At 42.0% G+C, this 57,671-nt stretch carries 49 protein-coding genes and 4 pseudogenes (2 of these 53 cut by a window edge); 15 read left to right on the plus strand and 38 right to left on the minus strand.

The genetic code is table 11. The annotated features are described in order from the left end of the window. Positions 1-1,086: the 3' portion of a sensor histidine kinase gene (locus BUA17_RS06410; RefSeq protein WP_063563810.1), read on the plus strand. It extends 594 nt beyond the left edge of the window; 1,086 of the gene's 1,680 nt are visible here — the last part of the coding sequence; the start codon falls outside the window, past its left edge; its stop codon occupies positions 1,084-1,086. Positions 1,087-1,262: 176 nt separating this feature from the next. Continuing rightward, entirely contained in the window at positions 1,263-1,868 is a 606-nt protein-coding gene (locus BUA17_RS06415; RefSeq protein ID WP_063563809.1) for a TetR/AcrR family transcriptional regulator, read from the plus strand. On the opposite strand, the gene BUA17_RS06420 is transcribed toward BUA17_RS06415, so the two are convergent. From BUA17_RS06420 to BUA17_RS06440, 5 genes are all read right to left on the minus strand, one after another. Further along, positions 1,853-2,728, minus strand: a complete 876-nt coding sequence (locus tag BUA17_RS06420; protein ID WP_072732970.1) for a DegV family protein — start codon at positions 2,726-2,728, stop codon at positions 1,853-1,855. The genes BUA17_RS06415 and BUA17_RS06420 overlap by 16 nt on opposite strands. A 13-nt stretch (positions 2,729-2,741) precedes the next feature. After that, entirely contained in the window at positions 2,742-4,982 is a 2,241-nt protein-coding gene (locus BUA17_RS06425) for an MMPL family transporter (protein WP_083584599.1), read from the minus strand. Positions 4,983-5,185: 203 nt separating this feature from the next. Next, entirely contained in the window at positions 5,186-5,836 is a 651-nt protein-coding gene (locus BUA17_RS06430; RefSeq protein ID WP_072732972.1) for a response regulator, read from the minus strand. Further along, on the minus strand, positions 5,826-7,055 hold the full coding sequence (locus BUA17_RS06435) for a sensor histidine kinase (protein WP_072732973.1): 1,230 nt from the start codon (positions 7,053-7,055) through the stop codon (positions 5,826-5,828). Before BUA17_RS06435 ends, BUA17_RS06430 begins: the two co-directional genes overlap by 11 nt. 176 nt (positions 7,056-7,231) lie before the next feature. Further along, on the minus strand, positions 7,232-9,514 hold the full coding sequence (locus tag BUA17_RS06440) for a beta-glucosidase family protein (RefSeq protein ID WP_072732974.1): 2,283 nt from the start codon (positions 9,512-9,514) through the stop codon (positions 7,232-7,234). A 286-nt stretch (positions 9,515-9,800) separates the two neighbouring features. Between BUA17_RS06440 and BUA17_RS06445 the strand changes: the two genes are divergently transcribed. Continuing rightward, positions 9,801-11,402, plus strand: a complete 1,602-nt coding sequence (locus BUA17_RS06445; protein WP_063563803.1) for a response regulator — start codon at positions 9,801-9,803, stop codon at positions 11,400-11,402. An 804-nt stretch (positions 11,403-12,206) separates the two neighbouring features. On the opposite strand, the gene BUA17_RS06455 is transcribed toward BUA17_RS06445, so the two are convergent. Together BUA17_RS06455 and BUA17_RS06460 are read right to left on the minus strand one after the other, a co-directional pair. Continuing rightward, positions 12,207-12,443 carry a hypothetical protein gene (locus tag BUA17_RS06455; protein ID WP_072732976.1) on the minus strand — a complete coding sequence of 79 codons (237 nt, stop codon included), beginning with the start codon at positions 12,441-12,443 and terminating at the stop codon, positions 12,207-12,209. 543 nt (positions 12,444-12,986) lie between these two features. After that, the gene (locus tag BUA17_RS06460; protein ID WP_072732977.1) at positions 12,987-13,952 is read right to left on the minus strand and encodes a quinone oxidoreductase family protein; all 966 of its coding nucleotides are present in this window, start codon (positions 13,950-13,952) and stop codon (positions 12,987-12,989) included. A 331-nt stretch (positions 13,953-14,283) separates the two neighbouring features. Here BUA17_RS06460 and BUA17_RS31955 point away from each other — a divergent pair, with 331 nt between their 5' ends. The 3 genes from BUA17_RS31955 (at position 14,284) to BUA17_RS06475 (ending at position 15,630) form a co-directional block, all read left to right on the plus strand. Then, positions 14,284-14,532, plus strand: coding sequence for a DNA/RNA non-specific endonuclease (locus tag BUA17_RS31955; RefSeq protein WP_072732978.1), 249 nt, complete (start codon positions 14,284-14,286; stop codon positions 14,530-14,532). Positions 14,533-14,668: 136 nt separating this feature from the next. Further along, a complete protein-coding gene (locus tag BUA17_RS31960; RefSeq protein ID WP_063563798.1) occupies positions 14,669-14,908 on the plus strand; it encodes a DNA/RNA non-specific endonuclease in 240 nt (79 codons plus the stop codon). A gap of 392 nt (positions 14,909-15,300) precedes the next feature. Continuing rightward, complete coding sequence (locus tag BUA17_RS06475) at positions 15,301-15,630, plus strand: hypothetical protein (RefSeq protein WP_072732979.1); 330 nt, start codon at positions 15,301-15,303, stop codon at positions 15,628-15,630. Between the two features lie 369 nt (positions 15,631-15,999). On the opposite strand, the gene BUA17_RS06480 is transcribed toward BUA17_RS06475, so the two are convergent. The 5 genes from BUA17_RS06480 to BUA17_RS06505 all read right to left on the minus strand — a co-directional run bounded on the left by BUA17_RS06480 (position 16,000) and on the right by BUA17_RS06505 (position 21,639). After that, on the minus strand, positions 16,000-16,503 hold the full coding sequence (locus BUA17_RS06480) for a hypothetical protein (protein ID WP_063563796.1): 504 nt from the start codon (positions 16,501-16,503) through the stop codon (positions 16,000-16,002). Positions 16,504-16,526: 23 nt separating this feature from the next. After that, positions 16,527-16,928, minus strand: coding sequence for a hypothetical protein (locus tag BUA17_RS06485; protein ID WP_063563795.1), 402 nt, complete (start codon positions 16,926-16,928; stop codon positions 16,527-16,529). Positions 16,929-17,684: 756 nt separating this feature from the next. Then, positions 17,685-18,797 (minus strand): PdaC/SigV domain-containing protein, encoded by a 1,113-nt coding sequence (locus BUA17_RS06495; RefSeq protein ID WP_161490557.1) that lies wholly within the window; start codon positions 18,795-18,797, stop codon positions 17,685-17,687. Positions 18,798-19,253: 456 nt separating this feature from the next. Next, positions 19,254-20,006: an SDR family NAD(P)-dependent oxidoreductase gene (locus BUA17_RS06500; protein WP_063563792.1), complete on the minus strand. Its 753-nt coding sequence runs from the start codon at positions 20,004-20,006 to the stop codon at positions 19,254-19,256. A gap of 1,027 nt (positions 20,007-21,033) precedes the next feature. Beyond that, positions 21,034-21,639 (minus strand): TetR/AcrR family transcriptional regulator, encoded by a 606-nt coding sequence (locus tag BUA17_RS06505; RefSeq protein WP_072732980.1) that lies wholly within the window; start codon positions 21,637-21,639, stop codon positions 21,034-21,036. A gap of 195 nt (positions 21,640-21,834) precedes the next feature. On the opposite strand from BUA17_RS06505, the gene BUA17_RS06510 reads away from it, so the two are divergent. After that, positions 21,835-22,614, plus strand: a complete 780-nt coding sequence (locus tag BUA17_RS06510) for a nuclear transport factor 2 family protein (protein ID WP_072732981.1) — start codon at positions 21,835-21,837, stop codon at positions 22,612-22,614. 723 nt (positions 22,615-23,337) lie between these two features. On the opposite strand, the pseudogene BUA17_RS06515 reads toward BUA17_RS06510, so the two are convergent. The 10 genes and pseudogenes from BUA17_RS06515 to BUA17_RS06555 all read right to left on the minus strand — a co-directional run. Continuing rightward, positions 23,338-23,663, minus strand: a pseudogene (locus BUA17_RS06515) (elongation factor G); the annotation flags it as partial. A gap of 215 nt (positions 23,664-23,878) precedes the next feature. Next, positions 23,879-25,975, minus strand: a complete 2,097-nt coding sequence (locus tag BUA17_RS06520) for a CAP domain-containing protein (protein WP_072732982.1) — start codon at positions 25,973-25,975, stop codon at positions 23,879-23,881. A gap of 91 nt (positions 25,976-26,066) precedes the next feature. Further along, positions 26,067-27,017, minus strand: a complete 951-nt coding sequence (locus tag BUA17_RS06525) for a stalk domain-containing protein (RefSeq protein ID WP_072732983.1) — start codon at positions 27,015-27,017, stop codon at positions 26,067-26,069. A 191-nt stretch (positions 27,018-27,208) separates the two neighbouring features. Continuing rightward, positions 27,209-27,451, minus strand: coding sequence for a hypothetical protein (locus tag BUA17_RS30785; protein ID WP_063563787.1), 243 nt, complete (start codon positions 27,449-27,451; stop codon positions 27,209-27,211). A 1,143-nt stretch (positions 27,452-28,594) separates the two neighbouring features. Beyond that, the gene (locus BUA17_RS06530) at positions 28,595-28,948 is read right to left on the minus strand and encodes a hypothetical protein (RefSeq protein ID WP_063563786.1); all 354 of its coding nucleotides are present in this window, start codon (positions 28,946-28,948) and stop codon (positions 28,595-28,597) included. Between the two features lie 557 nt (positions 28,949-29,505). After that, positions 29,506-29,889 carry a hypothetical protein gene (locus BUA17_RS06535; RefSeq protein ID WP_063563785.1) on the minus strand — a complete coding sequence of 128 codons (384 nt, stop codon included), beginning with the start codon at positions 29,887-29,889 and terminating at the stop codon, positions 29,506-29,508. Between the two features lie 587 nt (positions 29,890-30,476). Then, the gene (locus BUA17_RS06540; protein WP_063563784.1) at positions 30,477-30,878 is read right to left on the minus strand and encodes a DUF3888 domain-containing protein; all 402 of its coding nucleotides are present in this window, start codon (positions 30,876-30,878) and stop codon (positions 30,477-30,479) included. Positions 30,879-31,379: 501 nt separating this feature from the next. Then, positions 31,380-31,805: pseudogene (locus tag BUA17_RS06545) on the minus strand (IS30 family transposase); the annotation flags it as partial. Positions 31,806-32,023: 218 nt separating this feature from the next. Then, positions 32,024-32,668, minus strand: coding sequence for an SDR family oxidoreductase (locus BUA17_RS06550; RefSeq protein WP_063563783.1), 645 nt, complete (start codon positions 32,666-32,668; stop codon positions 32,024-32,026). A gap of 148 nt (positions 32,669-32,816) precedes the next feature. After that, a complete protein-coding gene (locus tag BUA17_RS06555; protein WP_072732984.1) occupies positions 32,817-33,950 on the minus strand; it encodes an NADH-dependent flavin oxidoreductase in 1,134 nt (377 codons plus the stop codon). Positions 33,951-34,174: 224 nt separating this feature from the next. On the opposite strand from BUA17_RS06555, the gene BUA17_RS06560 reads away from it, so the two are divergent. Next, positions 34,175-34,657: a MerR family transcriptional regulator gene (locus BUA17_RS06560; RefSeq protein WP_072732985.1), complete on the plus strand. Its 483-nt coding sequence runs from the start codon at positions 34,175-34,177 to the stop codon at positions 34,655-34,657. A 479-nt stretch (positions 34,658-35,136) separates the two neighbouring features. On the opposite strand, the gene BUA17_RS31815 is transcribed toward BUA17_RS06560, so the two are convergent. The 4 genes from BUA17_RS31815 to BUA17_RS31110 form a co-directional block, all read right to left on the minus strand. Then, a complete protein-coding gene (locus tag BUA17_RS31815; protein ID WP_072732986.1) occupies positions 35,137-36,360 on the minus strand; it encodes a copper amine oxidase N-terminal domain-containing protein in 1,224 nt (407 codons plus the stop codon). A 621-nt stretch (positions 36,361-36,981) separates the two neighbouring features. Beyond that, positions 36,982-37,320, minus strand: coding sequence for an S-layer homology domain-containing protein (locus BUA17_RS06570; RefSeq protein ID WP_072732987.1), 339 nt, complete (start codon positions 37,318-37,320; stop codon positions 36,982-36,984). A 198-nt stretch (positions 37,321-37,518) separates the two neighbouring features. Further along, positions 37,519-41,859 carry a BREX system ATP-binding domain-containing protein gene (locus tag BUA17_RS06575; protein WP_139295617.1) on the minus strand — a complete coding sequence of 1,447 codons (4,341 nt, stop codon included), beginning with the start codon at positions 41,857-41,859 and terminating at the stop codon, positions 37,519-37,521. A gap of 1,041 nt (positions 41,860-42,900) precedes the next feature. Then, entirely contained in the window at positions 42,901-43,170 is a 270-nt protein-coding gene (locus tag BUA17_RS31110) for an SbtR family transcriptional regulator (RefSeq protein ID WP_211754038.1), read from the minus strand. 4 nt (positions 43,171-43,174) lie between these two features. Here BUA17_RS31110 and BUA17_RS06580 point away from each other — a divergent pair, with 4 nt between their 5' ends. Further along, a complete protein-coding gene (locus BUA17_RS06580) occupies positions 43,175-43,678 on the plus strand; it encodes an alpha/beta hydrolase (RefSeq protein WP_211754039.1) in 504 nt (167 codons plus the stop codon). A 487-nt stretch (positions 43,679-44,165) separates the two neighbouring features. Here BUA17_RS06580 and BUA17_RS06585 read toward each other — a convergent pair whose 3' ends face one another. From BUA17_RS06585 to BUA17_RS06605, 3 genes are all read right to left on the minus strand, one after another. Beyond that, positions 44,166-44,363, minus strand: coding sequence for a hypothetical protein (locus tag BUA17_RS06585; protein ID WP_063567440.1), 198 nt, complete (start codon positions 44,361-44,363; stop codon positions 44,166-44,168). A 981-nt stretch (positions 44,364-45,344) separates the two neighbouring features. Beyond that, a complete protein-coding gene (locus BUA17_RS06600) occupies positions 45,345-46,304 on the minus strand; it encodes an L-threonine 3-dehydrogenase (RefSeq protein WP_072732990.1) in 960 nt (319 codons plus the stop codon). Between the two features lie 37 nt (positions 46,305-46,341). Continuing rightward, entirely contained in the window at positions 46,342-47,532 is a 1,191-nt protein-coding gene (locus tag BUA17_RS06605) for a glycine C-acetyltransferase (RefSeq protein WP_064637899.1), read from the minus strand. A gap of 425 nt (positions 47,533-47,957) precedes the next feature. Here BUA17_RS06605 and BUA17_RS06610 point away from each other — a divergent pair, with 425 nt between their 5' ends. Further along, on the plus strand, positions 47,958-48,161 hold the full coding sequence (locus BUA17_RS06610) for a response regulator (protein WP_280174354.1): 204 nt from the start codon (positions 47,958-47,960) through the stop codon (positions 48,159-48,161). Between the two features lie 495 nt (positions 48,162-48,656). Further along, complete coding sequence (locus BUA17_RS06615; protein WP_024630061.1) at positions 48,657-48,857, plus strand: hypothetical protein; 201 nt, start codon at positions 48,657-48,659, stop codon at positions 48,855-48,857. A gap of 356 nt (positions 48,858-49,213) precedes the next feature. Here BUA17_RS06615 and BUA17_RS06625 read toward each other — a convergent pair whose 3' ends face one another. Next, positions 49,214-49,597, minus strand: coding sequence for a DUF2750 domain-containing protein (locus tag BUA17_RS06625; RefSeq protein WP_072732992.1), 384 nt, complete (start codon positions 49,595-49,597; stop codon positions 49,214-49,216). 534 nt (positions 49,598-50,131) lie between these two features. On the opposite strand from BUA17_RS06625, the pseudogene BUA17_RS31560 reads away from it, so the two are divergent. Further along, positions 50,132-50,286: pseudogene (locus BUA17_RS31560) on the plus strand (transposase); the annotation flags it as partial. Positions 50,287-50,308: 22 nt separating this feature from the next. Here BUA17_RS31560 and BUA17_RS06635 read toward each other — a convergent pair. Together BUA17_RS06635 and BUA17_RS06640 are read right to left on the minus strand one after the other, a co-directional pair. After that, positions 50,309-50,890: a TetR/AcrR family transcriptional regulator gene (locus tag BUA17_RS06635; protein WP_064637893.1), complete on the minus strand. Its 582-nt coding sequence runs from the start codon at positions 50,888-50,890 to the stop codon at positions 50,309-50,311. Between the two features lie 92 nt (positions 50,891-50,982). After that, positions 50,983-51,993 carry a fumarylacetoacetate hydrolase family protein gene (locus tag BUA17_RS06640; RefSeq protein WP_072732995.1) on the minus strand — a complete coding sequence of 337 codons (1,011 nt, stop codon included), beginning with the start codon at positions 51,991-51,993 and terminating at the stop codon, positions 50,983-50,985. A gap of 163 nt (positions 51,994-52,156) precedes the next feature. Between BUA17_RS06640 and BUA17_RS06645 the strand changes: the two genes are divergently transcribed. Further along, positions 52,157-53,179 carry an MBL fold metallo-hydrolase gene (locus BUA17_RS06645; protein WP_072732997.1) on the plus strand — a complete coding sequence of 341 codons (1,023 nt, stop codon included), beginning with the start codon at positions 52,157-52,159 and terminating at the stop codon, positions 53,177-53,179. Positions 53,180-53,758: 579 nt separating this feature from the next. After that, positions 53,759-54,016 carry a GlsB/YeaQ/YmgE family stress response membrane protein gene (locus tag BUA17_RS06655; RefSeq protein ID WP_024630063.1) on the plus strand — a complete coding sequence of 86 codons (258 nt, stop codon included), beginning with the start codon at positions 53,759-53,761 and terminating at the stop codon, positions 54,014-54,016. A gap of 149 nt (positions 54,017-54,165) precedes the next feature. Here the strand turns inward: BUA17_RS06655 and BUA17_RS06660 are convergent. From BUA17_RS06660 to BUA17_RS06670, 3 genes and pseudogenes are all read right to left on the minus strand, one after another. Continuing rightward, positions 54,166-54,318: pseudogene (locus BUA17_RS06660) on the minus strand (alpha/beta hydrolase); the annotation flags it as partial. Between the two features lie 126 nt (positions 54,319-54,444). Next, positions 54,445-55,011, minus strand: a complete 567-nt coding sequence (locus BUA17_RS06665; RefSeq protein WP_063567453.1) for a sugar O-acetyltransferase — start codon at positions 55,009-55,011, stop codon at positions 54,445-54,447. An 86-nt stretch (positions 55,012-55,097) separates the two neighbouring features. Continuing rightward, positions 55,098-55,457 (minus strand): cyclophilin-like fold protein, encoded by a 360-nt coding sequence (locus BUA17_RS06670; protein ID WP_079693627.1) that lies wholly within the window; start codon positions 55,455-55,457, stop codon positions 55,098-55,100. Positions 55,458-55,716: 259 nt separating this feature from the next. Here BUA17_RS06670 and BUA17_RS06675 point away from each other — a divergent pair, with 259 nt between their 5' ends. After that, positions 55,717-56,262 carry a TetR/AcrR family transcriptional regulator gene (locus tag BUA17_RS06675; protein WP_064637887.1) on the plus strand — a complete coding sequence of 182 codons (546 nt, stop codon included), beginning with the start codon at positions 55,717-55,719 and terminating at the stop codon, positions 56,260-56,262. Positions 56,263-56,446: 184 nt separating this feature from the next. Here BUA17_RS06675 and BUA17_RS06680 read toward each other — a convergent pair whose 3' ends face one another. The 3 genes from BUA17_RS06680 to BUA17_RS06690 form a co-directional block, all read right to left on the minus strand. Then, positions 56,447-56,737 (minus strand): beta-xylosidase family glycoside hydrolase, encoded by a 291-nt coding sequence (locus BUA17_RS06680; protein ID WP_139295619.1) that lies wholly within the window; start codon positions 56,735-56,737, stop codon positions 56,447-56,449. A 29-nt stretch (positions 56,738-56,766) separates the two neighbouring features. Beyond that, positions 56,767-57,156 carry a hypothetical protein gene (locus tag BUA17_RS06685; RefSeq protein WP_072732999.1) on the minus strand — a complete coding sequence of 130 codons (390 nt, stop codon included), beginning with the start codon at positions 57,154-57,156 and terminating at the stop codon, positions 56,767-56,769. A 374-nt stretch (positions 57,157-57,530) separates the two neighbouring features. Beyond that, positions 57,531-57,671 carry the 3' portion of a BglG family transcription antiterminator LicT gene (locus BUA17_RS06690; protein WP_064640837.1) on the minus strand. 711 nt of this gene lie beyond the right edge of the window, so the window shows 141 of its 852 coding nt (coding positions 712-852); the start codon falls outside the window, past its right edge; the stop codon is at positions 57,531-57,533.

Below are 57,671 nucleotides of genomic sequence, written 5' to 3' on the forward strand. Positions count from 1 at the left end.
CGCAAAAACGCAAATCCCTTGACCTCCCTTATTTTAGACCAAGTCGTCACTAATCTTAAGCCTGCTTCCGGTACCGAGACAGTCTCCGTTAACGGTTCTGACTATATCGTCAACTATGTTTATTCGCAACAACTTGAATGGTATCTTATTGACTTTATGCCTCTGGATAAGGTGTTGCAACCCATTAAAACCAGCCAAATCTGGTTCTACTCCGCCTGTGTAATGCTATTTATGGCAGGGTTGACAATTATCATTGTTCTCTTTCGGAAAGTTCAGATTCCTATACTGGTTCTTCTGAAGGGAGTTCGACTGCTGAAGCATGCTGAATTCTCTTATCGGATTAAGAGGCAGAGCGGCAATGAATTTGATTATTTGTATGGACAGTTCAATGACATGGCCGAACAGATCGAAGACTTGATCGAGAAAGTATATAAAGAAAAAATCATAGCACGAGAAGCTGTGCTCAAGCAGTTGCAGGCTCAAATCAATCCGCATTTCCTTTATAATTGCCTGTTTTTCATCAATAACATGACGCGACTTGGCAACGAGGAAGCCGTTACGGCCATGACCCAGAATCTTGCGGAGTATTTCAGATATACGACCCGCCTGAATGAACCAATGACCCGTTTGGAAAAAGAACTGGGTATCGTCCGGAATTATCTTGAAATTCAATGTCTGCGTATGGAACGACTCTCCTATCATATCGAACTGCCCGATGATCTCAGTTCTATTCCAATTCCAAAGCTGCTTGTCCAGCCTCTGGTGGAAAACAGTATTATCCACGGAATTGAAATGAAGCGTGATTCAGGTTATATACAGGTTAAGGTAGAACGGACCGAACGAGGTATCCTTCTTACTGTTGAAGATGATGGAACAGGGATGACACTTGACGAGATCAACTCCCTTATGGTTAGACTTGCCGAACCTCCTGTAGATACCATAGGTTGTGCCCTGTGGAACATCACTGAACGTCTGCGTATTCATGATCCTGTTCATTCAGGTATCCAATTGGATCAAAGTCCACTCGGCGGTATGCGGGTGAGAATTCACTGGTCCCTTCCCACAAATGATCGAGAACTTGAATAATAAAGTCTATACAAAATGCCTCATACATCACTTGAATTTTGATGTATGAGGCATTATTGATTTTTAATTGACAGAAAAGTGTCATGTTTGTTAGCATAGTCTGAGTTAAATCGAACAAGGAGGTTTTTCCAATAGAACCCCGGCAAAGGCTTGAAAACGAGCGCAGCGATCTAAAATTGAAGCGGCGCACAAGTATTATTGAAGCAGCTCAAATCGTTTTTTTCAATAAAGGTTTCGAACAAGCAACGATGCAGGAGATCGCCGCTGAGGCGAGCTTGGGCGTCGCTACCATATTCCGTTATTTCCCCAAAAAAGAACAGTTAATTGTTGCGGTCGCTTCCGAAATTGTTCAATCCGAGATCGAAGTGTTCGAGGGCATTCTACACGATCAAGGAACCTGTTATGACAAGCTGGAAAGAATCTTTGATACACTTATTTTCTTCCAACAGGCGGAACATCAACGGAACTCGAAATTAATTGAGGCATTCGAATGTTACGTCTCCATGTCGAAGCTTCCTCTGGACGATATGGAAATCTATCAGGCCAATTATAATAAACTGATTACCCTGTTTACCGAGCTTGCGGAACTTGGTGAACAGGACGGGTCCTTGCGGACGGATGGCAATACTCGTGAAACCATTAATACCATGATTAATGTGTTTGGAAACTTTTCCAAAAAGATGGCGATGTTGAACGGTATTGATGCATTCCAGACCCAAGTAAATGAAGTGCAGCAGTTCAATATCCTAAAAAAACTGTTCCTTGATCATTTGAGAGCCTGAACAAGAGGCTCCGACTTCAGGATAAAACTGATTGCCAGACTATGAGGACCACTGTGAGAGCATATGGAGCAGCCGCCTTCGATGATGTGTACATTGCGAACAGAGGTCTCTTCTAGAATCATGTTGCGTATCCACTCCGCAGTTTCCTCTTCCAGTGTCTGGGCAATAATAATCTGGTCGTGATCAATGCGATGGATATGGCTCAAAATATCCTGTAAAAGTTTCTTAACAATTCTCTCCTTGCTTCCCCTGTATTTCACTCCGGAAAGCACCCTTCCATGTCTAACATATAAAATGGGACGAATTCGAAGCATACTTCCTAGCATATGTTGAATGCTGCTAACCCTGCCTCCCTTGTGAAGATAATCGAGATTATCAACGAGCACATTTAACTGGATTTCATGCCGCGCTGTCTCAAGCCATTCGGCGATCGCAAGGGCACTTTTTCCTTCTGAAGCCATTTCCGCTGCTAAAAGTACATTCATGGCTGTCCCGGCGGATACATTCAGTGAATCTACAACCGTTACCCGTCCTGCGGGGAACTCTCTTGCCGCCACCATGGCGTTCTGATACGTCGATGATAGATGAGAGGACATACTGATAAACAGTATATCCTCTCCGTTCTCGATGACCGGACGGAACACTTGAATGAAATCTGCAGGCGGAGGTGCAGCTGTCTTCGGCAATTGGTCGTATATCTCAACCAAATTGTACATGTCTTTTGCATTGATTTCTTTTCGATCAACATAGGACGTGTCCTGAAAAACAATATATAAAGGTACAATTCCGATATTATATTGGTCCATCCAATCCTGTGGGACATCCGAGATACTATCTGCAAAAATGCGTACTTTCGACATGCTACGCCTCCCCCTAACCTGATTTCTCTTTACTCATCAAAGTTGAACTTTCCGATTCTTCATCTTTTTTCGATGAAATGGAGGTATCGATAGAATGAGTATCCTTCATCACGGATTCTCCCTCCACATCAATATTAGGAAGAATTCGATCCAGCCACTTCGGCAAATACCAGGCGCTTCGCCCTAACAGGGTCATCACCGCCGGGACAAGCGTCATCCGAACGATGAATGCATCTACCAAAATACCAAAGGCAAGTGCGAGTCCCATGGATTTGATCATGGCATCTCCGGCAAAGATAAAGCTCGCAAAGACGGCGATCATAATCAAACCTGCGGCACTTACAACAGGACCACTGTGAGTAATACCACTTCGTATTGATTTCACTGCATCTCCCGTATGGTTATAATCCTCTCTCATGCGGCTTACCAAAAATACTTCGTAGTCCATAGCAAGTCCGAAGAGAATACCTGTAACCAGAATTGGCAGGAAGCTCAGTACCGGCCCTGGTTCGGGAATGCCAAAGAAATTTGCCAGATAGCCATCTTGAATGACCAAAACGATGACGCCTAGGGTTGATCCAAGGGTGAACAGGAATCCAAGTACGGCTTTGATTGGAACCAGAATGGATCGAAAAACCAGCATGAGCAACACGAAGGCGAGACCTACAATCAATATTGCAAATTTCGGCAATGCTTCGTCAAGTTTCTCGGAGATATCAATATTGACTGCCGTTCCCCCGGTAACCATAATTTCGACATTATTATCTTTCATCACCTGTTCCGCTTCCGCACGAATAGTTTGGACCAATTCGGTCGTTTTGATATCATGAGGGCCTGTCTTCGGTAACACCGTAATGATTGCGGCCTTCCCGGAAGGACTCGGAATTAAAGGATTGACACTTGCCACATCAGGCAGATTTTTGATATATGAAGTTGCTTTGGCAATATCCGCTTGTGGATCTTCCGTTTTTGCTGTTCTAGCAACTACAACCAGTTGACCATTAAATCCTTCTCCAAAGCCTTCCGCAAGCAGGTCATACCCTCGACGTTCTGTTGTATCCGTGGATTTTAAACCGCTATCTGGTAGGCCGAGTTGCATATGCAAGAACGGGATAGTACAAACCGTCAATAAAACGATACACAGGATGGCAGTGAGCCAAGGTTTGCGTGTTACAATCTTGCCCCAACGATTCTCTGTTCCCTCTGCTTTTTTGGGACCAGACCATTTCCGCAGCCATTTGTTCTCCCGTGCCGGACTAATTCGATCTCCTGCAACTGCCAATACGGCAGGAACAAAAATGACAGCAATTAATACTGCTACGAATACACTTACAGCTGCCGCCAATCCCATCATGGTTATGAATGGAATCTGTACGACCGACAGACCAACCAGGGCGATAATAACGGTTATTCCTGCAAAGACAACGGAGCTACCTGCTGTTGCATTGGCTTGAGCAATGGCTGTATTTCGCTCAAATCCTGCTGCCAGTTGTTGACGATACCTGGACATGATGAACAGAGCATAGTCGATCCCTACAGCCAAGGCCAGCATAACAGCCAGTGTAATGGAGAATGAAGCCATAGAAACTACATTTGAGCCAATGACGATAATCATCATTCCTATACCGAGCCCTACAACTGCGGTTAGGATCGGTAATCCTGCTGCGAGAAACGATGTGAATGTGAAAGCAAGGATCATGAACGCAATCAGAACCCCGATGACTTCAGAAGTACCTCCTATCTCAAGCTCAGAAAAAGCTACACTCCCTGCAAGTTCCGTTTGAATTCCACGATCCTGCAGTCTCTCTACAACACCAAGAACATGTTCTTTGGAATTCTCTGTTACTTCATTGGCTGGCTGACTGTATGTAACATCAGCATAACCAATCTTCTTGTCTGCACTTAACGTACCGGCGTCATACGGACTGACGATAGATGTTACCGATGAATCCGATTGAACCACTTTTAATGCTTCTGTAATCCATTTTTTGTTCGATTCCGATTCCAGTGTTGCCTTTTCAGACTTGAACACTAACCTGATCTGTCCACCATCACCGGAGGATGGAAATTCTTCATTCAATATGATTCCAGCCTGTTCCGATTTGGTTCCCGGAATGGTCATCTCTCCTGTAAAGGACGTTCCCAAGCCAAGACCCAAGGCGGCCACAAGCAGTAAAAGCATCAAACCTCCTGCGATTACCATTTTCCTTTTTCTTACCGACCACTCACCGAGTCGAAATAATAATTTTGCCATATTCTTTTGACGTCTCCCTTCTTTGCTACAAATCTGGGCTATCTTGATGTTGGACAACCTCGTGAATTCATCATATCTAAAACTGAACAAGAAAAAACGTACATAAGGGCATGCCCTTGATGTACGTTTGGGAAGCACCAAAGGGCGCTTTTAGTACTCGCTGACCATTGATATGGAAAATAATATATCAATTTAAAATGTATTTACAAATGTAAGATGCCCTTTTCCACGGATACAGCGACAGCTTCCGAACGTGAATCTACGCCCAGTTTGTTATAGATATTGGTCAACTGTGCCTTAACGGTTCGTTCCGCCATACCCATATCAAAAGCAATGTCTTTGCTGCGAAGGCCCCGGGCCACTGCCTGAAGAATGATTAATTCCTTCTCAGTCAACGATAGTGCGTTTTTCGGTTTCTCTTCTACCGCGGACTTGTCCCGATATGCAAATACTCTGGCAGTTATTTCAGGCTGCAGCAGTGTCTCCCCACGTAGAGCAGACTCGAGTGTGCGGAACAAATTCTCTCTGCTTGTATCCTTAAGTAAGTAACCTTTCGCTCCCAGTCCCAGCCCATTAATCATAAGCTCGTCTTCATTGTATGTGGTCAAAATAATAACAGGAATCTGAATCTGTTTTTCGTTCATGATTTTCAATGTATCCAGTCCACTCAGCCCCCCGGGCATATTCAGATCCATCAGAATGACGTCTGGCTTCAGTGCCTCCATCTGTTCTAAGGCTGCGTTTCCTTCCTCGGCTTCTCCGACAACATCGTAGTTGTCATCGGTTCCCAGAATCAATTTCATCCCTTCACGTACCACCCAATGATCATCTACAATCAGAACTTTATGCTTCATTATTTTTCCTCCCATACAATACAGGTACAGATAGCTCTATTGTAGTACCTTCATTGTTGCTCTCAATATGAATTTGCCCGCCTATAAGCCTAGCTCGTTCATGTATGCCGATCAGACCGTAATGTCCTGTCTCTTTACCGATTTTGCCAATGTTAAAACCTCTTCCATTATCCTTAATAACCATGTGAAATTGTTGCTGATTGTCCCCAATATTTATGGATACATCGCTCGCCTGCGCATGACGTGCCACGTTGGTCAGTGTTTCACTCAACATATGCAATACATGCTCCATTTTGGCGCCGGATAGAACAGATTTTATTGTAGCTTCCAACTTGACATTAACTCCTGTCGCTAGTCTGAAGCGTTGCAGTTGATCATGAATCGCCTCGTTAAAGTTAACAGCAGGTGTAGCTCTAGTTCTTAGATCGTCAATCGCTTTTCTCGCATCGCCCAGTGTCTGTCTAGCCTGTCCCATGGATGACAAAACAATCTCATGAGCTCGGTCGATGTTCCCTCGGCTAAGATATGCGTCTATCGCTTCCAGTTGCATAATCAGTCCGGCTTGCCCCTGAGCCAACGTATCATGCAGATCCCTTGCCATTCGTTGACGCTCGTTGGCCAGCGTCAGCTCTTCCACCTTCTGGTGGGTCAGTTCCAGATCACGCAGAAATGTCTGCGTACGAACCCTTGCATTAACCTGCCGATAGTAGAGGAGCGCATAAGCCATAACAACGACAATCATAAGCATAAGTAATGGAATAAACAATGCAAGATCCTGTACCTCCTTGACCCACAAGGTAATCAGGCAAAAGAAAAGATACAGCACAAAAGCTACAAAAACCACCTTTTTGGTTTCAAAAAAAATGGCCACGCTTTGTCCTATTAATACTGGAATCAAGCCAATAAGTATGACGGGAAGCCCATCGGGCATTATGAATGAGCTCCCAAATATAAGGCCACCCTGGATAAACAGATATAGTGCTTTGGAACGGTTGATAATATCGCTCACACGCCAGTACAGATACATATGAAGAACCATAATAATTACAAAAAATAAGCTGGGCACTACTAGGGGAACAGACATGGTTTGTAACGCGACAGTGACTATAGACACCAGAACGATCCAGATGATAATGGGAAGACGTGATGAAGTGATCTTATCATAATCTTCATCCATATTTGATTGGAGGAAACGGGACTGATTGGATGTATTTTTCACGTAATCACCTCTCTTCCAATCATTATAATACGGTTTGTCTATGGGTTATATGTACTTTAGTGCATGCCCTTTCGTACATTTAGAGCTAACTTTGTAATATAGTATAAGAAAATCGCCCATAAGTCATTCTTATGGACGATTCCCCCTTGTTTTATTTTCTTTAGTCCCTCTACTTTTTACTGCCGCACGGCCGCATTCAAGCCTACAAGAAGCTGTGAGAGCAGCTCTTCTGTAAGTGCTCCCCCGGTAAAAGGGATCAATGCGCGTAGTGGCATATAACGCATGGATGCCTGAAGCATTTCCGCAGAAACCGCATCCGAATGCGCATTTTCAGCTCCTTGAGGAACAAATCCCTGTAATTGACTCAGTATGGCCATTGTTTTCGGATTAGAGAGCAATTCTCCGAGGGCTGTATTGCGGTCATAGACTGGAATGATTTCAGGTGAAGTCGATTCTACATGAACGGTCTTTTGCAAAATGATATGACGAGAGGACGAGCCAACTAGCAGATCATATTCACCACTCGCAACATGCCAATTCTTCAAGTCAACGTTATAATACGCAAAGCTTCTTTTATCCAAAGTGAATGTAACTGTCTTCTCTTCCCCTGGCTCAAGAGATACCTTGGCAAAACCTTTAAGTTCTTTTTCAGGACGACTGACGATTGTTTGCCGATCATGTACATACAGCTGTGCTACTTCTTGACCAAATCGCTGGCCTGTATTTTTCACGTTAACCGTAACAGTGATTATATCTGTATCCTTGAATTCCGTTTGGCTTGCGTTCAGCTGTGAATACTCAAATTGAGTATAGCTCAAACCATAACCGAAGGGGAATAAAGGTTCAATATCTTTGCCGTCATAATAGCGATATCCCACATAAATGCCTTCTCTATATTCGACCCGATCCCCATCACCAGGGAAGAACAGCGAAGATGGATTATGCTTTAAGGATTGCGGGAAAGTCTCTGCGAGCTTCCCACTGGGATTAACTTCTCCGAATAACAGATCAGCGATTGCTCCTCCTGCAGCCTGTCCACCCAGGTACGCTTCAAGTACAGCTTTTGCATTGTTAAGCCAAGGCATAACAATAGGTGAGCCATTGCTGAGCACAACCACCACGTTAGGCTGGACAGCAGCAACGGCTGTTATAAGTTCCTGCTGGTTCACCGGAATATCCAGATGTTCTCGATCATATCCCTCGGACTCATAGCGGTCTGGCAGACCAATGAACAACACGGCGACATCAGCTGCTCTTGCGGATTCAACTGCTTCGGCTACCAAAGTCGGAGCACTCTCATCAGAGTTGAGGTTGTAACCCGACTTATATGTTATTGTTGCGTCAGATCCAGCTAGCTGGACCATCTGTTCAAAGGCACTATCCAGCTTGGTTGGTTTGATATGGGAACTGCCCCCGCCTTGATATCTAACTTTGTCCGCTAACTCTCCGATGACAGCAATGTTGCCTTGTTTTTTTAGCGGGAGAATTTGATGTTCATTTTTTAATAGAACCATCGTTTCACTTGCTGCTTTTCTGGCAATCTGATGATGTTGTTCCTGGTCGTAAGTGGTATCGGGACGGCTTTTATCAACCGTTTTGAAAATGACACCTAAAAGTCTCTCCACGGCACGGTCCAATTGCTCTTCAGTCAGCTCCCCGCGGTTTACCGCTTCTACAATCTGTTTTGGTCCTTCTCCGTTGGATGATGGCATCTCAAGCCCCAGACCTGCTGCAATACTTGGTGCAATTTCACTCACCGCAGACCAATCCGTGACAACAAAACCTTCATGACCCCATTCTTCCTTCAGGATAGTAGTGAGTAAGTACTCATGCTGGGAAGCATACGTTCCATTGACCTTATTATATGAAGACATAACCGTCCATGGCTGTGATTGTTTGACTGCTTTCTCGAATCCGGTCAAATAGATTTCTCTTAATGTCCGTTCATCCAAAATGGCATCTGTCGTCATGCGGCGATGCTCCTGGTTGTTTACCGCAAAGTGCTTCAGAGACGTTCCGACTCCCTGACTCTGAACACCTGTGATATGAGCAGCGGCCAGTTCTCCAGTCAGATAGGGGTCTTCGGAGAAATATTCGAAGTTGCGTCCGCAAAGTGGGGAACGCTTGATATTTGCCCCTGGGCCGAGCAGAATGGCTACATTTTCTGCCTGTGCTTCTTTTCCGATCGTCGCTCCTACAAGTTGAACAAGGTCACGATTCCATGAACTGGCCAGGCCAACGGCTGAAGGAAAACAGGTTGAAGGAACACTCTCGTTCAAACCCAGATGATCTGACTCGCCTGCTTGCTTACGCAATCCATGAGGACCATCTGTCATCATGATCGAAGGAATTCCTAACCTTTCTACAGCTTGTGTAGTCCAGAACGTACTTCCTGAGCATAGCTCGGCTTTTTCAGTCAAGGTTAATTGCTTTACCAGTTGTTTGATGTCACGATTCATCTTCTATACACTCCTTCATCTCCCGGCAGGTCTCCTCATGAACAGCAGATCCTTGTATGTCCCACCGCGCGTTTAAGCTTTCATGTCTATACTACGGGAAAGAAAAAATGATTGAAATATCTCTTTCTTAATGTTGCATAACGCAATCTGAATGATAAGGATATCTAAAGATGAGTATCGTTATCTTAAGATCGGAGGTGATTGGAGTGCTCATCCATTGAAATGAGTCCACCTCCACTCTACAATAAGTGGTACAGTCAACTTTGTTGTGAGAGGGGGAAAAACTATGTACGATTTATTAATTGTGGATGACGAGAAATCAGTAGTTGATAGCCTGGCATTGACCATCCCCTGGGAAGAACACAGCATCCAGGAAGTACACAGAGCATATTCTGCCGCTGAAGCTTTGGACATTGCGTCCAAACACGCGATTGATATTATGATTACGGATATTCGTATGCCTGAGATGGATGGTCTTGAACTGATTTTGGAGATTAGAAAGTTTTCTCATAAAATACGTTGTATTATTTTATCGGGTCACGATGAATTTGAATATGCCCAAAAAGCAGTCCAGTATCAGGCAACGAACTATCTTCTCAAGCCGATTGATACCGATGAATTGATTCATTCCGTAACGGCTGCGATACAAGATATCGAGCACGAATGGGAAGAAATCAGCTCTTTTCAACAAATACAGCATGCCCTTCACGCCAATTCGCCATTGCTTCGGAATCAGCTTCTCAATGATCTTCTTCAGAACAAAGCCATGAGCGATCACATTCTTGCAGAGCGGCTGGGTATGCTGAATCTCCCGTTTAGATCGGCCGATCCGTTCAAGATGATGGTCATTCGAATGGAGGAAGAATTCTCCGGCTATGATCTCCGATCTTTATCGCTGTTAGAGTACGCCGTCTCCAATATAACGGAAGAGGTATTTCAGAATCCTTTTAAATTATGGCACTGCATTACGGATCAGGGTTACCTTGTGTTCCTAATAAAAAATAATGACCGTAACGTACTCGACTCGGTAGATTCCTATGCGATCAGACTGCAAAATAATGTACAAAAGTTCCTGAAGGGTGCAGTATCGATATGTTTGAGTAAAGAGCATGCCTTTCCTGAATCTGTATCAGAGCTGTACATGGCTTCCGTGTCTGCCATCAACCGCAATGTTGGCGAAAACAAAAGTTATTTCATTACTTTAGACAAAAAAGACACCGAATCTCATGAACAACAAAATTTGATTAATCTGCACGAGCCCCCTTTGTTGCCCAATCTGCTGGAATCGGGGAACTGGGACGAGGCGGTCAGCAAAATTGCCAGAATATTATTTTTGAATGATGCCAGAAGAGAGCTTTCGCATGATCAATTATTTATGGTTCTGCTCTATCTGTCTTCTACGTTTTCCATATCCTTTAAGTCACAGGAAGCAACGGTTGAGGAGCTTCTTGGCGAAGAGTTTGATGTTCTAATCAGAAAGAAAAGCCAATTATCCAGCCAACGAATATATATATGGGCAGAGAAAATGATTGATCTGCGTCGGAAAAAGACCTCTCATCAATTGAAGAATGCCCATGAGCAAATTACTTCAAATGTCAGGACGTATATTCAGGAGCACCTTGCTGAGGGCATCTCACTGCAGATGATCGCAGAACATGTTGGCCTTCATCCAGTGTATCTTTCCAAGGTATATAAAACAGTTACCGGAGAAACCATAGGAGATTATTTGTATCATTTACGTATGAAGCGCGCTTCATATTTCCTGTTAAACACCGACTTGAAAATTGCAGATGTCAGCAAGGAGCTCGGATTTTTGGCTCCTCCGCATTTCATTAAAATCTTTAAAAAGCACTATGGTTGTACTCCACAGGAATTCCGCACCAGATAAACGTAATGACAGAATACAAATCAGTATAACGCTACCCTAAATACCTGAAAGGCCAGCCATAAGGCCGGCCTCAGAACGACAAATGGATGAATGCCCCTTTTGTTTATTACTCTCCATGAATTCCTTGTTAATCCATAACGATCTCATGAAATTTCTCGCCTGAACAAGGGAATTTCGATCATGCGAACAATCTCCTTTCGATAAGCTTTTCCGGCCTTTGCTAAACAACAGCTTCATGGCTAATAAGGTTTCATTATTCCCCATTGGGCTAAACATCCCTGCTTCGGTTGAGCTTAATGATAGCGCAATAACATTAAGCAAAGGCACAACACAGACAAGCGCCAGCAGAACCATCAGAACGATGCTTCAACCCGCAATAGGACTTGTCCTTCCTGTGGTACTGGAATAGGAATTACCACCAATTGCATAGGTTCCCCTTTTGCAAATACCTGTAAGGCTTTCATTGTGTTCATCTATGTTCCTCCTTAATTGTCTGTAATACTGCAACGGTCTGTTACAGTATCGCAAATAATACAAATAAGGACTTGCTTATTTCTACGAAAAAATTGCACGATCCTTTCACATAAGTAACTAAACTAACCTGCCCGTTAGTTTAATGGATTGACGGGCAAAATAACGATATTTTACATACCTAATCGGTATGGGAACATGTTCTTGTCCATTTCGGCAATCGGTACAAGTTCTTGTCCTTGCTTCGGGACAAAAACTTGTACCGATAAAACAAAAAAAGGCGCTGAAAAAATAGCGATTCTCAACGGAATATGTTATTTCCCTAGAGAATTATCAAAATATACTAGTCACGATAATATGGTTCCATAACTCCTTTATTGTTTTGCCCTCAATTTTGGATTTTGATATTAACTGTTCTACAGAGTCATATCTAAGTTTAAATTCTTCATTTTGTTTAACGCAATACCATCCATCTTCATTATAACTGATTAAAAAGTGGAAATCGTTTAAGTCAAACTCGACTTCATGTCCAAGATTTAAATCCTCAATAAACTCTTCATAACTGTACATTCACTGTCTCTCCTTTCATTATCTCCAAGGACTTCTAGGTTTCTGTTTATTCCAATCGCAATTCTTGAAATTAAGTACTTTATCTCTAGCGTGACATTTTTATTATGTATTTTGATACTAAGAAAATCTACATGTGTCTAATACTTAGATATGCATCTAATCGTTAATCGGACTTTGTTCTTGTCCATTCCGGCAATCGGTACAAGTTCATGTCCTTGGCTCGGGACAAGAACTTGTACCGATAAACTAAAAAAGCCGCTAAATTAGCGACTTCAATGGGAATATGTTCTTGTCCCTCGACATGGTTCGTTCGTTGCGATCAATCCTAGAATTAAGCTGACTTAAATGAGTGTTCTCCTTCTTTTGATGAATAAAAAAAGAGAAACTAAGTATACAGGTTCCGCATACCTAGTTTCTCTTAAATTTTATTCAGTGTCTTGCAGTCGCAGTCCCCTTCACCGACAAGGTGAGGGGCTTTTTTCTTTAGCCAGATACAAAGGGATAATCTGCCCTACTTGAGTCTTGGTTAGATTCATACGATTTTTATGGTCTTAATAAGATTTTCCCCGTGCTTTTGCGGCTTTCCAGAAATTGATGCGCTTTTCTTCCATCTCGTAGTGCAAATACCGTAGGCTCGGATACCGTTATTTTCCCCTCTTCGATCCAGCGGAACAACTCGGCTGAACGGGTTGCCCGTTCCTCGCGGGAAGTAAGGAAATTCCAAAGATCGCCACCAGTCAAAGTTTTTGACGTATCCATCAACATCCTTGGTTCAACTGGAGCAGGGTCTCCCCCTGCCATTCCATAAAATACAACCGTCCCCCCAATGCGAGTGACTGCAAAACTATCTTCGAGCGTGGAGCCTACTGAGTCATAGACAACATCCACACCTTTTCCGTTTGTCTCCTCCATGACTTTTCTCTTCCAATCATCCGAGTACAAAAAAACCTGATTCCCTCCAGAGTTTTTAACTGCCGACGCCTTCTCCATCGAGGAGGTTAAACCAATGACCCTTCCACCGAAGAGCTTTGCAATTTGAACAAGCAACTGTCCAACGCCCCCTGCTGCGGCATGAACTAGAATTACATCATTCTCCTTAACCGTATAACTATCTTTTGTTAAATAGTGGGCAGTCAACCCTTGCAGTAAAACAGAAGCCGCCTTATCAAATGAAATGGTCTCTGGAAGAGGAATTGCCTTTTCTATAGGAACAGCCACTTTTTCTGCGTTAGCATGGGGGACATCTGCAAATGCAATAGGGTCGCCAACGCTGATTCCTTGGACATTAGCTCCTGTTTTTTCAACGACTCCTGCCCCTTCATAACCTAAAATAAACGGGGAGTTCCCAGTAAGATGATAGTTTCCTTTCCTTCTATAAATATCTGCAAAATTCAATCCGATGGCTTGCATCCTTACTAATATTTCGTCAGGCCCGATAACTGGATCCGAAATTTCAAGATATTCTAGTACTTCCGGTCCTCCGAATTTATTAAATACAAGTGCTTTCAAATGAGTGGCCTCCTCTTATATATTTTTCAAAAGCTCTGAAAGAACGGGCTTCTTTTATTGACTCCAAAACTTGCCTCTGCTTATGATACAGTTAACCCCGCTGTCTGTAACAGTAAGTTTATTTCGAAATTTAGGGAGCACAAAAGTACTTTCTCGGACAAAAGTTCTGTTATTCCAATTCCAAAATTGATTCACCGCTAATAGTAGTACCATTATTATTTCCTTCACAAATCTCTTTCATGCTCTCTTATTTGTTCAATTTCGTTCCATTGAGGTACGCTTACTTCTATACTTCTTCCTCTCACTTGTAATATTAGCTTATTATACCGTTGTGAATATCGACGGGAATGAACTGAGAGATCATGAAAGAGTCAGCTGGCGTTTCGATCCCAGAATTGATCAGCGCTACCAATGCGGCAATGAGTTGTACAAAGATAATAACATAGATAGAGGCCACCTGGTCAGAAGAAGAGATCCAATCTGGGGAAATGATAGCCACCAAGCAAACGAGGATACCTTTCATTTCACCAACTGCTCACCTCAACATAAAAATTTTAATCAAGGTAAGGATCTATGGTAAGGATTAGAAGATTATCTACTTAATCATGTGAGGAATAATAAACGAGAAGCATCTGTCTTCACTGGTCCTGTATTTCGCGAAAACGATATTGTTTACCGTGGAGTGAAAATTCCAGAGGATATTTTGGAAGGTAGTCGTGGTTGTAAAAGATGATGGGGAATTATCTGCAACGGCATACCTAGTATCTCAGAAGCAATTCATGAACGATCTGGAGGCAGATGTGCCCGGAGCATTTAAAACCTTCCAATTAAAAGTATCCTTAATTGAAGGCCTGACTGGTCTTGACTTTGGTAATCTCCGGAATCACGATCCATTAGAGCGAGTTGAATCCACGATCGGACATCTAATCGAAAACGAACAAGATATCTATCTGTAGGCTTGATTTGTTTTGAACATTCCCTCTACCATTATTGGTGAAGGGAATGTTCAATTTCTATACTAATATAGATTTTGAAACTAGCCTTATCTTGATTACCAATATTATCCTTGAAATATCTTTTTCATTTCTTGGTCTATTTCCCCATTAAGTTGCCTTGTAGTAGCTTCTGTAGTAGTCTTTAGCTTTTCCTTGCTGACTTTAATGTTATGCATTTTTAGATGTTGACCTCTTTTATAATGTATGAAGTATAATCACTACTGTATACAATGTAGTTAAAAGTGACACAATAACCAATCTTGAAGTTGATATCGCTAGTTTGCGAGGATTGGCTGATCGAACACAATTCATGAGTAGCAGAACAATCTGCTGAGGAGCCTGTTGAAAGAACATTGGTCACTTTTGCTCATATTACAGATCCAAATCAATTGGCAGCTCAGTGGCCAATGACACCGACTGAACTTAGTCAACGGCTTAAACCGACTGAGCGAAGATACACTAGACAGCAGACTTGGTACATTGGATTTTCACTGATCCAAAAAGTTAGAAGACAGATCGGCATTGATTTGAAAGCTACTAATAATGATTATCATGTCAGTATGAATGGAGTTCCAAGATATTCATTAAAAATGTTGGAGTTGTTGACAGATGTCATGAACAATAAACCATATACTGTTTCAATTGACGGAAAAGAATATTCACATCCTAAAGCCGAGAATTAATTTGTCGGCTTTCTCTTTTCCTTTAAATGCTGAGGAGAGAAATAATATACAGATAGGTAAATAATTATCTAAATGAAAAACATTAGTTTACGTTTACGTTTACACAAAAGTACTTTGAAGTATGGAAGTACACTTATTTTCAAACATCTCACAAAAAATTGAGTTAAATATGTAATGCAATTGTCATCCTACACCAACTAGTTTTTGTTCTCTGTTCGTCCCTCGACATCATTATGCCCCACCTCCTTGATCATCATCGGCTAAGGACATGAGTTTTTATTATCAAAATTTGCTCTTAAAAAAGCTGTAAAGACCGTTTCCCAAGAAAATCTTGAAAAACGGTCTTTACATAAGCTCTCATGTTCTGACTTAATAAGAAAGATTATTAATGGTTTTTATAAATTCTTCTTTCATCTTTGTATCATAAGATTTAGGCAGGTTATTCAGCAGTTCATCCACCTGCTTTTTGAATTGATTGATTTGTTGTAAATCATATTCTCCTCGTACATACGAAGAAAGTGCCTTAAACATGGATTCATTAACCATCGCCACTTTGTCATCAAGGATTGAGGATTCGAGATGCGTTGAAGCCATAGAATTCTCAAATTTAATATAAGAATTCATTGCAAGGTTTAACCGCTCTTTTGCATTAATAAGAATATTCGTATTTTCAGATTTAGAATTTTCAGCTTTTAAAGTACCTATCGATTCACTAAAATAAGTCAATCCATGAATAAAGGTTCTATAGGCTGAAGGATCTCCAGATGCATAATCACGTTGTTTGTTTAAATGATTGTTATACGCGAGAATAACGAGCAATACATTCAGAAAAATGGATGCAATCAGAACGAGTTTATAGGAGTTTTTTCTCATTTCTACAGTCCAATCAAATATATTTAATTTATAGTGTGATTAAAGTAAGCTGTATTACTTGAAGCATAAATTGTTGGAAAGTATGAACCTCCAAAAGGAACAGGATGTATGGAGTATTTTATTTTTGTTTGGGGGGTCACAATAACTCTCTTACTGCTGCTAAACATATCATATGAGAAAGAAGCTGTCACACCCTTTTCTTTCCCAACTCCCTTAGTTTTATAGTCTGCTTCTTTATAGCTAATGCTATTTGGTAGAGAAGACTTGTCCGAATCAGGCAACTTAAACTTAACAGATTGTATAGTCCCTGTTCCTCCTGAAGTGTCTGTACCTTTTTGAACTTTAATATTATTCATAACCATATCAAATGGAGCTGCAATGATGTCAGATCCAGGGATAGCATAATTCAAGATAGTAAACATCATACCCACGCCTCCAGTGAGATAAGGGTTTACTGTGTATTCTGTTAAGTTATGCTTTGGTACTTATGTTCATTTATTTTGTCTCTCTCTCTCTTGTTGACAAGAACATTGTACTACCCGGGTTTATGGCTAACAAATAAACAATCAGTCTTCCAGTTTAACGGATACAAAAATTTGATTTTGTAACAATCTCTAGATGTTTTTTATCAGCATCTTAATGCTCATTATCACCTTAGGTTAAAAGAACTTGTACCTATTACCGTTTTCGTTCCTCTTTTCCTTCTCATTTTAACCGGTCCGGGTTAAACATAAAAAAAACCGTTAATCTTTTCAGATTAACGGTTTTCAAAAACTCAATTTTTTTACATATCTCTCGACTGTTTTTTGAAGGATCTTATATTCATCACTTGGATTACTCATGTTCAGCATGGCAACTTTTTGTGGTGTATACGATATCATTGATTGAATATCTTGTTTAGCGGTTTCAAGTTGATTCGGGCAATTGCATTTGTTAGGCAACAACGGTTCTCTGTTTTGCAAATGATAGTATTCAATGCTGCTAGATGAGCTTTTCTCATCAAAGTTGTTTGAAATCGACATCTGGAAACGAATGATCCCTCATATTCTCAATTTCCTTCCAATGAGAAACACTAATTTCTTTACTTCTCTTCCCTGCGATTAAGTGTCTACTTAAAGGGATAATACCACTTACGCCCGGAGACTAAGACAGCTTTTTTGATGAAGCAGTGATCAGGAAGCTTATTGTTCCGCACCAGTAATTCTGGAGATTGGCACCGAAATTTCAAATATTTCATTTTTGAGAAAAGCAATCGGCTCCGGCTGAACATACACTATGATCTTTCCGTCTTGGACATACCAGCCTGTACCAGCCGTTTCTATCCCCGGAAATTGTGCCGGCGGGGTGCTGTTCACTTCTCCGGATGCAATTTTCAGATTCACATACTGATTAATCTTTGTAGCATAATCCGGTAAATTGCCGGAGGCCTCGAGCAGCATGAGCGGTTGTCCGGTGTTCAGATCAAAAGTCCAGCTGTGGCGGAGCAGCCGGTCTGGTTCTGTGCCGCCCATATATTGATAGGTATCGGCATAAAGGCTGAGCAGACCTTCCTGATTGTAGGCAACCTTCCACTGCGCCTGAAAACCATAAGGATACATATGGGCGTAATCAATAATCCGGTCTTTATTAGTGTGAACCGCCCAGGCCTCAGACAGCACCTGCTCCGCTTCTGTTTTCCACTTCTCTGCTGTCTCTTTCAGAAACTGATTAATATTATCCATTGCTTCCTTGTTGGCATATCCGGACAAGACCGGATAGTGGAACGAAAAAGAATACGGCTCCGTAGCAACCGACAGTTCCTCAGAGGCAGAAATGGTTACATCATTTTCGGGACGTGCCGTCAGCTTATACTCAGCCCTGCCCAGCTGGACAATCGTGTATCCGGACAGGTCAGCAAGCTGGCGCAGCGGAAGATATGTTGAATTGCCGCGGATAAAGGGGGTTTTGGCGGATGAAGTCATGCCGTTTAGGTTGTATTCGCTGTAATTATGAGCCATCTTGATTACACGCCGCAGCTTCTTTAGCGTGAGATCACCGGTCTTCGCATTATAATCAACTGTGTATCCCATGGCTTTGGCAACAGGCACCAATTGGACCATAAGGGTTTTATCAGCATGGTAAGCCAGTACTTCCAGCTTCTTTCCGTCGACGCTTAAAGTCGTTGCCTCCAATCCATAAGGTACCGCTGACGAAGCCAAGGAAATGCTTGTAACTCCCACAGCTGGTGAAGAGGCTTGTCCTGCCGCATAGGCAGTCTCTGCCGCAGAAGCCGGAAGATTCGTTGACAAAGACATGATGGCAGCAGCAAGGAATATTGTCCGGCGGTTTTTTATTATAATAGTTTTTATCATTATATTGGTATGCAAAATGTAAGCCTCCATTTCACAGGAAATATTTGTTAGGCATTCTCTTCTAACTTTAGACGTACGAATGGCCGTTTTGTTTCGCCCAGCTTGATTATAACGTTTTACAGATATGATTGAAGAGGCTGAACAAATTCGGTGTGGACGGAGAGTTCTTTTATAACAGGCATCTTAAAATACTCGACAAGTATATCGAAGGTTTCATGAAGCACCGGGTGATGTTTATTTCACCCACCCTATATAAGACACTGTTTCAATAAAGTTTGTTGCGCTAAACTGCCCGTTAGTTTAATGAATTGATGAGTAAAGTAATGATTAGATATGCATCTAATCGGCAATCGGACTATGTTCTTGTCAATTCCGGCAATCGGTACAAGTTCTTTTCACTCATCTACCACCACTTACGGTAATGGTTTCCCCCAAAATATAATTTGCTACATCTGATGCGAGGAAGCAGATGACTTCTGCTATTTCCAGTGGAGTTGCAGCACGTTTCATTGGGACGGATGCTACTAATCGTTCGAGGCGGTTATCTTCAGGGGCAAACTTATCATGAAATGGTGTTTCAACAATTCCGGGGGCGACTCCATTTACAATAATCCCATATTCAATAAACTCCCTAGACATTCCAACTGTCATCGTGTTTACTGCACCTTTTGTTGAGGCGTAGTGGATACTTTCGCCCGAACCTCCAATACGAGCCGCTGCCGAAGAAAGATTAATAATTTTACCACTTTTTCGTGAAAGCATGTCTTTTAATACCGCCTGTGAACATAGGAGGATACTTTTTACATTCAACGCATAGGTATCGTCCCAAAGTTCCTCGGTCATATCCATGAATGTGCTCTGTTTAATGCCTCCACCAGCGTTATTTACCAATACATGAACGGCTCCATAAATCGAAACAACCTCTTGAACCATTACCTCAACTTGGTCTTTCTTAGTAACATCTGCTTGGACAGCTATACATTCACCACCCAATTCTCGAATCGCAGTAACTGTTTCAGTTGCTCCCTTTTTGTTTGTATTGTAGTTGATGACAACGTTTGCCCCTCTAGAAGCCATTAATTGCGCCGTCGCCCGACCAATTCCAGAACTGGCTCCCGTAATGAGAACAATTTTCCCTTGTAAATCTTGCAAAATCTCTACCTCCCAACTGTATTCTTTTTAATATTTTTGGATATTATTATGCATCAAGCGTGGGATGGAACATTTACCTTGCCTTTATTTCAAGATTACTGCCCTTTAGTTTAACAAAAAATGGAGCAACAGCCGCCCGCAGAATCCTCCATTTTTTTGTTACGCTATAGTTTCCTGATTGCGTTACATTGTTTATTGACAACCTTAACAACTATTTAATCGGTAAAAAATCAGTACATAATTTTTTACTCCTGTTTATCTAACCATAGAAAATGCAATGGGAATATAAAATTTTCTATCCATTATGGTTCGTTGTATAGAGCTTTACTCCGTACTGCACAACTCTAAGTCTAATTCACTTGCTCTTCCAAAGATCTGACTCGTAGTACCTCCATCAAGGAAAACCAAATTTTTAACCGTTAGTTCTACGATCTACAACAGCTATTTTCAGTCCCAAATTGTTATTCTTTAATACCTAGCCGCCAGCGTTTAACCTCTCATCATATGTTTAAGTGGTTAAGGTCATTTTATATAGATTATAACGTTTACCATTGTTACGCTAACTTGCCAGTTAGCTTAGTTAAACAGATAAAGATTCTCATTAACATTGACCAAGTTCTTAACCGTTTCAACCATTATAGCCCATTTAGAAATAATCATGCTGGCACGCTAACATGGGTTAATAATAATACTCTTATTGAAATGAGTAGTTCTCATTTTAACAAAAATACCATGATGCAATAAGCCTACTATCAAGTAAAAAACAAAGGATGCCAAACGCGAAATTAACGTATTGGCATCCTTTTGATTTTATTGATATTCGTAACCGTCTAAAAAAACGCAATGTTCTCCATGAATATGAAAATACCGCTCAAGCGTTATTCAACAACGCTTAGACGGTATCCAGTAATTGTTCTTGATTTCAATATCGGGGTGGTCGGCTGAGACAGCATGACCAACCAAATCGTCGTTGGCTTTTCGTTTACGCCCTTTATTAGTGCCTGTGCTCCCTCTACTCTCGCTAATTTTATTCCTCGCCGGCGATGCCGGCAGCTCTTAAATGCCCGTATGCAACGATTCTACTAAACTGAGATGAAACTTCATCTGCAGGAAGGGGCTTATCGTTTTTAATCCACCAAATTACAATCCCCATGAAAGACGATCCGAGGTATTCGAGCAGCAATTCCTTGGATATTGCTAATGGGGAGTTTCCCTGAGCAGGTTTCCTCCCCTCCATTAATTTATCTTTAATGATATTCTCCATTTTCGCTTGAAACTGATAGATTCTATTCTCTTCAATTAACATGGAATGATAAAAGGTCATATTTACGGAAATATGTTTCAGTACAGTTTGCATGACGGTTTCGAGTAGAGAAATACTGAAAGGATTCATGCTGATGGGACAAAGAACGACCGCATCCTTTAATTCGCTCAACAATTCATTCATACATGTATCCAATAAATCAGGTTTATTTTGGTAGTGGAGATAAAAAGTGTTTCGATTGATCATAGCCCGGTCGGCAATATCCTGGATCGTTATCGCTTCATATCCCTTTTCCCGAATAAGCTCATAAAACGCTTTTCGAATCGATTGTTTCGTGCGCAGTATTCTTAGGTCGGTTTTCTTGTTCATTGTTTTCGTTCCTCCTAAATTTATTTTTAGGTCGTTAAGCGACAAAGTTTTATGAGTTGTCTGTTATACTTCAAAACTAAAAATATTGAATATTGAGCCTTCTATTAACCTCTATTATAATGAGCATCAGATAGATAAACAACATATTGTTCATTATTTATCTAATGACTAAAAAAATCCAAGGAGGATATTTCAATGACATCCAACCATCAAAATGAGCTTGTTCGTAAGGCAGTCGCCGTACTGGAAAGCTTTGAGAGCGGCAACCCCGAAGCGATTACGGCTTACGTTCATCAAGATCAATATATTCAGCACAATCAGGCCTTACTCGATGGTCGTGAAGCCATGCTTGGCGCACTTGATCATTTAAAGGAGATTGGTACTAAGGTAAGCATAAAGCGAATTTTAGTCGACGGAAATTATGTTGCTCTTCATTCTGTATATGATTTTCACGGCCCTAAAATCGTATATGATATCTTCCGTTTTGAGAATGGACTAATCGTTGAACATTGGGACAATTTGCAAGAGATGGTGGAGAAGACACCAAGCAAACATACGATGATTGACGGACCGATTACGATTAAGGATATCGACAAGACGGATGCCAACAAAGCATTTGTCAAAAGCTATGTTGAGAACATCTTGCTCGGGAAGAACCCTGACCTGCTTGCTTCTTACTTTGATGGAGATAACTACATTCAGCATAGTCCGCATATTGCAGACGGTCTTTCCGGTCTTCACGCTGCTTTGCAAGCTCTGAAGGAGAAGAATATTGAGTTTGAATATACTCATGTCCATCAAGTAATCGGACAAGGTAATTTAGTTCTTACAGTAAGTGAAGGTCTATTTGATGGTCAACATACTGCTTTCTACGATTTGTTCCGTGTAGAGGATGGAAAGATCGCTGAGCATTGGGACGTAATCGAGGCCATACTGCCGGCAGAAAAACGAAAAAATTCAAACAGTAGATTTTGAAGTTTGTGTAGCTGAATCGGATGAAAGACATCGCCAAATTTAAGTACGGTGATGTCTTTCACCGTTCTTCTTCGCCCTGTTCGGGTGATGCTAACATAAGGCTGAGAAGTGTTTAATCGCTCAGTTATTTCTCGTTGCTTAGTTCGATTTTGCCCGTATATCAAATGTATAAACGTTTCTTTGGAAAGTTTAAAATCTGGTGCATTCCTAACTCAACGATCCTCTCGTGAGTATCTTCAATAAGTTACCGTGAGATCTCTTTAAGATCCATATTCCCGCTGTATCGCCGGAACCAAATTCACTTGCGCGATATCCATATCTAGAAACTGTTGCGGTAAGACGCTTAGCTCGTAATATTCTTTTATAGCTTCAGCACGAAGTCTTTCCTTATATCTGTTATTTGAAATCACATTTATTTTACGATCATAATATCGATGTTGCTATCATGTTTATCTGCCCGTTTGCTGCTCAATGAAACAGATAAAGATTCTTATCAACATTGGTGCCAAGTTCTTAACCGTTTCAATGATGAACTAGTCCTCAACTTTTACCGAAAAAAACTATTTCCTGATACAAAAAAATCGATATTCACGCGAATTCTTAAATTCATGTGCTTTTTACTCGCCACATGATCTCCATCATGATACTATTTAGATGACTACCTAATCCGAAATGGCACAAAGTTCTTGTCCTTTTCGGCAATGGTACAATGTTCTTGTCTCTCGACACATTCAGATCATCGGCATGACATCTGCTATCGAACGTGATGCCGCTCCCCCTCTCTCTCGATTCAATCAACAGATGCACTTAATTTCTCGAAGTGGCCGTACCCTTTCACAGCCGATTTAATCGTTTCCTTATACAAAATTTGCGATTGTCCAAAAGAGGATAGCAAAGCCAAACCGCTCTCTAACAAGCTGCTCCAGCACTTCCAGTTGAATCAATCCCATAACGCGGATAGAAATCTCCTGCAATTTCTCATCCCAAACGACGTTCAGAGACGGCTCTTCCGCCTCCAGCGTACGAAAAGCACCGAGCACCTTCTGTACTTGGGGTTTTAACTACATCGTCTTTTGTCTAGGTATTCATCTAATCGGAAATCGGACGATGTTCTTGTCTATTCCGGTAATCGGTACAAGTTCTTGTCCTGCGGTTCAACTTCGCTGAAAGCTTTCTCGACACGAAGAAGCCTCCGAACCAGGTCGGAGGCTTCTTCGTGTTTTGATGTTGAGTTTGCGAACGCGTTCGTGGGGACTTTTTTTTCTTAGCTTGAATACTCGGACGCGTTCATTGTGCCTCTTTTGACCCCGATGTAATAGATGACTTCTTCCGTTCTTAGGTTCACATCCAGGATAGCATCTCCATACGTACCTGTGGACGAAATAGAGAATCGCCCCGAGGAATCGGTCTGCACTGGAATTTTATCTAGTATCTTCCCGCTTCGCCCATTATTCTGGTGTTGATTAATATGGATCTCCAGCTTCTTGTTCGCCTGCTCCGCGAATCGTCCCTCCACCTGCAGCGTACCGTCCGCGCGGAATTCGGCAATCAACATCTTGTTGCCAAGCACTGGTTTGTTATACACTTCCGGAAACAGCCGTTCAGGTAGCTTCTTCTCGGATGTGATCGCTTTAGGTGCGCCGACCAAATACTTCATGCGGGACTGCAATTGCATCAAGATCACCGCTGCCTGTGCCCGAGTAACGATATCGTTGGAACCGAACATCCAGCTCTGGTTGCCTTTGGTTCCGCGCATATAATCATGAGCCAGCACGTAGTTCACCGCATTCGAAAAATCAAAATTCACGCCGTCCGCCGACGCGATCAGGCCAGCCGCGCGATAGCGGTTAATTGGCTTGTCCTTAAAGTCTCCTTTGCCAGGACTAGAACTAAACAACAACAGGTTGCGGACCGTCGCCACGTTGTAGGCGCCTTCCGCCCAGTGCTTCTTCTTTTTGGAAGCATATGATTCGTCATCTACTTTATAGGTGCGCAGCAGCATGATAAGGAACTGTGCTTCGCTCACGGAATCTTCCGGGTGGAATTTGCCGTTTGTATCCGCTCCGGCGACGCCCGAACGAAGCGCCCACTCGATCGCTACTTGATCGGAGCGTCCAGCGATATCTTTGACCTTGGCCGGATCCGTTGCTGGATAGCTCTTACTCTTGAGACGCTCGAATACTCGTACCGGCACCGTGCCACGCACTGCCCCGGAGCTGAACGTCACCTTGTAACTGCCGGGCTTAACCCCTTCGAGCATGCCGTCTGCCGAAACTTTCAGACCCGCAGGGGAACTGCTGGAGTAGGCAATCGGCGTTTTCGGGGTTCCATATGTGCCGTCGCCGTAAGAGGCCACGATCTCGATCGGCAGCTTGCTTCCCGGATTCAGCATGAATTCGTCGTACTGTGTGGATAAGCCCTGTATCGCGCGCCCTTTGCCAGTCGTGAACGACCAGGTCTTGGTGCGAAGCTGCGACTCTTTATACAGCGTATAATCGAGCTTCACCGTATAGACACTGTACCCGTCTAGCACTTCCTTCGGAAACAAAAACACCGTATCGCCTTGCAGTTCGCTGTAGTACGGAACTTCTTGCCTTTGCGAGTCCACGATGCTCGCTTCGAACGAATCGATGGCGAGACCAGCCGTAGCTGAGATGATGCCACCTGAGTGTTCAACACCGAAGCGGTCAAGCGGATTTGGAATTTCCAATCCATAGAATCCAATGTCGGTTCCTTTCATGCCGTCATACGGATACACTTTGGCTTCCGGGTCTTTCTTTTGGATTTTTACGTAAGCCGGGTTCATGACCGCGGTACCACCTTGCAACCCGATGCCGACCGATGTATACTGGCCGTCCAATATAATCTTGCGATGATAAGCGGTGCTTAGCCAGGAATCAATCGCTTCCCTTGTCGTTTCTTTTTCAAAAGACATGACTTCAGCGACCGAAATGTTTGGCCATCCGGCTGCTTTGCCCCGGTCTCCGGCCGTCGCTCCTGTAAAGCCTGCCGTACCGGGCTCCTCCCGATGCGCTGACAATCCTTCGAAGCGGGTGGTATTGTAATAAGCCGCGTGCGCCTGCGACGCCTGCGTCAATCTCGCATCCAGCTCCAACGGGCCTACGCCTACCTTCGCCCGAATCTCGTTCAGATAAGCCAATCCGTCGAGTTGATCCTGCGTGAACCCTCCCTGCGACGCCGTCGTAGCCGATGCCGCGGATGCGCGTTCTGCCGGATAAGCCGGTACGACGACCGTAATGGCCAGGACCGCGGCGAGCAGACAGGTTGCCCACCTGCGCCCCGATCTCCGGCCGATCCCCCGATTCGGCCTGTTGTTTTTGCTGCGTTTGCTTGCGTTCATGGTGTTTCTCCCCTCGTCTTCCCATTTTTACGAAACTTGCTAACGACTTGTCAGTTTCAAACTGATAGTCTTTTTCATCCAATCATTTCACTTACTTGAATGGATTGATGATGGCCACAGCGTACTCGTCCAAATCGCCATCCCTCAAAAGAATATAATCTGCCGAAGAAAGCTTGAACTTCGTGTAATCATAATTCTCTACGAAATTTCCATATTGGAAGAGATCCAAGCTACTTACTACTGGATAGTTATTCATTCCTGTTTTATCACCATTATTTATAAAAGCTGCATCTAGCACCGAACGCCCCTTTGCGAAACTATTTTTCACTAGGAACGTTATGGGATTTCCTCTGACACTACTCCTAATCTGTACCACATCGCCGCTACGTCCAGGACCTTTTACCAAATTAATGCTGTACACCACTTGACTATTCCCTAGTTGAATCGGTAAATCACTTTCTTTGATAATCTTCACGCCAGGGTAAGTTTCTTTCTCCAAATTTTTAAAATATTCCGTGCTTTGTGTATATGCTTTAAAATCACTTAACTTGGTTAACTTAAATGCCTTATCATCTGTACTCCGGAAGTCTTTGTTCCCGATCCAGACCCAACGACCAATCTTGTCCCACTCAACCTTTTGGCCAAGCCCTTCACTCACTAGACGTAAGGGAACGAAAGTCCGATTTTGCTTCAGAATGATTTGCGTGCCATAGTCCTTCTTCTGCCCATCAAAGAGGGCTGAAGTCTGCCCGATCGTCATATCTACCTTATGGTCTTTGCTGACCATCCCAACCTTGGAAACTTTTCCTTCCTTGGAGTACGTCACCTTTGCACCCAGTGCTTCAGATACAAAGCGGATCGGAACCATGACACTACCTTGGCCATCCTGGAATGGCTTCGCATCTGGAAACTTCATTTTAACGGTATTCAGCAATACCTCTACTTGCTTCGGAGTGCTTGCGGCTGCAACTGCTTCGTTTCCCGAACCTATTAAGCTTACAGTCAACATACTTGCTATTACTGTTAATAACAGTTTCTTCATGATCTAACTCCCTCTGCTTTCCATATGTACTTCTTCTCACTATCACTTCCCGGGATCTTTTTTTTACATAGGTCTAACAAATCCTAAATATCAAAAAAACTGGCAGTAGTAAGAATATTTTACCATGTACAATAGTTTATAAATAGGTATTTTATCCCATTGGTATAATAAAACCTAACTTTTTATATGAATTAATTAGATATGTATCTAGTAGAAAATTGGCTACTATGTTCTTGTCCATTCCGGTAATCATTACAAGTTCCTTTTCCTCGACAAATCTCCAACTGCTTGTTCGCCTGATCCGCGAATTGTCCTTCCACCAACAGTGTTCCGTCTGGGCGAAATACGGCGATCATCCTTGCTGCAAAATCACCACGGGCTTCGCCCGAGTAACGATATCGTTGAACCGAACTTCCAACTCTGATTGCATACACGCTTAGTCTCCTTAATAAAAAAAGCCGCTATTTTAAATAGCGACATCAATAAATCCATCTGTAGTTCTCCTTCAAAAATATACACTTAAGTTTACTTATAAATATCTCATCGACTCATTTCAGTTCTGTCTTCATTCCCTTTACCAAATATAGAGTGTTTAAGCGATGTTTCATCAGTCTTTCTTCACCTTTAACATGTAAAGAGTAAGCAAATAACTCAAACTTCTTATAAAGCCCTTTTATCTCCCATTGTGTTTCTATTCGTTATATTATCCCCTTGGTAAGGCTTCTTCATTTCATCTTCCCAGAAAAGAACTGCTTTCTTACCTAATCCTTTATTTCGATATGTATCATCAATCCAAATCATATTCATAAAAGGTGTGTTGTCCCAAAAAAGCTGTGCCGAATCCAGCCAATGATACTATGCTCTTCATCCTGTAGAATATAGATTTAATATAGATCTTATTCCCCCTAATCTTCGGTAATATTAAGTTTTCTATGATATGATGGTCATGTTTCTTAATATATTCATAGTGTGCGAATTAGTTGCAGCAATAATTTTCATTAAAATTACTCCTCATCATTTTAATTATAATATTATAGATCTATTCACTGACCTAGATAAAATGGAATTTATTAACCTGAACTACCCGTTAGCTAAATGACTTAGAGAACAAAAGAATTTAGCTAAATGCTTTTATAATCGGAAATTGGTACAAGTTCTTGTCCTTGGCTCGGGACACGAACTTGTACCGATAAAATAAAAAAGCCGCTAAAATAGCGACTTTAATGGGACTATGTTCTTATCCCTCGACAACACATGTTAACTCTTCTTCATAACTGTACATTCACTGTCTCCCCTTCCATAATCTCCAAGATATTCTAGGTTTCTGTTTATTCCAATCGCAATTCTTGAAATTAAGTACTTTATCTCTAGCGTGACATTTTTATTATGTATTTTGATACTAAGAAAGTCTAATCTACATTTGTTTAATAGTTAGATATGCATCTAATCGGTTATCGGAATATGTTCTTGTCCATTCCGGTAATCGGTACAAGTTCTTGTCCTTCGACAAATTTGCATTTGAATTGTTCCATTTTTTTAGTGAAAAAACGCTGGGTATGACCAGCGTCAACAAATTATCACTTCACTCTTTCGGAAATATTTTCACTTATTTCTTCAGGATTATCAACACCAATGATCAACTTTGATATTTCGAACTTACCAACTTTAAAGTTATTCAAATCTAAATGAAGAGTTTTAAGCTCATTTTCAAAAAAGTGTAGTTGATAACCACCATTTGATCTAAATAACCCATTTCTCATTTCTCCTAATAAAGCACCATATAGTTTAAAAGCATTTGGTATCGGTCTACCAGTTGTTATTCCTTTGATTGAAGAGTATGGAATTTGCAACCCTTTATCTAATTTTAAAAAGGGTGAGTTTCCAAAGTCGATATTTACGTAGGTTTCCATTAGTTGAATTTTACGTTCCATATTTTGATTCCCCCATTTTCTTTTCAAATAATCCATTTATTTCACAACCCATAATTACATATAATACCACAAAAACCTATTTTGTTCATGAAAGACTAAGCACTGCTCTCCGCCCCTTCGCGGGTTACGTCCTCCTTTTTATATTTCATTTCCAATCACCTAATAAAGAACCTACGCGTGTAGCATGTAGTGCTTAGACAGGGTAGCTTGCATTGTTTTTTCCTCTATATCAGTTCCAGATACCTCAAACTTACCTTGTTCCAGAGAATTAACCCAATATCCGCCAATTTTTGGATTCCACACTAGAAATAAAATATTTCATTACCTTCTTGCATTGGTGTGTAATCTTCATAATTCATTCTAATGCTACCCTCTTTATCTTCGATCACATAGGAAGGTTCAAATGTTACAAGCTCTGAATCGATCTCCTGTTTTGTAGAATCCTTATATACTTGGGTTACTTTCACCTTAGTTTCTGTTCTGCCTGAAGGCCCCCACTCGAAATTTTCAATGACATTTTTGCTTTCACCAGTTGCAATAACTCTAACTACAGCGTCTTATTGAGATTCTGCATCATCTGCGTTTGTGAAAATTGCATGGTTGGCTTCGATTTTATCTGTACGCACTACAGATGGAGCAAATTTCTTAGCAATTGAATCAATATTTTTACTTATTGCAGCACTATCGTTTTTGCTCTCTACAGTAGAGCTATTTGAATATGATAATACCCTAGCCCAATTGCTAAAGAAGCAACGGTTGTCAATACTATAATTTTCTTCATGCTTACCACCCCCATTTTTTCTTTCATGAGCCAAATCAGTAGCAGTAGGTGAAGTCAGTTTATATTTACCTGATTTCATCCAATGGTCGCCAGAGTGTGCCGGTGCATTCTCAAAATGATTTAAGCCGAGTATATGACCGATTTCATGTCCAGCATTCATGTATCTTCCGACTGCCCCAGCCACTTGTCCAACCGGCATCTATTTGTTTGTAAAGGTAATACAAAAAAGGATCGTCAGCATTTCTGCAACGATCCCTAATGTCAGCCCGCTAGTTGAAATCAGCAGCTGATCAATTTTGATGCCTTCTTAAGTTTCATTAAGCTAACGTTACATGCTTAAAAAATATTTATCAAAGTATCCACTATGGTTTACAGTTATATGGTGTTTGACTGCCTTAACTGTATTTTTAACTTTGCTGTTTTGGAAAAACGGTTTAATAATTCTCCTTTCAGTGATTGTTTTATATGTGGCTAACGGATTTCGGGCGTGGAATAGTGATCGGAAATTATCTCTTGTATCGTTTGTATTGGCATTCGTTTTCTCTTATATCTTTTATCGGGTTTGACTTTGTAGACGCTGTAGAAAAGGAATATGGCTTCCCGCCAAAAATTGCCGGAAACTGTGATGGTCGGTAGAAAGACTTCTGTTTTCTGGATATTTGAATATCCTGCCTGTTAGCTAAAAAAGCTGCTGATACTTTTATCAACTGTTTTCTTTGTATCATTGAGTTATCGTTTCCCGTTGGTTTAACGAGTTTTAATAATTTCTTGCCAGTTAGGAGGCAAGTCATAATCCCTAATGTGCTTATACTCAAGAACCACTATTAATCCGGAGTTATCCATACTAAACCTCATCGAGTCGAGTCCAACATCCAAATGAGGTCCAACGTACGGGATTGTTTTAACCTGAACTTCAATATGTGAAGGATGATATTTAACGTCTACATCAGTTCCATCCAAAAAAGGCGTAAACGAAGGTGATACAGTTAATTTATTTTTGTAATAGTGGTTAATCTGTTCCTGTATTTTTGGAGCTAACAAAGTAAGTACAAGCCGTTTCAATTGTTCATCGTTTGGCTTTGCACAAACGGGCTGGATTGCCATCAAGAAAATGATGACTGTTAGCAATGATCCGATAAAACTTTTCATTTCTAAAACCCTCATCTTCAGCATTTTTAAGGGTAGTTTTCACTAAATAAAGCGAATTTATAATGCTACCCTGCCCGTTAGTTGAACAAAGGCAGCCGATCACGTTGATCATCTGCTTTGTTGGTTTTATTGAGCTATCGTTTCCCGTTATTTTAATGAAAAAATAGCCTCTCACTTGAACGAATTCATTACGTCACATTATGTTTTTATCATTCAAATATTCAATTAAGGCACTTAAATCATACTTAGGCAGCTCTAATATGAATGATAGTCCGATAAAACAAAAAAAGCCGCTAAAAAAATAGCGACTTTCAACGGAATATGTTATTTCCCCTAGAGAATTATCAAAATACACTAGTCACGATAATATGGTTCCATAACTCCTTTATTGTTTTGCTCTCAATTTTGGATTTTGATATTAACTGTTCTACAGAGTCATATCTAAGTTGAACTTCTTCATTTTGTTTAACGCAATACCATCCATCTTCATTATAACTGATTAAGAACAGCGGTATATAGACGCGTTTTGCGTTCAATCAACGTCGCTACGCAGCCCTTACTTTTCCCACGACCCGATAATACGACGGTATCCAGTTCCCAGTGCCCAAACGTTTCACGGGAACGGACTTCTTTCGGACGATCTGAAATGGTTCTGCCAATGGCGAATTTACCGCGAGTTTCTGCGGGTTTCTGACGCTTCCCTTTGTGACGGAGAACCTGTAATGTGCCTTGAACCAGGCGTCCTGCGTAGATCCAGCGATAGATGGTTTTAAAGGAGACCGCAGGTAGGCGATCGGCGAAGAAACGTTCTGTGATTTGTTCTGGAGACCACGTTGCTGCCAGTTTTTCCTCTAGTAGAGCAGCCAAGGCGTCTGACCATTTACCGGGAGATACCGAAGCCTTACGACGTTCCTGATAAGCATTCTGGTGGATTCTCCTTGTGTGAATGTGGTGTAGGAACCTTCATTCTACACGAATCCGGCCATGGGCCCTTTTTTATTTATTTCCAGTAGGTGTCGCACTTCATATTACAATCCGTTCTGCATATAGAAACCCATCGTTTTGAATAAAATTGTTCAAAACGATGGGTTTCTTTTGTTTTTTAAAAATTGTTTTTATTAAAAAGTTTGTTCTGGAGTCAACATTTAAATTTCTGGTTCAAAGGCCAGTCTATCGCCCTCCGTATTTGGTTTGTTCACCCCCAAATTGCGACGAACTTCCAATTCAGGTGATTCCGCTAACTTAACAACTAACGCCGCAACACTCTTACGTGAAACTTCTGTCCCTTTAAATGGCTCATTCTTTTGAGTAATCTCATAGTCAATTTCATCATAATCCGTGAGCCAGGCAGCCCTTAACACTGTATAGTCAAGGTCTGAAGCCTCAATAATATCAACTGACTTTCGGTATGGGCCTAAATATTGACCGATTGTCCGCTTATTCCATTCACCAAACTCCCCTGGGATTTCCTCATAAATTCCAAGCGAAGTGATAAAAATTAAGCGTTTCACTCCTGTCGCACCCATTGCTTCAACAATATTTTTGGCTTGTTCTTCTAAGTCTCCATTTAGATTAGCATACACGACATCCTGTCCAACCATTGCTTTTTTTAATGCCTCAAAATCTAGAACATCACCTTCAATTACTCGTACACGATCGGAATCAAGGTGGTTTAATCTGCTAGAGTTACGCAAATAAAGTGAAAGTTGGACATCAGTTTCGTTTAGAAATAATTCAATTGCATAACGTGCAATTTGACCGCTTGCTCCTAAAATCAATACATTACTCAAATTCAAAACTTCCTTTCATATCTTTTATAAAAATTATAAATAAGGTAGTAATTCTACAGCCACATTATTAGTTACAGACTTAATGAATCACTTCAATTGAGTCATTGACTCAAAAACATCTTGCTTTAAAAATAAACTTTAGCTAATTTTATTCTTCGATCATAAACCATGGTCCAGAAGCTTGGATGACACCCCAAAGTTTTTCCGGAAGCTCAAGCTCACTAACCTTGGAAGCCTTTATAGTAGTTTGAATTTCGGACTCTTGTCCACTTTGAACTTTTTCAACCCAGTCTGGTTCTGTAATTAACGCGTGTCCGATCACTGCTAGGTTAAGCCCTTTATCTAATCCTTTTGCAACATCATCCGGCGTTACCATAGAACCCGCAGCCAGTACGGGAACCCGGCTATTTACATATTCAACGATCAACTCTAGATACGTTTTTTTATCTTGGCTATCGACTGGCTTTGAAGAAAGAGCATCAGCTAGTGAAGCATGTACATAATCAACACCCGCTTCAATCAGTCGGTCAATCAATACATAAGAGTCCTTCATTCTTAAACCGCCTTCTTGATGTTCGTCAGGAGAGATTCGGTAGCCCAAAATAAATGGTTCTGTAGCATGGTTTTCGATGACGTTTTTCATTTCCTTAATCACGGCTAGTGGGAAACGTAGGCGGTTTTCAAGTGATCCTCCCCATTGATCCTCACGTCTGTTGAAGAAAGGAGAGAAAAAGTTTTGAAGCAAAAATCCGTGCGCACCATGGATTTCAACGCCATCAAACCCTGCTTCAATGGCTCTTCTTGTTGTTTCTCCAAACGCATGAATCACTTCCAATATTTCATCGTGCGAAAGTTCTCTTGGCATAACGGAAGGAGCAAATCCAGTTGCTTCCGTCTCTACTGCGCTGGAACTAACCACATCCCCATTTGGTGTAAGATCCGGCAGTGCTTTGTTGCCTGCGTGGAAAATTTGAAGTACCACAGGGGCTCCACCACTTTTCGCTGCATCCGCCAATTTACGTAAACTTGGGATGAATCTATCGTCATATGCTGCAAATTCATTTGTAAAACCTATTCCATTAGGTTGGACATGCGTACATCCTGTTATGACTAGACCCACGCCTTTTACTCTTCTTTTGTAATATTTCACTTCATCATCTGAGATGGTGTAATCATCATTACTTGCCCAAGTAGTCATAGGCGCCATTACAACTCGATTTCTAAGGGTAATTCCATTTTTGAATGTGAAGGATGCAAACAAATTTTTATAATTTGTATTCATTTTCAAACCTCTTTCTAATTTTTTATAAGCTTTATTAATAGTTGTCTGAACTTAAAGCGTTTATTCTTATTCCAAATTTATCACCAAAAAAACATCTATGTTTCTTGTTTGATAACTGCGAAACGAAGAAGGTAATTTCCAGTTGATGGGCGTTCACAACATTGGTAGAATAAAATCATAAAGTATTCGAGTAACTCGAAGTCAATAGCATGGAGGTGCGAAATTTGAGTCAGACATTACATGAACCAAAATATACGGTAAAAGATGTATCTGAAATAACTGGACTTACAAAACATACGATCCGTTATTATGATGACCAACAATTGATACCTTTCGTTTCAAGAGACGGCAGAAATAATCGTTTATTTTCTGACCATGATCTGGATTGGTTACGAATGGTGCACTCCTTTCGTATTTCAGGATTGCCAATTTCAGAAGTCAAACATTACATTGCTATGTGTTTGCAAGGTGATAAGACGATTCCTGAAAGGGCTGAGCTTGTTGCAAAACAAGAAAAACAACTAGAATCGAAGATCTATGAGTACAACCTTCAATTAAAACACATCAAAGAGAAGAAGGCTTACTACAACAGTGTCTTATCTGGTCAATTGAACGATACCTGGAATCCTGTTAACAGTAACCCAGAATGCGGAGAAAAATATGATATTCCAGAACATATCAAATCAGCATCAAAAGTTCATGTTTGACCTTAAATGTGAGTCTAAGGCTTCGTGTGCACACGAAGTCAATTTTTTTTATTTGATTGATGGGTATTGTACTAACCTGCCCGTTAGTTTAATGAATTGAAGGGCAAGATGCCGATTAGATACACGCCTAATCGGCAATAGGAACATGTTCTTGTCCATTCCGGCAATCGGTACAAGTTCTTGTCCTCAGTAAGGGACAAGAACTTAGTTCCTTAAAACAAAAAAGCCGCTAAATAAGCGACTTTGAATGGAACAATGTTCTTGTCCCGCGACATCTTTTCAGATTAACGGCTTTCAAAAATTCAATTTTTTCACAAATCGATAAGGTCAGTTGCTCTTTCTCAATTTATTAACATTTGGCGCATCCCATCCAACTAGCAAATGGCCATTGTAACACCTTATAAGTTTATTGATCTCTCTATACCTGTTAGAGGTATTCCTATTACCAAAGGTTCAACTGCACCTCATGTAACCTTGTATTAGGATAGCCGATGAATCGACCATACTATATCCGTACTGAATCCAATGGGTAGACCATCAGCTTCGTAATATAACTCGACTTGATCACCTGCCTGCAGCTCTACATCACCGGTTAACGTCACCGTCGCACTACCTAGTACAGTTCTCATTGTTAAAATTAACGCTATATTAACGTCAAGGAAAGGCATATAACCTTTTATTAAATCAATATTGCCATTCTTCTTTACAGTAAAAACCGGATCAATGCCTCTTCCTATGCTTACACTGATTGGCGCGTCAATCTTATAATTAACAGTTGCATGTATGGAATATCTACCAGTGTCCGGTGCCGTAAATATCCCTGTAGCAGGGTTAAATGTAGGGCTTCCATAATATGGAGACGCCTCGTTCCAATTCGAAAATAGCGTGCTACTATTGATTGAGTATGTCGTACCGGTAACAGAAAATCCTTCCGAGGTAAAAGAAGTCCCCGCTGGGCCTGGATCTCCCTGCGGTCCCGCCAGACCTGCTGGACCTTGTGCTCCTGCTGGCCCTGGATCTCCTTGCGGCCCTACCGGACCTTGTGCTCCTACTGGCCCTGGATCTCCTTGCGGCCCTACCGGACCTTGTGCTCCTGCTGGCCCTGGATTTCCTTGCGGTCCCACGTGGCCTTGTGGTCCTGCTGGCCCCGAAGCTCCTTGTGCTCCAACTGGTCCAGTCGCTCCGGTATCGCCTTTATCTCCCTTGGCTACATCGCCTGTAGAATTCTGCGATTCTTCGACAACCGATTGCAAAGTACTAATGATTATGGTTTTAATGGTGGGATTCCATACTACTTTTGCTCCGAATAGTTCCGCAATAAAACGTACTGGTACCATAACCCGGTTCTGAATGATCTTAGCAGGTTGATCGAGTACCACCTTCTCCTCTACATCACCGATTTTAACGCTGGCAGTCGGGTTTCTAATAATTAGAACACCCAATGCATCTCCTTTAAAAACCGTTATGGTTTGTGTAGAACTATTCCAGTTAAGAGACACACCGAGCGATTCTTCAAGGACCCTTAAAGGAATAAGTGTGGTTCCTTTATGGACAACGGGTTTAACGTCACTCTGGACTACACTATCATTAACAATAATAGAGATCTCATCTATTTGGCCAACTGGAGCCGCCTGAGCAGCAGAAACCACAAACAACGTCATTACAAGCACAAATACAATAGATAATTTCAATCTTCTTATCACTTAACTTTCCCCCATATTAATGAATTTTTATCCCTTAATCCCGGTTGCGATCATCTGCAGAATTCGAGCCCAGCGATTTCAACTAAAGCTCCAAACAACGGATAGAACGTTCCTCATTATCTTCGAGCAACAAAAGAATCCTATCATTCCCCACGTAGACATTGTAGACAAAATTATAGAAGTTGTAGTCATACGAAAGTAGTACGCTGCCCTGAAAAAACGATCGTTCGGGTATACGCCGTATATAGGGTTTGAATAAATTCAAAATTATGAGACTCACTACTCAGACTTAGATATACAACTAATAGGCAATCGGATAAAACAAGTGACTCATTCAATCGGGCTTACTGCTACTTCCTATGCAGATCCATTTACCGTTGCCCGACAGATGGCTTCTCTAGATAAAATTAGTAAAGGACGTGCATGATGGAATGCCATCACTTCGAATCCGGGAGGATTAGCAAATTATAGCCGCATCCATCTTTCAAAAGCAGATTTGTATCCTATGAAAAAAGAGTTTTTAGAGATTGTTGAAGGCCCATGGAATTTCTATGAGGATGATTGAAATGTGGCTTTTATATCGCCACCTAACTTCCATCATAATGCTGTTTAGATAACTACCTAATCCGAAATGACACAATGTTCTTGTCCTTTTCGGCAAAGGAACCAAGAAGCCGCTATGATAGCGACTTTGAATGGAACAATGTTCTTGTCCCGCGACACTGCCTCACGTACTGGTTCAATCTCAAAAGCACGCATCAATAGTAGAGCCATGTGCTGGCGCTTGATGCTTTCATTGGGATGAAAAGAACCGTCTGGATATCCTGTAATCATCCCTTGACTTGCTAATTCCTCAAACATTTCTTTTGCCCAATGTCCTGAAATATCGTCAAAAGTTACAACGGGTAGTTCAGATTGTGGCTTAAGATGACCTCCTATCACTTGACTCCATCTAGACATTATAGTCTCATCACAGGATATTTAAGTCCTACTAAAGTAGTACACCATAAAAGTTTGATACATAAATTAATCGGACCCATTTTTGTGCATTTCTAAGACTTCTTCCTTTCTACAATATGGAATGACCAAAGAACTCGAGTTGTCGTCTGTTTGAAAACAAACAAAGAAGCGGCCCTTTCAGGCTCGCTTCCTTGTTTGTCACTCTATTAATTTCAACTCTCTAGCACGTACGACAGCTTGTCCCCGCCGTTTTACACCCAACTTGCCGTATATTCTAGAACTATGTGTCTTGACCGTCGTCTCCGCTATACCAAAGAGATTAGCAATCTCCCTGTTCGACAAGCCTTTTGCAATCGCTTTAATAATTTCCGTTTCACGTTCAGTCAGCGGTTCAGTCAGCCCCGGTTGTATGAGACAAGGCACCACGGACAAAGCGTTACTGTCAAAAGCCTTCGGGAATGTTGTATCCGCAGTTTCGTCTTCCAGCATCTTGAGATAAATGATCCGTGTCGCAATAAGCTCCATCATCTGAACATCCCTCTTTGTAAACACACCCGACATCTGTCGATTTTCCAAGTATAGTAGATAGGAAGCTTGTTTTCCCGGAACATCGATTGACATGCACAGAATCGACCTCTGTTTTTTTGCTGCAATATAAGCATCCCTCACCCAAAAACTCTGAAGCGCGTCATGCAGAATTAGCGGTTGCGCCGTCATCGCTGTATGACGTAAGACGCTCTCCGCATACAGGTCGGCTTCTTTTTCCTTATCAGTCCAGTAAGAAGAGTTAGCTTCAATAATGAACTCATTATTTTGACGCTTCAACAACAGACCACGCTCTGCTCCGGTTTGTCTTAGAGCCGTTTTTAAGAGATTTAACCTCCAGTCTGCCTTACTCGTCTGTGCTAACCCATTGATGATTCGTTGTAAAAGCTCGAATTGCTCTTCGCTCTTCGAGCCTTCACCTATCTTGGGGCCGTTCTGCCAAGCTACCTCTGTGATGGTTTGAGTCATATGTGCTCGCTCCTGTAATACTGGACCCTCATAACGTTTGTAAACCGGGTCCAGCAATTCAGCGTGTCTGCTTCTAATTTGAGTTACTTTGGAGGTGATTCCCCATTCGGCGTATGCCGCACAAGCATCCATCATCGTAATTGCCGCTCCGGATCGGCTAAGCAGATCATCTTGATAACATACAGCAAGCCGTTCGCAAGCAATGGCTTCGAGCAATACGTATTTTTCTGTTCTCGCTCGCTTAATTGCAGCCGTATATTGATTCATGGCGACAAACGAATTCCCTGCAATTCGTTCACTTTCTGCTTTGATTAGCAAATATGCGGAGGACTTTCTGTCTAGAAATCCTCGCCAACTCTTCATCAATCGCAATTGCGCGCGTATGGTCTTCCGAATCCGCTTACGATCCTCCCTATTCGTCTCAAAATAAAATCCAGCTAATGCCAAACTCTCGTAAACACGTTGTTTACGAACTCGCATCCAATCCAAATGAAATTCGTTTACCCTTCCTCGTTGCGACCAATACAGCGCTTCCCTGTACCTGCCCGACAGCAACGCCACCTCAAGCCGACAACCGCAACTATAGTTGTCTTCGCCCCGGTGATCCAACTCACTGTCAGTCGACACCAGTGGAATAGAAACAAAACTGTCGATCAAAGAATCGTCTTGCAGCACTGCTGTGTAACTACTCGTCAGCAGCATCATTTCCAGTATCTTGTCGTCGGCAATCTGTCGCATGTTCTCCTCAAAGTATCGGAGCAATTCATTTATGACATATGCATTCCCATGATTACCCATAACACAAAAAATTAAGGCAGAATTAGCAAAGTCATGATCGCCTGCTTCCATCCCTTGACGCATCGCATTGAACAAGACAACAGAAGATTCCAAAGGACTGTCCATTTGCTTGATCATTCCGCTCAGAAAAGTAAAAACATGCTTTTTCCTCAATGTAGAGGTGTTCGCAATTTGCAGAAACACCCCCTCAGCAATCGGACTCGCTCGAGTAAAGCTCGGAAATGTCCTTTGCACAATCAGCTCATATCCTCCGATCATTGATGCTAACGACTCATTTACCCCTTTATGCAACCCATAACGAATAAATGGGGCATACAATTCCAGTAGCGATCGTGCATCGTGTGTAAGTAATGGAAGAAACAACAGCTCCATTAAATGGCATAATTCCTCATAATCCTCGTCAAGTGGGTTGGACAGCAGAAGGTGCTTCTCCCGTTTTCGATGTAAGAGGACCGCGGTCGAGGCCATTTCCTTGGCGATAGACAACAGGGAACTCTTCTTCCCAAGCTTCCAGCCGTACGAGCCTAGCGCCTCCATTCCAAATTGAACCGCAGTCTCATTGTCCACGAATGCATGAAATTGTATTAAAGGTGCCCAGATTTTGAGTCGCTCCGATCGGCTCAGTCGATCGCTGCTTTGGTTCAAGTCCACCAACAGTTCTTTCGCCCGTGCGCTATTGCCACCCATATACTCCGTCCAAGCTAATACCAACTGCAACTCGACATCGAGTGTACCTGGTACTTCCGCCTTGCATATTGCCAGCAGATGAAGCCCATTTTCTGCATAATACTTCCCTTTTGCATAGCGCGCCGCTGCCAACGCCTCTTGTCCCGCTTGAAGATTGTACTCAATCAATTGCTTCGTTTCTTGGTCTGATAATGACGAAGCTGCCAAGTTCAGATGATCAATCGCTGTTCTTGACAGGTCATCGTGTGACTCCTGAGTGCGATCCAGTAGGAACCGTCCAATTACCCGGTGTCGGTGGATATTGCGTCCTGAATCGAAAGCATATACCATTCGGTGAATGAATTCATGGGCAAACACATAGATCAAATCCTGTTCATCTTCTTGCTCTGCTTCGTCTTCCCGATAAATAAACCCTTCAGCTTCCGCCTCTTGAAGATTAAGGAATACCATATCCACTGATATGCCGCACACTTCGGCCAAGAGTGTTAACTGAAATACCGGACCAATTGCGGCAGCCATAGCCAAGAACTCCTTACGATCTTCCTTGAGCTTGGAGAAGCCTACCTCCAGCAAACGCAGATGTTCTTTCGATCTGCTTAGTTGCCGGGTTATTTCAGAGTCCCATACCCACTGACGTCGTCTTTCGTCAAAACGTAGTCTGTTCTCCTTTATCCATCCCTCCAGCAAGAGACGAACCGAGCCAGGATTACCACCTGTCTGATCGTGGACAGACCGCGCCAGAAGTTGAATGCGACCGGATTTCTCATATAGAGCATCAGAGATCAGCTGCCTCACATCCTCATAAGCCAGCGGTGGCAGAGTCACTTGTTCCTCTGGATTGGCACGGCATCTATAGGTTAACCATGCCAGCAAATCCTCTTGATCAAAATTCGCTACATCCCCCGTGGAAGTGATCAACTCCTCCGTACGATAAGCCCCTATTAGGAATAACCCATGCGCTTTTTGTGATAATGCAAGTTCACGAATTACCTCTTGTGTACCATTGTCGACCCACTGCAGATTGTCCATAAATAAAACAAACGGTGGCTTGCATTCAGCCATACAACAGATCAAGTCGGGCAGAAGTTCTTCAAACCGTTCCCAGACCTTCGCATCGTCCGAGATATGTGCTACCTTCGCATCGTTGTCGAACAACAGCTTGGCCTCAGGCCAGCAGGATACGATTACCTGCATTTCTGGACCGAAACCGGCTTGTAGTTTGGCTTTCAGACGTGTAATGATTTCAATCGGCTCACTCCACAGTTGATAGACCCATTCCCGCATTCCCTGAAGGATCGGCCCACATCGAATATTTTTTTGGGAAAGTTCCACTTTCATAGTGATCATCCGGCCACCATGTCGAACGACGTTTTGTTCGATTCTATGGACAAGCGCCGTTTTACCCGTTCCTTCTTTGCCTATCACCCAACGAAAGGCATTCATTCCTTGAAAAGCCTGCTCCAGCCCAGCCTCCATTTGCACCACTTCGGCACTACGTCCATACCACGATTCGGATAGGGAAAGCGTACGGATTTTATCTAAACGTCCCACTTCCAATGGCTTAAACGCTCCATCGTTATCCATCATCATATTCTGATACAATTTCAGATCTTCAAGCACCCCATATATACTCTGATAACGCTCCACCTGTGATTTGGCAAGTAATTTCATCAGTATAGCTTGCAGTGTTTCGTCTAAACTCGGTCGAATATCGGATAAAGATTGAGGTACCTTGCGGGTATGTACGGTACCCCAGTCTTCATCATTGTCAGCATGAAAAGGCAAATGTCCGGTTAACAACTCATAGAGAATAACCCCTAATGCGTAAAGATCACTGCGTTCATTCGGCACCAGATTGAATCGTGCAAATTGCTCGGGAGAACGATAAGCTGCATGACTTTCCGTATGCCAGGATACTTGAGCTGTTTTCCCCTCCCACTGTACGCTGATATGGTCAGGGCTAAGGTATCCAATTATCCTATTCCGCTCGTGTTCACGATGCACCATTTCTGCAAGTATAATAGACAGTTCAATGAACACCGCCAACTCTAAAGGGGACTGCGTTATGTACTCTCTTAAAATCTTAATAATGATGCACACCTATCTGAGTTATATTTGCGTTTCGTGAAAAGGATATTTTTGAATTTTAATAATAATTCCGGCTGGATGAGATCGATTTATAAACCTAAAATAATCTTAATCCATGATGCATTTAGAGTCTAGCCACCGATATATATGCTATATATTTGCGAATGGCAAATGGTGGAATAAATAACCGCAAATATAAGTCGTTTTTTTCCTCTACGCATATATGCAGAAATAGAGATGAGCTGCGGCTTAAGAATAGCTGTCTCTATAAATTAAATCATCTTGTACAGAATGAAAAAATAAAGAGCACCTGATTAGGTGCTCTGTAGTAACCACTATTGCGTTGCAAGTAAATCCTCTACATTGACGTTGGAAGCGGCTTGAATATCGCCATACGTCCAGAACCATTCGGCAACGTCGTTCCACTTAATGGTACTTCCCTCAATTGGCTCGCGACCTAGAAGCTTATTTAGAATAACAACGGCCTCTGCTCTTGTTAAAGGTGAATTAGGATCTTACGCTTATTTATCCTGATCCGTCCTACAGTGCAGGTGTAAAGATAAGAAGTCTTACTTAATTACGCCTCAAATCTCGGTAATCGGTACAATTTTTTTGTCCAGCTTTGTATCGGAGACATTAAAGATGCTGAGCTCCTTCATTCGCTAATGTGGAGGCACAAAAAAGAACTACTTTATTCACAAAAATGACTGTGCCGAAACTAGCCAATAACACTCATCTAATTTAGCTATTATCTATGGTAATCTGCTTTTATCACGCGCGTTGATTTCCATCATCTAACTGTTTAAATAGTCATCTAATCCGAAATGACACAATGTTCTTGTCCTGCGACATTTTACTACATACCGAAGCTTTCAAGATCCCCATCACAGAGCCCACTAGTAAACTTTTCAACCAAAGTTATATTTATCATAGTTTTACTAGTGCGTCTCTGATCAAACCATCGCAGTAAAAAAGAAGGATTCTGTCGAAGTGTTAACGTTTTGCATGGTAACGCAATCCATCTACAAGAAGAGAAACAATATTTTTCGCATGCGCTATATCACCGTTGTCTACTCCCGTACAGAGACTTGCTACCGCCCACAACAATTCATCTGGTGTAATATTGGCACGTACTTCATCTGCAGCTGTTGCTGTTTCAATCAAAGTCTTCAGAGCTGGACTTAATTCCTCTACAAAACAAAGTGGACGCACTGATCGAAGCCGAACAGCAGCAGCTGGACATTCCTTCGGTACGGCGGGCAATCTCTTGGGATTGCGAGTCCTCGACCCAGAAACTAAGAAGGACGTGGACCTGTTTGACTCGCGCATCAAAGCGGGCGTGCTGTTTGCCACCGCTGGACAAGGTGGCGACAGCCTGACGACGTTCGCGGCCGAGAATATGCCGCACTTGAACGTGAGCTTCACGCACATGACCACACCCACACTTGTGATCGTCGGGGATCAGGACTACACCCCGCAAAAGTATCAGTTGACCGTCCGCGGCCCGGAATGGATGTCCGACCCCTACTTCTTAAGCCCAGGGGCCGAGAGCCTGCTCACCCTATTCGGTGCAGAACACTCACTTGGCGGAATCCCGGGTTATGAAGTTACGGAAACAACAGATGAAAATCCAGAACATGTCGCCTTAATTCAGCTGGTCTCATGGGCTTATCTTTGTCATGCGCTCGATATTGAACATGACAGCTGGACGGCAGTTCAAAAGGCTTTATCAGAAGATCCAAATCCAATCGGTCGAATTGAATCAAAGTAAACTTTAACAAGATCTAGATATGCTCCTTTACCCACCTCTCACTGGTAAAGGAGCTTTTACGTCTATACTCAAAGGACAATTTACAGTGAGGGAGGTATGAAATCATTTCTTTCTGAATCCCATATGTGCAGCAAAATTTGCTCCATATATGATCGAGTTGGTGTTGGCCGCCATAATCGTTATATTGCGTCCTACAAGACTTACAAAATCAAGATAATCATCTAATAGGTAATCGGAATATGTTCTTGTCCATTTCGGCAATCGGTACAAGTTCATGTCCTCGGCTCGGGACACGAACTTGTACCGATAACATAAAAAAGCCGCTAAAATAGCGACTTCAATGGGACCTTGTTTTTGTCCCTCGACCACAAAGACTGAATTTTTTTAAAGTTCCCTACTTTCATGCAATTATGCCCTTTAGTCTTTATTTAACTGAGCAGAGTTAGAACTTGATCTGTTGGTCCCCTTTCTTGCAGTACAATTTTATTTATTTATTATCCTCAAATTTATGTGGCTCTTTAACAAAACTTTTTAAAATAAATCCACACGTTATACAAATTACATGAGTAACATCTGATCCTAATGTTAGCATCTTTTTCATAGGATATACCCTAGCTTCGCCGTGCGACTTGCCCTCCCCTAATTTTGTTCCTCCACATTCAGGACAACATTCTTCGTTTCTCATCTCGAACCTCCTTCAATGAAATTAATCTTATCATTGCTTCTATATAGACCATATGTAACTTTCTATTATCAACGTAAAGCCTATTTTTTTGTAAAAGGCTATTAGATCAACGTGTGAAATCGTATCATCTGAAACTATACCATCAGTAATATGAGTCACACCTTCTTTAATACCGATTTCAATTAGACTGTCACGAAACAAAGGAACTACCTTGAAAAATGTGCTACAACCCAACGGATCGCTACTATTTCTATAGGCGTCAGTTAGTACTCCTGCAAGGTTATCCCCTTCCTTCTTCAAAATAGAAAATTAACTTATAGCAGCTTGCTAAGCGGTAATAAGGCATGATGCATATGTCCTGCCATATGGTATTGGTATTTACGAACTTCTAAACGAAGATACTTCAGTCGTATAAGAGACACCCGTTAATTCCCAGAATTCTTGCCCATCTAGTTGATAACCAATATAACATGGATCTCCAAGTTGTATCTTAGTTACATTTTCTGACGGAATTACTACGTAAGAATTATCTTTTGTTTCTTTCGAAAACGAATCCATTATATGCACACTCCTTGTTTGATTAATGAAACTATCATTTTATTCTTTTATTAATGTGGCTGAAAGGGTTCTCTTGTTTATTGTTTGGTAACTTTGTGTCATTGTACATCTGCATTATATCTATAAATGAATTAACAGGCAAAATAACGATTAGATAAACGCCTATCGCAATGAGAACATGTTCTTGTCCCGCGAAATAAACAGCTCCCTTTCTTTCACTTCTGTGTTTTATTTTGCATTCCTCGGTCCGTCCTGTTGCAAACTTTATGCCGTGTTCTTTATCTGATAAGCCACAGACGACGGAAATGTCTGGGCTGGAGGATGAAAAAAGAAGCTGCAACAAAAGGTCCGAGTAACGCCAAACCTCTTGATGCAGCTTCTTTTGTATTTCAACTCGCTTTGCACAGCGAATTCATAATCACTTTAAGCCTTGCGAAGCATTTGTCTCTCGCTTAGCTGTGAAAGCATATCCTTCGTCATGGCCTTCAGGTCGTAGCGGGGATGAAATCCCCATTCTGTTTTCGCTGCCGTCGAATCAATGGAATGCGGCCAGCTATCGGCAATTGCCTGTCTCTTCGGATCAACGTCATAATCGAGGATAAAGCCGGGAAACTCATCCCGAATCGCTGCAGCAATCGCCTCCGGATCCACGCTCATTGCGGTGACATTAAATGAATTTCGGTGTATCAACCGGGAAGAATCCGCTTCCATCAATTCGATGATAGCGTTCAGGGCATCCGGCATATACATCATGTCCATGTTTGAGTCCTTGGCGATATAAGATGTATACCGTCCAGCCGTCACAGCTGCGTAATAAATTTCCACGGCGTAATCCGTCGTTCCTCCGCCGGGAGGCGTCATATAAGATATTAAACCCGGGAATCGCAGCCCCCTAGTATCCAGGCCGTATTTGTGAAAATAATAATCACAAAGCAGTTCGCCGGACACTTTGTTCACGCCGTACATCGTATTGGGCCTCTGGATCGTATCCTGCGGGGTATTGTCTTTCGGAGTCGAAGGACCAAAAGATCCAATAGAGCTTGGAGTGAAAAATTGGCAGCCGAGCTCCCTGGATATTTCAAGTGCATTCATCAATCCGCCCATATTCAAATTCCAGGCAAGCAGCGGTTTCTCCTCTGCGGTAGCCGACAGCAGAGCAGCCAAATGGATGACGGTATCCACTTCGTACCGCTTGGCGATTTCGAACATCGCCTTATCATTCGTCACGTCCAGCAGCTCGAATGGCCCGGATCGGGTAATTTCGTGGGCTGATGACCTGAGATCCGTAGCAACGACGGAATCCGCACCATAGATTTCACGTAATTTAACAACTAACTCAGAACCAATTTGGCCCAGTGCTCCGGTCACCAAAATCTTGTTCATAAGACATTCCTCCCGAAATATACTCCCGCGAATGCAGCTAAATCAGCTTCATTTCCTTGCCAACTTTCTCATAAACAGAGATCACCTGGTCGAGCATCTCCTTGGTATGGGCAGCTGTCGGCATGTTGCGTATTCTTCCGGTTCCTTTCGGGACCGTCGGAAACACGATTGCCTTGGCGTAAACGCCTTCTTCATAGAGCCGTTTGCTGAACTGTTGGGTGGTTACTTCATCGCCAATGATACAAGGTGTGATCGGCGTTTCGCTTTGGCCTACATCATATCCAAACCGGCTCAAGCCGTTTTTCAAATCATTGCCGTTCTCCCACAGCTTCTCGATCAGCTCTTTGTCATTCATCAAAATGTCGACAGAAGCGCTGCAAGCAGCGATTGCAGCCGGAGGTAGCGATGTCGAGAACAGAAACGGACGGCTTCTCAGCTTCAACCATTCAATCAGTTGCTTTTTACCCGCCACATAACCGCCGACAACGCCGATCGCCTTGGAAAGAGTACCAATTTGAAAGTCAATGCGGTCGGACAATCCAAAATGCTTCACGGTTCCCGCACCCGCTCCGAGAACGCCCGAACCGTGAGCATCATCCACATAAGTAATCAGATCGAATTCTTCAGCTATTTTCACGATTTCGGGCAGCTTTGCTATATCACCATCCATGGAGAAAACCCCATCCGTGATGACCATAATTTTATGGTACTGACCGGATTCCTTGGCCTCTTTCGCCTTTTGTCTTAAATCATTCATATCCGAGTGCTTAAAGCGAATCACCTTGGCTCTCGACAGGCGGCAGCCATCAATAATTGAAGCGTGGTTCAGCTCATCGGATAAAATCGCATCATGCTGGTCCATTACCGCGGATATAGCAGCCATATTGCAGTTAAATCCCGATTGATACACGATAACAGCTTCCGTTTTTTTGAAACGGGCCAGTTTTTCTTCAAGCTCAATATGAAGATCCATCGTACCATTAATTGTTCTCACAGCCCCTGCGCCTGCCCCGTATGTCTGCGACGCCTTAACTGAAGCATCAATCAGGCGGTAATCTGTTGCCAGTCCCAAATAGTTATTGGAAGACAAATTGATTAGGGACTTTCCGTCGATACGAATAACAGGACCATTTGCACCCTGCAGCGTATCGATGACGTTATATAGACCTTTAGTCTTTAGATCTTCGATGTTCGAACTTAAAAATTGGTCCAAGGCTTGACTTGACATCCCATTCCCTCCTCGATATACGTATGTCCTCGTACAGGAGACATAAGAATCCTCCAAAAAAACCTGTTTTAAAAGGGATTAAACTAATTTCAATGTATCATCTTTTTTATTTATTGTACACATGTGGCGGACAAAAAATAAAAATATCCGCACAAAATATAGCGCGTTCTAAATAAGATCCTCCACCACTACTTAGACATTTATCTAATCAGAAATCGGATCATGTTCTTGTCCATTACGGTAATCGGTATAAGATCTTGTCCCTCGACACGCAATAAACTTTTTCATTTTCTTCTTTCATCGTAGGTATTAGGCCAAAATGATTTTATACTATTTATATACTAGCCAGCTTTCATGTTAAACTATCCTGCCCGTTAGTTTAACTTCGCCCTCGATTTGCGCATCTACTTTATTTCTCATTCTAAATATGGAATGGAAAACTCCGATCTGATGTTATCCTGATGGACCTGTACATGCTAATAATGGACGGCATTGAAGCCAGTCGCTTCATATCGGAAGCGTATCCGGATACACGAATCATCATTTTGACCAGTTTTTCCGACCGCAGTCATATCGTACCGGCCCTTCAGGGAGGGGGAGTCTTAAGAGGCGTTCCAAACGCAGCATGATGATCCTTGTTTGCGACTTTAGTAATAAATAAAACGACCGTTCCCCGGTAAAATCTGAGAAACGGTCGCAGCTTAAATAATTTTGAATAAAAATTTATATCTGGGCCACGTAATGTATTTAATCTCAGTAACACCATAATTTCAATTAGAATATCTCAAAATATCGTTTTTTTGCTTAACAAGAAAAGATTTCACTATGTAAAGATTTCAAGTGGATTTGATTTTAATAACAGCTCATACTTTTTCTGTAATCCCCACAACTTCATTTAACCAAAGGATCTTTTCCATATCGCTCATTATCTTTAATCACTCAAAAGAGATCACCACTCTCACTTAGATATTCATCAAATCGGAAAGACAAATAACCTTGGCACTGTAGTTCTTTTTAGGACTCTTGATAACTTTCTTCCAGACCGACTCATTTACATACCCTAACTCTTTAATTTTTCTGGGCAGTCTCTTTAAATGGTATAATATCCCTTGTGAGGTGATTTGATGAACAAGATTTTAGCGATCTCGATTTTGGGAATGGGTTTAACAGGTGCTGTTTTAATCATCTCAATTGCTCTGTTGTTTAACCCTCCAATAGGAAATGTGTTGAAGATGGTTACTGCTGCTTCAACATTATCTTTTATTATATTTGCTGTTTCGGCTTTGGTATTTCGTCGGCGATTAGATAATGAAAAAAGAGAGTAATATATTTATACTTCCTCGATTTAGGACGAATGATTCCCAGTAGCAATCCTAACAATGTTTCTACTCAAGAAAAAAAGCATCTCCTTCAGGAGATGCCTTTTTTCTGCTTATCTTCAGAAAATAATGAAATATATCTCCTCCAACATGCATTCTCCCCTACAAGCACCCATGCCAGAAAATAGAATCTTCTGTTTTAAGATATATAGAGTTTGTTTCTATTGAGCTGTGTCCGGCTCTAACCTCAAATATCTTACTAATGTCCTTGATCATCTCATCAATCTGATCGATTCGCCTAACATTCTCCGATTCATTTTCTTCAAGCTCTCTGGAACGTTTCCCGTTAGCGTAACGATGGATCAATACTTTTCGAGTTCCTTCTCTAAATCATTTAGTAGCACTTGAATCTCAAGAACTGCAGAATTATCTCTGTTCCAAAAGATCGACAGCTTATGCTGATCCTCCACCATATTGGGTAACCAGTCACTAATGAACTCGTCTAATGAGATACAATGTGCTTTATAATTTAACCATTCTTCATAAGCACAGTACTCTGCAAACTCTTTCCTAGGCCAGAATGAAATAAGCAATCTCTCTTTATCATCTGAAGACATTGCCCAACCGTCATCATACAACCCCCAAATTTCTTCTGAATCAGTAACCTTCTTTATAAAATATTCATATCGAATATTCGCAGGGAGTTTAATAACAGCTTCAAACTCTTTCGAGGTTATCGAATTCATTTGCGACCTCCTTGTTAGAACTTTAAATTAAATATACCACGCTAATCTGCCCGTTAGCTTAATGAATTAGCAGGCAGAGATAGAATAGATATACTTCTAATCGGCAATCGGATCATGTTCTTGTCCATTACGGTAATCGGGACAAAAACTTGTCCAAGTTCCCTACTCTCCTCCTGTTTTGTTGGAAATTTATATTAATATGATGCAAAATATCTGACAGAGCATTGCCTAATCTGTACTGATTAATAGACTCATTATTTGAAAGAATGAAGATACATGTATCTTCATCAAAATAATACTGAACATAAGTGCTTATCCCAAGGTGATCTCCTCCATGGGAGTACCGATCGAAATTCATCTCCGAAATTATAAATAAACAACCTCATTTATGTTGCTCTTTAGAAAAATCCATCATCAAATAAGAATAACTAAAAGAGTCCGCCTAATAATTAGGTGGACTCTTACTCCTATTTCCCGTATAACTTTTGGGAAGTGATTCTTTTTTGAGTAACTACTGATAAATGCAGACTGGATATTGAGTTTAAAAATGCTGAGATGAAGAGGTTCACGGTATGGCAACAGCCAAGTACCGAGGTCTATTTCGTATGCGAATACAGACATATCTCACAGCATTTGTTGTGAATGTGAAACGAATGGTAAAGCTAGTCGAGCAAAAGCAGTCTTTGGCATATTTAAATAAATCAACAAAGCTTATGACTGAGACAAAATTCCTTTTACAAACAATGAGACACTGTGCTTGTAGAAATCTTCCTCGGTGACGAGTTGGGACTGATATTGCCCGTGAATCAGCTCGCTCATCTGAAATCCGTAGCACATCGAGAGAAAAGACATGGCGGCAAGGCGCTCATCCTGTCTGGCTATAACTTTTTTCTTCTGCAGGCGTTCAAAATATTCAACCAGCAAGGAGTGCAGCTTCACCGGTGGATCGGCCAGCACTCTGTCCAATTCGGGAAACATTCCTTTGTCGCGGATGCCAATCAAAATGATGTCCGCATTTTTATGGAAAAACAAACGGTACTGCTGGCTTACATTCAACAGATCAACTTCCGGATTATCGGTCGCGTCCTCTTTTAACAGCTTCTCAAATTGCGGGATATCCGAATGTCTTTCAATGATGGCTTCCAATATGCCTTGCTTGCTTCCAAATTGCCGAAAAATCGTAGATTCATTGACTTTAGCTTCCGTTGCAATGGCTTTGGTGCTTACTCCCCGATAGCCATTCTTTTTGATGAGCTGTGTCGCGGCTTCAATGATTCTGTCTGAAGTTTGCATTGTATTTCTCCTTTTGCATATGTTAAACCTATTCTACTACAAGTTTTGCATATGCAGCAGGGTCGGGGTTCATCATTTTCATAAACGTTTATTTAAAGCAAATCGCTTCTTTTTTCCCAGCGGCTTGGTTCCGTAATCTTGACATGATCAGGCACCAATTGCGTGAGCGTGCCTAATTTATCAAATGTAATCTGGATTCGATCAGAGGGCAACAGCCATTCTTCGGTCTCGATTGCGCAGCAATCCGGTATCGTCCCCATTCCTATAATCGTGCCCGGGAGTGGCGTGAAAACTTTGAGAACCTCCTCCATCACTTTTGCAGGGTGTGCCGAATACTCGGATGTGCTTCCCTTCCAGTGCAGTCTCTCCCCGATGCGTACATCCACATCCAATACCAACGGGTTGTCGATTTCATCCGGCGTTACCAGAAATGGTCCGATTCCTTTGCTGCGATCGAAATCTTTGCAGCGCGTCGGTCCGGTCATCGCCTGGAAATCCGGCCACTGCACATCGCGGACAGTACTGTCATTAAAAATAACATAACCTGCAATGCAGTTCCCCTTCCCTGTAACAAAGGCCAGCTCCGGCTCGATATCCAGGTAGGAAGAGTACGAAGGCCAATGAATCGTATCCCCATCGCCAATCAATGCATTATGGTTACACTTATAATAACTGAAAGTTACTTTATTCAGATCTTGCTGGAATTTGTGGGAAATTTTACGTGTGAGCTCTTCTCTTTCCGGCCCTGTATATTCTCTTTGCAGCAGATTTACGCCAGCATTTCTCAGATGTCTTGGCGTCAGTCCGAAATCGATAAGCGCAGCCGGATTCGGAACCGGCGGTAGCAGGTTTACCGCTGCAATCGGGCTGATTTCATTTTCATTGAATTGATGCACCTGTTCGACAGCATATTGCATCATTTCCTTAGCGGCATCATCACTTGCTGGCAAATAATGAAGATAGCTGTCCATACTTTCAAGACTGTCAACGAATGTTCCCTGCTTTTTCATGATTGCGGCAAAAGACACGACAAATTTCTCGTTTATTACAAGCCCAAACAACGGTTCCTGGGATGTATTGGTTTGAAAGGTTACTAGTTTCATGGTTAAGCGCCTCCATCCATGTAGTGTGATGTTGTTCTGATACTATCATATTGCATAGAACGAATGCATGCAAGTGCATGCTTGCATTTCTGTTTTCCATTCTCTACAATAAGACATAGTCAGTATGCCTTACCCCAAAACAAATACGCAAAGGAGAATTTTCATGAAGTATGGACGTATTATTCAAAAACCTCGTGTTAAATTTATTGAAGTCGCAGATGGCGTTTTTGCCGGTATTTCGCCGTATCGCGGGATCAGTTGGGCCAATGCCGGGTTTATCAACAAGGGTGAAGGGCTGGTGTATGACACGTTCTTCGATTTGTTCCATGCGCGGGAAATGAGAGAGGCTTTTATGGAAGTAAGCAACGGCGGCTCTCCCGCATATGTGGTGAACTCGCACTATAACAGCGACCATGCCTGGGGAAACAAAGTGTTTGAAGATGCTTGCATTATTATGCACAAGGAAGCCTCCAGAGAGCGCCTCACCGAAAATATCGCCTGGATGGACAGCGTCATTAGAAGAGGAAAGGATTCTACGGAATCTACTCCGGGCGAGCGGTTTTTTGCAGCGGAATTTGAAGGATTCAACCTGGAAGGCGTAGAATGGGTGCACCCGAATATTGAGATAAAGGACGATATAAACATCCGTCTTGGCGATACGGAAGTTATGATTTACAATGTTGCTCCGGCCCACTCTGACAGTGACTTGCTGATGTGGATGCCAAAAGAAAAAGTGCTGTTCGCCGGCGATGTGGTGTTTAACGGGTGTACGGCATACAGCGAAGAGGGAACCCTCAATTGGGTTAAAGTGCTTGACCGCATTATTGATGAAATTAAACCCGAAATCGTTATTCCAGGACATGGCGCCATCTGCGGCCTGGACTTCGTGAAGGAGCAGAGAGACTACCTCCTGAACCTGATCAGCGAGTTCAACAAGCATTACAATGACGAAATTGATGCCTTGTCCCTGACCAAGCAAATTGATATTTCCCGCTTCCTTCATTGGATTCAGCCAGAACGCTTGTATGTTACAGTGGACATCCTATTGAAAAGCAAACGAGGGTTACCACCCCTTCCAATTTGGAACGAGGTGCCTGCTAAGCTGGAAGACATGAAAGTTTTTTTGGCCGGAAAATATGGTAATCAAATCAAGCCATGGGACCCTATGAGTGTTTGGCAAGAATGAATAGCAATTGATGCTAGCCTACGAAAAACAAAAAACGGCCCTGTCGCAAACGATGCGAACAGCGGCCGTTTTTTTGAATTGTTCCACGGAATTAAAATGGGTGTTTAAAAACCGATTATGAAGAAAAATGGAGTTGGACTGCTGTAGCCACCATTAATAACCTGCCCGTTAACTAAATAAAAGCAGCCGATCACATTGAACACCTGCTTCTTTCATTTTCCGATAATTTAATAACACAAAGATCTATCCATAATTTAAAACAGTTTTTAAAGATGTTACCATTATATGATAGAGTACCGCATCCAGCAGCTGCAAGGCTATTTTACCGTTTTCAGCCGTTTGAACGACGTCGTTTTCTCTTCTCGATACGAGCTCAATTCAATCTCTGATTGCGACTTCATCGTCAATGACAAGTATCTTCTTCAAGTGCATCCCTTCTAGCCTTGCTCCCCAGCTTGAATCATAATTCACCCTCATCTTAGCACAGACACTTTAGATTGCTCCACCAACTGGAAGGTGAGGTATATTCCACTCAGTCCAACATAACTTGTAATAAACTCGAAGAAAGGAGAACAATCCATGGATCTGCTCTGGGTACTCATTGTTGGTGGACTTATTGGCTGGTTAAGCGGCAACTTGATTGGGCGGGACGTACCAGGTGGTGTACTTGGGAACATTATTGCGGGTTTTATCGGTTCCTGGTTAGGTACGGAATTGCTGGGACCAAGGGGGCCGGTGATTGGCGGATTTCATATTATTCCCGCCATCGTTGGCTCAATTATTGCCCTGCTCATCTTCTTCGCTCTGGCACGCGGCGGAGCCTTCCGAAGACGTTAACAAAGAGAGGCGTAAACCGATACCGTCGTTCATTAGATATTTTTATAAAGATGCTGCCAGGCATTAAGGTACAGGTTAAACATAAAAGGACCGAAAGCATTCATCGATGGAAGATGACACTTACGGTCCTTTTTATATTTTTGTACTGATTACATCCACTCTTTCAGTGCCTGAACAACCTGCTGAAGCTGTTCCTGTCCTGTAATCTTAGGCGCGCTGTCTTCCTTTTGCATCCAGTAGGAGACAAATTGACCATGGTTACCACCCTTTATACTCACGAATGTCGTGTTTTTCGGAAGATTGGGTTTGGCTTTTCCTCACGCTTCCCAGTTCAGAACACCATCATTACTTGATGTTACTCCTCAGTCAGGTTGGTAACTTTATGTCTTTCTACATTTTTCTATATTTTCCCGATTACATGAGCCTTTCTATTCCAAATTCTTTATAATTTTCGCAGGAACACCTGCAGCAATCGTATTGGGTGGAACGTCCTTGGTGACCACTGCACCTGCAGCAACGATAGAATTTTCTCCGATCGTAACCCCAGGCATGATCATCGTGCCTGCCCCAAGCCAAGCGTTTTTCTTGATGACTATTGGAGTAGATATCGTGGAGCGTCTTTCAGCTGGTTCCAGCGGGTGGTTAATGGTAATCAGGTTAACTTTTGGACCTATCAATACGTTATCTTCGAGGGTTATGCCACCTCTGTCCATAAAAGTACAAGCATGATTGATAAACACATTTCTTCCCACTCTGATATTCTTGCCAAAATCCGTGTAAAAAGGAGGAAGAAGTCCAAACGATTCATCCACCTCTACTCCCGTTAATTTCGAAAACAATCCTCTGACTTCTTTCGCTTCATGATATGAGTTGTTTAATTGCATTGTAATTTTCTGTGCTTCAACAATAAGATCATGAATTTTATAATACTCCGGGTCATTTAAAGAAATTAACTCGCCATTTTTATCTCGTTCAAGAATGTCTTTGGGTTTCATTTCACTTTACTCCTTTTCCATATAGATAAACTAATCAGTAGTCTTCCTTCTCTAGATAACTTCACCTCTGGAAACATTCCTGCGGTTTATTCTGCAAGCGACCAGGTGACTTGTACATGCCCTGAACCAAGCGTAGCTGCCAAATTAGACGGATCGTCAACACTTCCGAGTAGTACATAACCGCCATAAGAATTGGAGAAAGTCTGATAAAAAAGCACCAAAGTGTTTCCGGACCAGGACATAATTTCACCGGCATGAATGGTTTCAGGGCGTTCGGTAGATGCAGCAGGAAGCTCCTCGGGCAGATCATTATACTTTTCTAGCCCATTCAGTTCTTTCATTTGGATGGTCATCGGAAATTGCGCTATCAGGGCTTGTGTCGTTTCATTGTTATTTAAAGTTGCTGTAAACGTGCTGCCGCCAACAATAATATGGATGGGAATCACGCTGTTTTCCTCCGTCTCATGATCTACTGTTTCAGCCGTTACCTCCAGATTTTACGAATCCTCTCCATTCGTACCGGTTCAGGGTTGTCTCTGCCGCAATGTAGTCGTTTAGTCATACGCGATTTTGATCGTTTACACGACATATGTATAATATTATATTGAATCGAGGCACTTACAATCGTTAAATAATCTGTGTTTGTCGATTATTCTACAAAATCCCCTGAATTGACTATTAACTAAGAGAGCTTGGTGGAAATACGTGCCTAAAATAGATCGAAGAATACTCAAATCACAGGAAGCGATAAAAAAAGCCGTCATTGAATTGATGTCAGAAAAGAATTTCGATTCCATTACGATCCAGGAGATTTCCAACAGGGCAAATGTTCACAGGGCAACCATCTACCTGCATTACACAGATAAATTTGATCTGCTGGATAAACTGATTGAAGAGCATATTAACAACATGAAGGACATCAACCAATATGCATGTGAAATGGAGTGGAGTGAAGCGAATCTGGTATATTTCGAATACTTTGAGCGCAATTATTTATTCTTTTCAACGATGTTGGCGAGTAAAGGAGCTCCTTCTTTTCGTGCCCGGTTCCTTGAGTTTCTTATTGAAGAATATAAAGGTGAAGTAAATATGAACGAAGAAAGAAACCAGGGATTGGATGAATTGATTGTGGGCTCCTTTATGGGAACAGCTTTTGTAGGAATAGTGGAATGGTGGATCACGAACGGGATGCCGTATCCACCTCATATCATGGCAAACCAGGTTGGGACCTTACTTGAGAGGGTTGTATAAAAGGGATATCAAACGAAACAAAAAAAGCTGCTAATTCAGCAACTCCAGGCTGTCGAGACATTCTCGGCAGCCTGAGCCCTGTTTAGCAGAGAGGTTTTATCCGTGCCTATTCAATATGATTATATTCCTCGAAATCGTAATTCGTTCATCATGGCAAGCAAAGTCAATTTGGAACTAGTCATATTTACAACAAATATCCCAACGGACACCAGACTCTATACCCTTGCGCAGAACCCATGGCATAATTCACGCCCCCATTAAAATAAACCAGGCCCGCTCGAAGTCCATCCGACATTCCCGCCAGATCAAGCTTGGTATCCACCTGTAGTCCTGTCGTCATGAGGTAACGTTGAGATAGCGTATTGCCAGCCCGGAAAAAGCCACCTTCCTTGATAGGTCTGAATCCCTTCAGTCGCAAATGTCCCGGCCGTTCAGCGAGAGACCAGTAATCCGCCCATAAAATACCATTGTCCATCTGGTGTATGCCTTCCCCTTTATAACAATTCACATATACTCTGAATACTCCTTCATGATATTGAATGGAAACGCCTGCAAGCGATCATATGCCGGTTTCGTTTTATCCAGCTTGCTCTGATTTCGAATATCATAATCCAGCGATCCACTGGGACGCTTCCTGAAGTCCTCGAACGCACTCGCCCATGGCTCTGCACCAATGGCAACCTTCTCCTTCATTAGCTTCAGCGCATCACCAGTGAAACCCACGGAAGGATGTACGAATCCTGACGGGCTTACCGTCTCCAAGATTGCTGGCTGGGTATGGATAACCGAATCATCGGCGGCCCCCCTGCCGGGAACGTACCTTATAACCGCACAGATGCTTACGACAAACACACGAATAACCATCCATTTAACAAGGTTATAGCACTGCTTCATTTTTATTGCCTCCTGATTCGCTTAAATGTCGAATTCATCATTATTGCCTCTCGATTTTCTGCTGTCTTCTCCTTTCCTTTGGGATATTTTTCTTCATGAATCGTAAAATCCGGTCTGAAGTGAACCCAAATTTCAATGAAAAAAGTAGGAGAAAACTATTTTTTTTCATAAATAAATCATCGACAGGCACCATACGAATAGATTTTTGCAAATATAAAAGACCGTTTCCCGAAAGAATACGAGAAAACGGTCATTGTTAGAAAGTATCTTATCTCCTGTGTACTAAAAGGCATATGAACATGCCAGAAATCAAGGGCATCAGATGTTCAGAGAATCGCTCCTCCTAAGTAAGGGAATATAACTTTAGCTTTGTTTTATAATCCTCCCTCGTCACCTTGCTCCTCCTGCACAATTCGAGCAATGTGAATCATCAAATATAATAATTCCTCGTTCGATATGGAGATATCCAGCATGTTTTGCACGTAGGTTTTGATCATCTCCGCGCATTTGTATTC

It is taken from the genome of Paenibacillus sp. ov031 (assembly GCF_900143165.1).
GTDB classification, from domain to species: domain Bacteria; phylum Bacillota; class Bacilli; order Paenibacillales; family Paenibacillaceae; genus Paenibacillus; species Paenibacillus marchantiae.

Bases quoted from the DNA above. Each gene is read 5' to 3' on its own strand.
- BUA17_RS06420 (WP_072732970.1), bottom strand. From the start codon at position 2,728: ATGTCGAAAGTACGCATTTTTGCAGATAGTATCTCGGATGTCCCACAG.
- BUA17_RS06425 (WP_083584599.1), bottom strand. From the start codon at position 4,982: ATGGCAAAATTATTATTTCGACTCGGTGAGTGGTCGGTAAGAAAAAGG.
- BUA17_RS06430 (WP_072732972.1), bottom strand. From the start codon at position 5,836: ATGAAGCATAAAGTTCTGATTGTAGATGATCATTGGGTGGTACGTGAA.
- BUA17_RS06440 (WP_072732974.1), bottom strand. From the start codon at position 9,514: ATGAATCGTGACATCAAACAACTGGTAAAGCAATTAACCTTGACTGAA.
- BUA17_RS06445 (WP_063563803.1), top strand. From the start codon at position 9,801: ATGTACGATTTATTAATTGTGGATGACGAGAAATCAGTAGTTGATAGC.
- BUA17_RS06455 (WP_072732976.1), bottom strand. From the start codon at position 12,443: ATGTACAGTTATGAAGAGTTTATTGAGGATTTAAATCTTGGACATGAA.
- BUA17_RS06480 (WP_063563796.1), bottom strand. From the start codon at position 16,503: ATGAGAAAAAACTCCTATAAACTCGTTCTGATTGCATCCATTTTTCTG.
- BUA17_RS06485 (WP_063563795.1), bottom strand. From the start codon at position 16,928: ATGATGTTTACTATCTTGAATTATGCTATCCCTGGATCTGACATCATT.
- BUA17_RS06495 (WP_161490557.1), bottom strand. From the start codon at position 18,797: ATGTCTTTGTCAACGAATCTTCCGGCTTCTGCGGCAGAGACTGCCTAT.
- BUA17_RS06505 (WP_072732980.1), bottom strand. From the start codon at position 21,639: ATGAACAAGAAAACCGACCTAAGAATACTGCGCACGAAACAATCGATT.
- BUA17_RS06510 (WP_072732981.1), top strand. From the start codon at position 21,835: ATGACATCCAACCATCAAAATGAGCTTGTTCGTAAGGCAGTCGCCGTA.
- BUA17_RS06520 (WP_072732982.1), bottom strand. From the start codon at position 25,975: ATGAACGCAAGCAAACGCAGCAAAAACAACAGGCCGAATCGGGGGATC.
- BUA17_RS06525 (WP_072732983.1), bottom strand. From the start codon at position 27,017: ATGAAGAAACTGTTATTAACAGTAATAGCAAGTATGTTGACTGTAAGC.
- BUA17_RS06530 (WP_063563786.1), bottom strand. From the start codon at position 28,948: ATGGAACGTAAAATTCAACTAATGGAAACCTACGTAAATATCGACTTT.
- BUA17_RS06535 (WP_063563785.1), bottom strand. From the start codon at position 29,889: ATGAATGCTGGACATGAAATCGGTCATATACTCGGCTTAAATCATTTT.
- BUA17_RS06540 (WP_063563784.1), bottom strand. From the start codon at position 30,878: ATGAAAAGTTTTATCGGATCATTGCTAACAGTCATCATTTTCTTGATG.
- BUA17_RS06555 (WP_072732984.1), bottom strand. From the start codon at position 33,950: ATGAATACAAATTATAAAAATTTGTTTGCATCCTTCACATTCAAAAAT.
- BUA17_RS06570 (WP_072732987.1), bottom strand. From the start codon at position 37,320: ATGTCTAGATGGAGTCAAGTGATAGGAGGTCATCTTAAGCCACAATCT.
- BUA17_RS06585 (WP_063567440.1), bottom strand. From the start codon at position 44,363: ATGAGAAACGAAGAATGTTGTCCTGAATGTGGAGGAACAAAATTAGGG.
- BUA17_RS06600 (WP_072732990.1), bottom strand. From the start codon at position 46,304: ATGAACAAGATTTTGGTGACCGGAGCACTGGGCCAAATTGGTTCTGAG.
- BUA17_RS06605 (WP_064637899.1), bottom strand. From the start codon at position 47,532: ATGTCAAGTCAAGCCTTGGACCAATTTTTAAGTTCGAACATCGAAGAT.
- BUA17_RS06615 (WP_024630061.1), top strand. From the start codon at position 48,657: ATGAACAAGATTTTAGCGATCTCGATTTTGGGAATGGGTTTAACAGGT.
- BUA17_RS06625 (WP_072732992.1), bottom strand. From the start codon at position 49,597: ATGAATTCGATAACCTCGAAAGAGTTTGAAGCTGTTATTAAACTCCCT.
- BUA17_RS06635 (WP_064637893.1), bottom strand. From the start codon at position 50,890: ATGCAAACTTCAGACAGAATCATTGAAGCCGCGACACAGCTCATCAAA.
- BUA17_RS06640 (WP_072732995.1), bottom strand. From the start codon at position 51,993: ATGAAACTAGTAACCTTTCAAACCAATACATCCCAGGAACCGTTGTTT.
- BUA17_RS06645 (WP_072732997.1), top strand. From the start codon at position 52,157: ATGAAGTATGGACGTATTATTCAAAAACCTCGTGTTAAATTTATTGAA.
- BUA17_RS06655 (WP_024630063.1), top strand. From the start codon at position 53,759: ATGGATCTGCTCTGGGTACTCATTGTTGGTGGACTTATTGGCTGGTTA.
- BUA17_RS06665 (WP_063567453.1), bottom strand. From the start codon at position 55,011: ATGAAACCCAAAGACATTCTTGAACGAGATAAAAATGGCGAGTTAATT.
- BUA17_RS06680 (WP_139295619.1), bottom strand. From the start codon at position 56,737: ATGGACAATGGTATTTTATGGGCGGATTACTGGTCTCTCGCTGAACGG.
- BUA17_RS06685 (WP_072732999.1), bottom strand. From the start codon at position 57,156: ATGAAGCAGTGCTATAACCTTGTTAAATGGATGGTTATTCGTGTGTTT.